This is a genomic window from Labilibaculum sp., from assembly GCF_041595635.1.
In the GTDB taxonomy this organism is placed as follows: domain Bacteria; phylum Bacteroidota; class Bacteroidia; order Bacteroidales; family Marinifilaceae; genus Labilibaculum.
Genome location: NZ_JBFHJW010000016.1, coordinates 1 through 57,671, shown reverse-complemented (window position 1 = coordinate 57,671; position 57,671 = coordinate 1). Strand labels below are relative to the sequence as shown.

53 protein-coding genes (1 of these 53 running past the window's edge) are annotated in these 57,671 nt (G+C 34.8%); 23 read left to right on the top strand and 30 right to left on the bottom strand.

What is annotated here, in order from left to right; genetic code table 11:
- From coaE to nusB, 5 genes are all read right to left on the bottom strand, one after another.
- Positions 1-175 carry the 5' end (the start) of a dephospho-CoA kinase gene (gene coaE, locus ABYT26_RS06915; protein ID WP_372752241.1) on the bottom strand. The gene continues 419 nt to the left of window position 1, outside the view, so 175 of the gene's 594 nt are visible here — the first part of the coding sequence; it begins with the start codon at positions 173-175; its stop codon lies beyond the left edge, outside the window.
- 42 nt (positions 176-217) lie between these two features.
- The gene (locus ABYT26_RS06910; protein ID WP_372752239.1) at positions 218-1,231 is read right to left on the bottom strand and encodes a hypothetical protein; all 1,014 of its coding nucleotides are present in this window, start codon (positions 1,229-1,231) and stop codon (positions 218-220) included.
- Between the two features lie 52 nt (positions 1,232-1,283).
- Entirely contained in the window at positions 1,284-1,604 is a 321-nt protein-coding gene (gene yajC, locus ABYT26_RS06905; RefSeq protein WP_372752237.1) for a preprotein translocase subunit YajC, read from the bottom strand.
- A 55-nt stretch (positions 1,605-1,659) separates the two neighbouring features.
- Positions 1,660-2,136, bottom strand: a complete 477-nt coding sequence (locus tag ABYT26_RS06900; protein ID WP_372752235.1) for a DUF1573 domain-containing protein — start codon at positions 2,134-2,136, stop codon at positions 1,660-1,662.
- A gap of 123 nt (positions 2,137-2,259) precedes the next feature.
- On the bottom strand, positions 2,260-3,210 hold the full coding sequence (nusB, locus tag ABYT26_RS06895; protein ID WP_372752233.1) for a transcription antitermination factor NusB: 951 nt from the start codon (positions 3,208-3,210) through the stop codon (positions 2,260-2,262).
- 285 nt (positions 3,211-3,495) lie between these two features.
- On the opposite strand from nusB, the gene ABYT26_RS06890 reads away from it, so the two are divergent.
- From ABYT26_RS06890 to ABYT26_RS06880, 3 genes are all read left to right on the top strand, one after another.
- Positions 3,496-3,891, top strand: coding sequence for a DUF3276 family protein (locus tag ABYT26_RS06890; RefSeq protein WP_372752231.1), 396 nt, complete (start codon positions 3,496-3,498; stop codon positions 3,889-3,891).
- Positions 3,892-4,185: 294 nt separating this feature from the next.
- Entirely contained in the window at positions 4,186-6,693 is a 2,508-nt protein-coding gene (gene feoB, locus ABYT26_RS06885; RefSeq protein ID WP_372752229.1) for a ferrous iron transport protein B, read from the top strand.
- Between the two features lie 4 nt (positions 6,694-6,697).
- Complete coding sequence (locus ABYT26_RS06880) at positions 6,698-6,904, top strand: FeoB-associated Cys-rich membrane protein (protein ID WP_372752227.1); 207 nt, start codon at positions 6,698-6,700, stop codon at positions 6,902-6,904.
- 109 nt (positions 6,905-7,013) lie between these two features.
- Here the strand turns inward: ABYT26_RS06880 and argF are convergent, their stop codons facing one another.
- Entirely contained in the window at positions 7,014-8,015 is a 1,002-nt protein-coding gene (argF, locus tag ABYT26_RS06875; protein WP_372752225.1) for an ornithine carbamoyltransferase, read from the bottom strand.
- A 63-nt stretch (positions 8,016-8,078) separates the two neighbouring features.
- Positions 8,079-9,086, bottom strand: coding sequence for a carbamate kinase (locus ABYT26_RS06870; protein WP_372752223.1), 1,008 nt, complete (start codon positions 9,084-9,086; stop codon positions 8,079-8,081).
- 508 nt (positions 9,087-9,594) lie between these two features.
- Between ABYT26_RS06870 and ABYT26_RS06865 the strand changes: the two genes are divergently transcribed.
- The 3 genes from ABYT26_RS06865 (at position 9,595) to ABYT26_RS06855 (ending at position 13,514) form a co-directional block, all read left to right on the top strand.
- Complete coding sequence (locus ABYT26_RS06865; protein WP_372752221.1) at positions 9,595-10,275, top strand: hypothetical protein; 681 nt, start codon at positions 9,595-9,597, stop codon at positions 10,273-10,275.
- Positions 10,276-10,400: 125 nt separating this feature from the next.
- Positions 10,401-12,815 carry a DNA translocase FtsK 4TM domain-containing protein gene (locus ABYT26_RS06860; protein ID WP_372752219.1) on the top strand — a complete coding sequence of 805 codons (2,415 nt, stop codon included), beginning with the start codon at positions 10,401-10,403 and terminating at the stop codon, positions 12,813-12,815.
- Positions 12,816-12,872: 57 nt separating this feature from the next.
- The gene (locus tag ABYT26_RS06855; RefSeq protein ID WP_372752217.1) at positions 12,873-13,514 is read left to right on the top strand and encodes an outer membrane lipoprotein carrier protein LolA; all 642 of its coding nucleotides are present in this window, start codon (positions 12,873-12,875) and stop codon (positions 13,512-13,514) included.
- A gap of 4 nt (positions 13,515-13,518) precedes the next feature.
- On the opposite strand, the gene ABYT26_RS06850 is transcribed toward ABYT26_RS06855, so the two are convergent.
- Positions 13,519-15,591: a tetratricopeptide repeat protein gene (locus tag ABYT26_RS06850; protein ID WP_372752215.1), complete on the bottom strand. Its 2,073-nt coding sequence runs from the start codon at positions 15,589-15,591 to the stop codon at positions 13,519-13,521.
- 300 nt (positions 15,592-15,891) lie between these two features.
- On the opposite strand from ABYT26_RS06850, the gene ABYT26_RS06845 reads away from it, so the two are divergent.
- From ABYT26_RS06845 to ABYT26_RS06835, 3 genes are read left to right on the top strand one after another with little or no spacing between them, the layout of a single operon-like run.
- Positions 15,892-17,085, top strand: coding sequence for a DUF4105 domain-containing protein (locus tag ABYT26_RS06845; RefSeq protein WP_372752213.1), 1,194 nt, complete (start codon positions 15,892-15,894; stop codon positions 17,083-17,085).
- Positions 17,086-17,835 (top strand): acyl-[acyl-carrier-protein] thioesterase, encoded by a 750-nt coding sequence (locus tag ABYT26_RS06840; RefSeq protein ID WP_372752211.1) that lies wholly within the window; start codon positions 17,086-17,088, stop codon positions 17,833-17,835.
- 7 nt (positions 17,836-17,842) lie between these two features.
- Positions 17,843-18,406, top strand: a complete 564-nt coding sequence (locus ABYT26_RS06835; RefSeq protein WP_372752209.1) for a hypothetical protein — start codon at positions 17,843-17,845, stop codon at positions 18,404-18,406.
- Positions 18,407-18,460: 54 nt separating this feature from the next.
- Here the strand turns inward: ABYT26_RS06835 and pyk are convergent, their stop codons facing one another.
- Positions 18,461-19,876: a pyruvate kinase gene (pyk, locus tag ABYT26_RS06830; protein WP_372752207.1), complete on the bottom strand. Its 1,416-nt coding sequence runs from the start codon at positions 19,874-19,876 to the stop codon at positions 18,461-18,463.
- A 127-nt stretch (positions 19,877-20,003) separates the two neighbouring features.
- Positions 20,004-20,435 (bottom strand): type II 3-dehydroquinate dehydratase, encoded by a 432-nt coding sequence (gene aroQ, locus ABYT26_RS06825; RefSeq protein WP_372752206.1) that lies wholly within the window; start codon positions 20,433-20,435, stop codon positions 20,004-20,006.
- A gap of 183 nt (positions 20,436-20,618) precedes the next feature.
- Here aroQ and xerD point away from each other — a divergent pair, with 183 nt between their 5' ends.
- From xerD to ABYT26_RS06810, 3 genes are all read left to right on the top strand, one after another.
- Positions 20,619-21,524, top strand: a complete 906-nt coding sequence (gene xerD, locus ABYT26_RS06820) for a site-specific tyrosine recombinase XerD (RefSeq protein WP_372752204.1) — start codon at positions 20,619-20,621, stop codon at positions 21,522-21,524.
- A 411-nt stretch (positions 21,525-21,935) separates the two neighbouring features.
- On the top strand, positions 21,936-23,594 hold the full coding sequence (locus tag ABYT26_RS06815) for a phosphoenolpyruvate carboxykinase (ATP) (protein WP_372752202.1): 1,659 nt from the start codon (positions 21,936-21,938) through the stop codon (positions 23,592-23,594).
- 286 nt (positions 23,595-23,880) lie between these two features.
- Entirely contained in the window at positions 23,881-24,921 is a 1,041-nt protein-coding gene (locus ABYT26_RS06810) for a hypothetical protein (protein WP_372752200.1), read from the top strand.
- Positions 24,922-24,993: 72 nt separating this feature from the next.
- On the opposite strand, the gene ABYT26_RS06805 is transcribed toward ABYT26_RS06810, so the two are convergent.
- From ABYT26_RS06805 to ABYT26_RS06770, 8 genes are all read right to left on the bottom strand, one after another.
- A complete protein-coding gene (locus ABYT26_RS06805; RefSeq protein ID WP_372752198.1) occupies positions 24,994-26,280 on the bottom strand; it encodes an OmpP1/FadL family transporter in 1,287 nt (428 codons plus the stop codon).
- A 323-nt stretch (positions 26,281-26,603) separates the two neighbouring features.
- Positions 26,604-27,224, bottom strand: coding sequence for a rhodanese-like domain-containing protein (locus ABYT26_RS06800; RefSeq protein ID WP_372752196.1), 621 nt, complete (start codon positions 27,222-27,224; stop codon positions 26,604-26,606).
- A 67-nt stretch (positions 27,225-27,291) separates the two neighbouring features.
- On the bottom strand, positions 27,292-27,882 hold the full coding sequence (locus ABYT26_RS06795) for a YeeE/YedE thiosulfate transporter family protein (protein WP_372752194.1): 591 nt from the start codon (positions 27,880-27,882) through the stop codon (positions 27,292-27,294).
- 28 nt (positions 27,883-27,910) lie between these two features.
- Entirely contained in the window at positions 27,911-28,435 is a 525-nt protein-coding gene (locus tag ABYT26_RS06790; RefSeq protein WP_372752192.1) for a YeeE/YedE thiosulfate transporter family protein, read from the bottom strand.
- Positions 28,436-28,487: 52 nt separating this feature from the next.
- Entirely contained in the window at positions 28,488-29,429 is a 942-nt protein-coding gene (gene nrfD, locus ABYT26_RS06785) for an NrfD/PsrC family molybdoenzyme membrane anchor subunit (protein WP_372752190.1), read from the bottom strand.
- A 13-nt stretch (positions 29,430-29,442) separates the two neighbouring features.
- A complete protein-coding gene (locus ABYT26_RS06780) occupies positions 29,443-29,964 on the bottom strand; it encodes a 4Fe-4S dicluster domain-containing protein (RefSeq protein WP_372752189.1) in 522 nt (173 codons plus the stop codon).
- 15 nt (positions 29,965-29,979) lie between these two features.
- On the bottom strand, positions 29,980-32,217 hold the full coding sequence (locus ABYT26_RS06775; protein ID WP_372752187.1) for a molybdopterin-dependent oxidoreductase: 2,238 nt from the start codon (positions 32,215-32,217) through the stop codon (positions 29,980-29,982).
- Positions 32,218-32,602: 385 nt separating this feature from the next.
- Positions 32,603-33,178: a molybdenum cofactor guanylyltransferase gene (locus ABYT26_RS06770; protein ID WP_372752185.1), complete on the bottom strand. Its 576-nt coding sequence runs from the start codon at positions 33,176-33,178 to the stop codon at positions 32,603-32,605.
- A 123-nt stretch (positions 33,179-33,301) separates the two neighbouring features.
- Between ABYT26_RS06770 and msrA the strand changes: the two genes are divergently transcribed.
- Entirely contained in the window at positions 33,302-33,916 is a 615-nt protein-coding gene (gene msrA / locus ABYT26_RS06765) for a peptide-methionine (S)-S-oxide reductase MsrA (RefSeq protein WP_372752183.1), read from the top strand.
- A 209-nt stretch (positions 33,917-34,125) separates the two neighbouring features.
- Positions 34,126-34,791, top strand: coding sequence for a hypothetical protein (locus ABYT26_RS06760; protein ID WP_372752181.1), 666 nt, complete (start codon positions 34,126-34,128; stop codon positions 34,789-34,791).
- Here the strand turns inward: ABYT26_RS06760 and ABYT26_RS06755 are convergent.
- The 4 genes from ABYT26_RS06755 to ABYT26_RS06740 form a co-directional block, all read right to left on the bottom strand.
- Entirely contained in the window at positions 34,749-35,822 is a 1,074-nt protein-coding gene (locus tag ABYT26_RS06755; RefSeq protein ID WP_372752179.1) for an AMP-binding protein, read from the bottom strand. The two genes, ABYT26_RS06760 and ABYT26_RS06755, sit on opposite strands and share 43 nt — an antisense overlap.
- 10 nt (positions 35,823-35,832) lie before the next feature.
- Positions 35,833-36,873, bottom strand: a complete 1,041-nt coding sequence (locus ABYT26_RS06750) for an o-succinylbenzoate synthase (RefSeq protein WP_372752177.1) — start codon at positions 36,871-36,873, stop codon at positions 35,833-35,835.
- Positions 36,874-36,940: 67 nt separating this feature from the next.
- Entirely contained in the window at positions 36,941-37,843 is a 903-nt protein-coding gene (locus tag ABYT26_RS06745; RefSeq protein ID WP_372752175.1) for a 1,4-dihydroxy-2-naphthoate polyprenyltransferase, read from the bottom strand.
- Positions 37,844-38,084: 241 nt separating this feature from the next.
- Entirely contained in the window at positions 38,085-38,453 is a 369-nt protein-coding gene (locus ABYT26_RS06740) for a hypothetical protein (RefSeq protein ID WP_372752173.1), read from the bottom strand.
- 194 nt (positions 38,454-38,647) lie between these two features.
- Between ABYT26_RS06740 and ABYT26_RS06735 the strand changes: the two genes are divergently transcribed.
- On the top strand, positions 38,648-39,226 hold the full coding sequence (locus ABYT26_RS06735; protein WP_372752171.1) for an HD domain-containing protein: 579 nt from the start codon (positions 38,648-38,650) through the stop codon (positions 39,224-39,226).
- Positions 39,227-39,321: 95 nt separating this feature from the next.
- On the top strand, positions 39,322-41,190 hold the full coding sequence (locus ABYT26_RS06730) for an ABC transporter substrate binding protein (protein WP_372752169.1): 1,869 nt from the start codon (positions 39,322-39,324) through the stop codon (positions 41,188-41,190).
- Positions 41,191-41,247: 57 nt separating this feature from the next.
- Here ABYT26_RS06730 and ABYT26_RS06725 read toward each other — a convergent pair whose 3' ends face one another.
- Both ABYT26_RS06725 and ABYT26_RS06720 read right to left on the bottom strand, forming a co-directional pair.
- Complete coding sequence (locus ABYT26_RS06725; RefSeq protein ID WP_372752167.1) at positions 41,248-41,739, bottom strand: N-acetyltransferase family protein; 492 nt, start codon at positions 41,737-41,739, stop codon at positions 41,248-41,250.
- 136 nt (positions 41,740-41,875) lie between these two features.
- Positions 41,876-42,562: an AAA family ATPase gene (locus ABYT26_RS06720; protein WP_372752165.1), complete on the bottom strand. Its 687-nt coding sequence runs from the start codon at positions 42,560-42,562 to the stop codon at positions 41,876-41,878.
- Between the two features lie 192 nt (positions 42,563-42,754).
- Here ABYT26_RS06720 and ABYT26_RS06715 point away from each other — a divergent pair, with 192 nt between their 5' ends.
- From ABYT26_RS06715 to kdsA, 3 genes are read left to right on the top strand one after another with little or no spacing between them, the layout of a single operon-like run.
- Entirely contained in the window at positions 42,755-44,731 is a 1,977-nt protein-coding gene (locus ABYT26_RS06715) for a tetratricopeptide repeat protein (protein ID WP_372752163.1), read from the top strand.
- Positions 44,732-44,766: 35 nt separating this feature from the next.
- Entirely contained in the window at positions 44,767-46,041 is a 1,275-nt protein-coding gene (locus tag ABYT26_RS06710) for a replication-associated recombination protein A (protein WP_372752161.1), read from the top strand.
- Between the two features lie 56 nt (positions 46,042-46,097).
- Positions 46,098-46,916 carry a 3-deoxy-8-phosphooctulonate synthase gene (kdsA, locus tag ABYT26_RS06705; protein WP_372752159.1) on the top strand — a complete coding sequence of 273 codons (819 nt, stop codon included), beginning with the start codon at positions 46,098-46,100 and terminating at the stop codon, positions 46,914-46,916.
- Positions 46,917-46,977: 61 nt separating this feature from the next.
- On the opposite strand, the gene ABYT26_RS06700 is transcribed toward kdsA, so the two are convergent.
- From ABYT26_RS06700 to ABYT26_RS06685, 4 genes are all read right to left on the bottom strand, one after another.
- Positions 46,978-48,768, bottom strand: coding sequence for an NADH-dependent [FeFe] hydrogenase, group A6 (locus ABYT26_RS06700; RefSeq protein WP_372752157.1), 1,791 nt, complete (start codon positions 48,766-48,768; stop codon positions 46,978-46,980).
- A 49-nt stretch (positions 48,769-48,817) separates the two neighbouring features.
- Positions 48,818-50,038 carry an NADH-ubiquinone oxidoreductase-F iron-sulfur binding region domain-containing protein gene (locus ABYT26_RS06695; protein ID WP_372752155.1) on the bottom strand — a complete coding sequence of 407 codons (1,221 nt, stop codon included), beginning with the start codon at positions 50,036-50,038 and terminating at the stop codon, positions 48,818-48,820.
- A gap of 14 nt (positions 50,039-50,052) precedes the next feature.
- Entirely contained in the window at positions 50,053-50,520 is a 468-nt protein-coding gene (locus ABYT26_RS06690; RefSeq protein WP_372752153.1) for an NAD(P)H-dependent oxidoreductase subunit E, read from the bottom strand.
- A 708-nt stretch (positions 50,521-51,228) separates the two neighbouring features.
- Positions 51,229-51,684 carry a GNAT family N-acetyltransferase gene (locus ABYT26_RS06685; RefSeq protein ID WP_372752151.1) on the bottom strand — a complete coding sequence of 152 codons (456 nt, stop codon included), beginning with the start codon at positions 51,682-51,684 and terminating at the stop codon, positions 51,229-51,231.
- Positions 51,685-52,067: 383 nt separating this feature from the next.
- On the opposite strand from ABYT26_RS06685, the gene ABYT26_RS06680 reads away from it, so the two are divergent.
- Both ABYT26_RS06680 and ABYT26_RS06675 read left to right on the top strand, forming a co-directional pair.
- Positions 52,068-52,898 carry an FKBP-type peptidyl-prolyl cis-trans isomerase gene (locus tag ABYT26_RS06680; RefSeq protein ID WP_372752149.1) on the top strand — a complete coding sequence of 277 codons (831 nt, stop codon included), beginning with the start codon at positions 52,068-52,070 and terminating at the stop codon, positions 52,896-52,898.
- Between the two features lie 138 nt (positions 52,899-53,036).
- On the top strand, positions 53,037-53,609 hold the full coding sequence (locus ABYT26_RS06675; RefSeq protein ID WP_372752147.1) for a DNA-3-methyladenine glycosylase I: 573 nt from the start codon (positions 53,037-53,039) through the stop codon (positions 53,607-53,609).
- 92 nt (positions 53,610-53,701) lie between these two features.
- Here ABYT26_RS06675 and ABYT26_RS06670 read toward each other — a convergent pair whose 3' ends face one another.
- Together ABYT26_RS06670 and ABYT26_RS06665 are read right to left on the bottom strand one after the other, a co-directional pair.
- The gene (locus ABYT26_RS06670; RefSeq protein WP_372752145.1) at positions 53,702-55,342 is read right to left on the bottom strand and encodes a TonB family protein; all 1,641 of its coding nucleotides are present in this window, start codon (positions 55,340-55,342) and stop codon (positions 53,702-53,704) included.
- A 1-nt stretch (position 55,343) separates the two neighbouring features.
- Positions 55,344-55,715 carry a BlaI/MecI/CopY family transcriptional regulator gene (locus tag ABYT26_RS06665; RefSeq protein ID WP_372752143.1) on the bottom strand — a complete coding sequence of 124 codons (372 nt, stop codon included), beginning with the start codon at positions 55,713-55,715 and terminating at the stop codon, positions 55,344-55,346.
- Positions 55,716-55,893: 178 nt separating this feature from the next.
- Between ABYT26_RS06665 and ABYT26_RS06660 the strand changes: the two genes are divergently transcribed.
- Positions 55,894-56,340, top strand: a complete 447-nt coding sequence (locus ABYT26_RS06660; RefSeq protein WP_372752141.1) for a hypothetical protein — start codon at positions 55,894-55,896, stop codon at positions 56,338-56,340.
- 159 nt (positions 56,341-56,499) lie between these two features.
- Positions 56,500-57,671 (top strand): hypothetical protein (locus ABYT26_RS06655; protein ID WP_372752139.1); only part of this gene is annotated, 1,172 nt, incomplete at its 3' end.

The window sequence follows — 57,671 nt, the reverse complement described above, 5'->3', positions numbered from 1 at the left end:
CATAAATTTCACTCCCAAATCGAGAAATAAGCAATCTACGAACTTCTGGATCGGAATTCATCAGTCGTTTGGCCTCAACATCGGACACATAAACAGGAACTCCTATTATTCCAAAAGCCTTTGCAACAATCGATTTACCAGAACCAATTCCACCTGTCAAGCCAATTTTCAACATTTTCGACCTTAATTTATCTTCCTCGGTATCAAAGGAAGTCGTTTATTTAAATGATTTCTTTTTTTCGATCAAGTAGGTCACTTCCTGTGGATGAAAACGAACATTTGATACAAACCCTGGCTGGCGAATTAATTTCAGAGCTAATTTATTACTACCTCCGTCTGAAATATCATTGTAATCGACCTCTATATCAAACAAATCGGCAGAAACCTGATCGTGCTTTTTAAAACCAACAAAGTAAAGAAGGTTTACATTGCCTGGAAAAAGGCGTAGCAAAAGCGAATCTGGAAGATGACTAACCTGGATAGGAACAGTCATTTTCTCTTCTGTAAACTGTTCCACAGGCACAATAATTTCAACTTTGGGTTGCGAAAATTCAATGCCATCTATTTTTTTGATTGCTACATTCTTGTGGGTCGTTTTCTTTAGCTCTGTTAAAACAAGTTCATCAGTCTCTACTGAGGTAACACTATCGAGTTTTGAGCTTGGTCCTTTCACTATAATACTATCAATGTTCATGTGAATGTTACCATCCAGCATGTATTGCTGTTCAAAAGTAGTTGTAACATGAGAGTGAACTGGCACTTTTTTCTCAATTATAGGGGAAAACTCAAATAAGATAGTATCCGGAGAAATAGCCAATAATTGAATACTGGAAGACAAATCATTCTCAAATCGACCTAAAATCTGCGAAGTAGCGAGAGAATAGAAACGGACATTGCTATTTTCCATTCGGTTACCCGTATAAAATCGCACATCGAATGGATTGGAAAGAAAAGCAGTGCTAAGCTTGTAACGAATTAAATCAAAACCAAAGGCATTTACTTTTAAGGACAATTGTTCGGGCAACTCGTTGGTAAGAACTTTATTTTCGGGCAAATTAATATAACTCACCGGATAGTTTACCGTAGTTGTATACTCCTTTCCTAAAGCATTCAAGAACCAAAACACTGTAGCAATTCCAACAAAAAAAACATATACAAGCAGTTTTTTATTCGAAGCAATTTTTTCGGTACTAAATACCTCTTTTACCTTTTTAAGATCTATCCTATCCAATGTCAGGAATGTTTAAAAGAAGACTGTGCCCAGAAGAGCACAGTCGAAATTATTATTTTTGAGCAACATCGCTCATATCTTTAACAACTGCTGCTTTATCAATTTTCAATCTATTTTGTCCTTCCACTTCCATGATAATTACAGTTTCCTGGATGTCAAGAACTTTTCCATAAATACCACCTGTGGTAACAACTTTATCACCTTTTTTCAATTCATCACGAAACTTTTTCAATTCCTTTTGTTTTTTCATTTGCGGGCGAATCATGAAAAAGTAAAATACCACTACGATAAGAATTAGCGGCACAAATTGCATAATAGGGTTTTGCCCCTCTTGAGGTTGCGTCATCAATAAGATGTTCAATAAATTATCCATTTCAATCCTTAGTTTTAAGGCCTACGGCCAAATTATTATATAAATACTAATTATTCTAATTAACCTGAGCGGTAATTACCAACTCTTTGCTTCCCGTTAAAGTGTTGCTGAATATGGTAATTACTTTGTATTGAATTCCATATCTTCCTTTTGAATTAAACTCGACAGTTAAATGCGATTCCTCTCCCACTCTAATAGGTTTTTTCTCCCATTGTACAGCCGTACAACCACAACTGGTTTCAATATTATTAATCACAAGATCCTTCGATCCTACATTCTTAAAAAAGAAATCACAAACAACAATTTCACCTTCGGTAATTTCCCCAAATTTATGTATTTCTTCACTAAACTCAAACTTAGGAAAACCTTTCGTTGGAATAATTTCCTTTGCAACTTTTTCCCGAGTTGCTTGCTGATTTTGTTTCGTACTTTTATTTGAGGTGCATTGCACAATTAAACCCAACAAAATAGTAAAAAACACAAACTTATAAATATTCCAAATGATTTTAACATGAACGATTCTATTCTTCATTCTCTATTCTATTTGGTTGTCGAAAGTAATCAATTTTAACGTAAGTATATTGGGCTTCTTCAAGAAAATAAAAAATGCGCATTACCCAAGGATAAGCGCATTTTATATAAATATCTAAATATCCTATTTTCCATCAATAAGGCCTCGACCTACTTTTTTAATGCCGCCCTTTTCTTTTAATTCTTGAACCATTTTATCTAGAATTCCGTTGATAAAATTGCTACTATTTCCAGTACTATAGAATTTTGCAATTTCGAGATATTCATTAAAACTTACTTTTACAGGAACACTCTCAAACTCCTTAATCTCGGTAAGAGCCAATTCCATAATCAGAATATCCATGTAAGCAATTCGCTCCAAATCCCAATTTTTTGTATTCTTCTTAATCAGCTCAAGATGTTCAGGGTGATTTATAATGGCTTTGCGGAATAGCGTTTTCACATAAAGCTCATCATCTTTATCCTTGTAAAGCGACAATAATGAAGCGTAAACATCATCATCTTTAGAAAAACCTTTTATTGTTTTCACTACCATACTAATAATGAATTCAACCTCGTCATTCCAATAGATACTTTTCTCTTCCATCACGCCATAAAAATCTTCATCGGCAGCAATAATGTGAGTATAGAACTTTTCAACAAATTTCTTATCGTCAGAATAGGTGCAGGTTTCAGCATTCATATATTCACGATAAAGATCAGAATTCATCAATTTATCATGTAGAATACGCACGTAATCTTCCTGATCAGTCCAATTAATCGTATTTGAACTGGCATACGCTTTTAGCTGAATATTTTCTTCAAGCTGCTTGATTACAGCATTATCGATAAATCGAGTATTGGGGTTTAAATCCTGATGTGATGGAATAATTTTTTCTCTTGACTTCTCTATTTTTCGTTCTGAAACAAGAGCAACATCCACAATAAGTAGAAGTAAGTAATGGTACAAATCGTAAGCTTTCCCAACACTAAAGAATAATTCTTTCTCAGCATTGGCTATTGTGCGATCTTGATTTTTATAATAGGCATACAATACCTGTAACACCTTAACACGAAGCAATCTTCTACTAATCATACGTTTAAAGAACTTGTAAATTATATTAATTCGGCTGCAAAAATAGGCTTTTTTTGCTTGCCAACAAGGAAAATACTTAATTAAAACAAAATATTTAAACAACCAACACAAACGACTTTACATATAAAACAAAAGCTTTCCCCAATCCTTAATTTATTGGAAAGGTTTGCATACTCATTTTAAATAACCCTATATTTCTCAATAAAATACTTATTTATACAAAAGAATAGGTATATTTTTTTATTTTTGAAAATACAAAATCAAAATAATAATAAATTATTTCAAATGGAAGGCTACGAAAAAAAAGAAGGATTTGAAAAACATAATCACGATGAAATTTTTTCAAACGCGGTTAGAGCAGGGAAACGGACTTATTTTTTTGATGTTAAAGCAACAAAGAAAAACGACTATTATCTAACGATTACCGAAAGTAAAAAACGTTACGACAAAGAAGGAAATTTTTCTTTCGAAAAACATAAAGTATTTCTGTACAAGGAAGATTTTGAAAAATTTTCAGATGGACTTTTAGAGGCGATTGATTTTATAAAATCAACTAATTTAGAAAAGGGAATGAATGAAAATGAATTTGAAAATTCAGAGTTTCACGAACAAGAAAATACACTAGAAGGAGTTGATTCAAAACCTTATACAAGCATTGAGTTCGAAGATCTAACCGAATAAAACCATCTACAAAATCATAAAGCTGTTCAAATGAACAGCTTTTTTTTTACTCCATTTCGAATAATATCAGTAAAAAAGAGGAATGCAAACACTCACTTTCCCCCAAAACACTTACTTTTGCGTATATTCTATAGTGAACCTAAAAACATATAGAACAAAAAAAATACCTACTTATAGGGATTGTGAATCACCTATTTTTACTATAGGTTTGGCACTTATAATAGAAAGGTAAAATTAGATCATTGCTAAGTTACAATAAGCAAACGCAAAGTGCGTCATTATTAATAGATACGAATGAAGCTTTCCGAGTTAAGTGATAGTCAAGAAGGAATTATAACAAAAGTTCAGGGACATGGTGCATTCCGGAAAAGAATTACCGAAATGGGCTTTGTGAAGGGAAAAAAGGTTACTGTAATTAAAAATGCACCACTAAAAGATCCTGTTGAATATCAAATAATGGGCTACGAAGTTTCTTTGCGAAGAAGTGAGGCTAGCCTAATAGAAATCATCACCAAAGAAGAGGCAAAAAATCTTAAAATAACTGATTTTGAAGGCACCATAAACGATGATATTCTTAAAACATCAGCCAAAACAAAAGGAAAAAACATACAAGTAGCCTTGGTTGGAAATCCCAATGCCGGAAAAACAACCCTGTTTAATTATGCCTCTGGATCGAAAGAACATGTTGGTAATTACAGCGGGGTAACTGTAGATGCAAAACAAGCAAAAGTAAAACAAAATGGTTATCAGTTTAACATCACCGATCTTCCAGGAACCTACTCGCTAACTGCTTATTCACCCGAAGAATTATTTGTTCGCAAATACATCATTAATGAAAAACCAGATGTGGTAATTAATGTTGTAGATGCCTCTAACTTAGAAAGAAACCTTTACCTCACAACCCAATTAATCGACATGGATATTAAGGTTATTATTGCCCTTAACATGTACGATGAGTTGGAACAAAAAGGTGCCGTTCTAAAATTTAAAGCATTGGCTAAAATGCTTGGCATTCCAATTATTCCTACCATAAGTCCGAAGGGATTTGGCATCAAAAAATTATTCAATAAAGTAATCGATGTTTACGAAGACAAAGATCCTATCGTTCGTCACATACATGTGAACTACGGCAAATCAGTTGAAAAATCGATTTATAAAATACAGGAAAAAATAAAGAAGGACCCTAAGATTTGCACAAATGCATCACCTAGGTTTCTTGCCATTAAGCTATTAGAAGGGGACAAAAGTGCTCGCTATTCAATTCAGGAAAGCGAACAACACATCAGCATAAAAAATCAGGTTAAAGAAGAAATTCAAAAAATAGAAAATGAATTTGGTGAAGTTTGCGAAACTGTAATTACCGATTCAAAATATGGATTTATTGATGGCGCACTAAAAGAAACTTACAGGGAAAGCCCTATTAAAAGAAGACGAAAAACAACGATAATCGACACATTTATCACACACAAACTATTCAGTTTTCCAATTTTTTTCGTGTTCATGTTCTTAACGTTCTACGCCACTTTTAATTTAGGTGAATACCCTATGCAGTGGATAGACATGGGCGTTAATGCTATTGCAGGCTTTATTGAACAGTTTATGTCTGAAGGGCCTCTAAAAGATTTACTTGTAGATGGAATTATTGGTGGTGTTGGAGGAGTTATTGTTTTTCTACCTAATATTCTAATTCTGTTCTTCTTTATTTCGTTTATGGAAGATACCGGATATATGGCTCGAGCCGCCTTTATTATGGATAAGTTAATGCATAAAATTGGTTTACATGGAAAATCATTTATTCCATTAATAATGGGATTTGGCTGTAACGTACCAGCTTTAATGGCTACTCGTACACTTGAAAACAAAAACGACAGAATACTCACCATGCTGATCACTCCCTTCATGTCGTGCAGTGCCAGACTTCCTATTTACATTTTAATTATTGGCACATTTTTCCCTGAACATGCCAGTTTTGTCCTATTTGGGATTTACACTTTAGGCATTTTTCTAGCCATTGTATTTGCTAAGATATTCAAATCGAGCTTTTTTAAATCAAAAGAGGCTCCATTTGTTATGGAACTACCTCCCTATCGCCTACCAACACTTAAATCCACTTTAATTCACATGTGGAACAAAGGCTTTCAATACCTTAAAAAAATGGGAGGTGTAATCCTTATGGCTTCCATTCTTATTTGGGCTCTGGGATATTTTCCAAGAGAAGTTGATTTCTCTCAAGATTACGATCAAATGATTAGTCAGACATCCCAAAAATACGACAGACAAATCGAGTCGTTAGCTCAGAACAGCAAAACAAAACAACTTTTGCTCGAAAAGGAAATGGAGCTTCAAAAACTCCAAAATTCAAAACTTGAAGAAAAACAGGAGAAATCATATATTGGGCAAATTGGTCAATTTGTTGCACCAGTAATGCATCCTCTGGGTTTCGATTGGAAAATGACTGTGAGTATACTAACAGGTATTGCTGCCAAAGAAGTTGTTGTAAGCACTATGGGTGTTCTGTATCAAGAGGGAGAAGGTGCAAGTGAAAACAGTGAAGGACTAAGAGAAAAATTAAAAAATCAGAAATTTACTGGCTCGTACCGAACGGGAGAAAATGTATTTTCCAGCTTATCGGCTCTTTCCTTTCTGATCTTCATACTAATTTACTTTCCCTGTGTAGCGGTTATTGCAACCATTATTAAAGAGGCAAATTGGAAATGGGCAACTTTTGTTGTATGTTATACCACAGGGCTGGCCTGGTTAGTATCCTTTGTCGTTTATCAAACTGGAAATTTAATTCTTTAAAATTATGAGCTTTCAATTACTTATAACCTATTTAATTGTTCTTTTCGCTTTTGGATATACGATGTATCATTTCATAAATCTATTTACAAAACAAAAATCGAGCTGTGGCGGAGGTTGCAGTGGCTGCGATTTCAAAAGAGAACTGAATAAAAGAAAAATCTCGACAAAACAACTACCCAAGCTCAAAAATTTAACATATGTTAAAAATTAGCAGTATTTAAAAAAACCTGTTTTTATGGTATAAAATTGAATTATTAAAAACATAAGCACAAAAAAAAAGGACGACTGATCAGTCGTCCTTTTTAATAAGTATTATCGGCTTATGCTCCTAAAGTGGCAACCATTATCGCTTTAATTGTATGCAATCTATTTTCAGCTTCATCGAATACAATAGATGCAGACGACTCAAAAACTTCTTCAGTTACTTCGACACCGTCCATACCAAATTTCTGAAAAACATCTTCCCCAACCTTAGTCTCACGGTTGTGATAGGCAGGCAAACAATGCATAAATTTACAATTATCGTTTTCAGAAGCAGCCATTAAATCGGCATTTACCTGATATGGCTTCAAAATTCCTATTCTTTCTTCCCATACTTTATCAGGTTCTCCCATCGACACCCATACATCAGTATAAAGGAAATCACAACCTTTAACTCCAGCCTGAGCATCATCAGTAATGGTAATTTTAGCACCTGTTTCTTTTGCTATTTCCATGCAATCAGCAACCAAAGCTTCTTCTGGCTGAAGGTTTTTTGGTCCTACAATTCTTACATCCATACCCATCTTAGCGGCTCCAACCATTAAGGAATTAGCCATATTATTGCGAGCATCGCCCAAATAAGCAAAGGCAACCTGATTAAGAGGCTTATCTGAATGCTCCATCATGGTTAAGAAGTCAGCTAAGATTTGCGTTGGATGAAATTCATCAGTCAACCCATTCCAAACAGGAACACCTGCAAATTTTCCCAACTCTTCAACAATTGCTTGCCCAAAACCACGGTACTCAATTCCATCATACATACGTCCTAAAACACGAGCTGTATCGGCCATGGATTCTTTTACACCAATTTGGGAACCGGAGGGACCTAAATAGGTAACATGTGCACCTTGATCGTAGGCGGCTGTTTCAAATGAACATCGAGTACGAGTGGACGATTTTTCGAATATTAAAGCAATATTCTTTCCTTTCATAGTTTGCACTTCAGTCCCCGCATATTTCGCTCTTTTAAGATCTCTGGCAAGATCCAACAAATATTGTATTTCCTTTGGAGTAAAATCCAACAACTTTAAAAAGTTTCTGTTTCTTAAATTAAAAGACATGGTATGTATTTTTAAAAATTTCAATCACAAAAGTAATTATAATCTGATAGTAATAATCTTTATTTAACCAATATGCTCAACATCATTCCCATCGTACTCCATTGTAATCTTGGTACCATAAGATTTATCAACTAGTTTCGTAGCTTCAGTAATAACAGATTTACCTCCACCATTTTCTATAAAACTCAAACAAGCACGAATTTTTGGAGCCATCGATCCCTCGGCAAAGGTACCATCTTCCAAATATTTCATGGTATCCTTGTGATTTAAAAATTCAAGTTTTTTCTCATTAGGCCCCTTAAAATCGCGATAAACAAAAGGAACATCCGTAAGAATATAGAATTCATCTGCTTTAATACGAGCACCAATCAATGCCGAAGCAAGATCTTTATCGATCACCGCTTCTACCGGACAAAGATTTCCACTCTCATCTTCCGAAACGGGGATTCCACCACCACCAACCGTAATCACAATATTTCCCTGACGAGCCAATGTATTAATTACCTTTTCATTCAAAACTCTAATTGGTTTTGGTGAGGGCACAACACGTCTCCAACCACCTTCTGTTTTCACTTCCTCTTTAAAAATCCAACCTTTGTCTATGTTTAATTTATCAGCCTCTTCTTTGGTGTAAATTTTACCTACACGCTTTAGCGGATTTAAAAAGGCGACATCATTTCGATCAACAACAACTTGACTTACCAGAGTGACAACGTCTTTTTCTATGCCGTGCTTTTTTAAAACATTGCGCAAATTGCGTTCAATCATATAGCCAATTCCGCCTTGCGAATCAGCAACATCAATATCCAAAGGCATTTGTGGAATATTATAAAGTTGTTCACCTGCATCATTCCTCATTAAGATGTTACCTACCTGAGGACCATTGCCATGAGCAATAATAATATCGTATCCTTCTTGTATCAGAAAGATGAGGTTCTCTAGGGTATCAATCGTATTTTTATTCTGTTCTGCTACTGTACCTTTCTGACAACCTCTTAACAAGGCATTTCCACCTAAAGCGACAACTGCTAATTTATTCTCCATTACTTTGGCATTTATGTTTTTCTTCACTCATTGCAAATCTAGAAAAAATAATCACAAAACAACAAAAAAACATTTTTTTTAAAACTCAACCATCATCTGTTATTCAACCACTTACAGACTATCTATTTTTACTGTTCACTAATCTAGTCTCTAAATACATGAAATTCAAAGCAATCAATACTGAAACAATATCCACTCATCTTGACACATCAATATTTGTAGTTATGTTTACTTTTTAGTTCAAAAAGGCGATATGATCAAGTAGTACAAAAACAATCTTCAACAAAAAAATTCAACTATTTCATTTAGTTTTTATCATTTACGGAACCTGAACACTAATTCTTCGTATCATGAGCAATGGAATATAACAGGGCAAATAGGCGGCATTCATAAAAAGATGCATAAGCTTCATGTAAGATGTATGAATTTAGTATTTAAATTTCCCAATGTTTTCCTACATTTAACCAGTTCAATTTGCCATTTATAAAGCCGCTATTAGTTTCAGTTATCAACTCACAAACAAAATCCATCGTTTATGAAGAAAGGTTTATCTATAATTTTAATTTTATTTGCATTCTGGGCTTGCAATTCAAAATCAGACCCCAACAATAAAATTAATGAAGGGATAATTACCTATTCTGTTAGTTATTTTTCAACTGAAAAGGAGAACCCAATCATTGCCCTTCTTCCAAATAAAGTAGAATTACTTTTTAAAGATGATAACATCTGTTTAATCTCGGAAGGCTATTTGGGTTTTTTTAGTACCAAATTCATTTCAAAATACGAAAACGAAAAAAGCAACATTTTACTTAAAGTCCTGAGTAACAAACTAAGTTACGAATTCCCAAAAGATGAAATTGCTTTTGTTTACAATCAAAAAACGCCTCATAAGATAGAATACATTGATTCGACAAAGCAAATAGCTGGCTACAAATGCAAGCAGGCAAAGGTCTATTTTAATGATGCAAATAAGACACAAATAAATGTGTTTTATACTTTAGAAATTGGACTAAAATCACCCAATCGAAATACTCCTTTGTATCAAATTCCGGGTGTTCTTATGGAATTTGAAACAAGCATGAATAAGGTTAGAACCAAATTCACGGCACAATCGGTAAATCTAAATGCCGTTAAGGAAGAGGAATTCGATATTCCAGAGGAATATAAGTTTTCGGATTTAAAAACATTAAAAAAATACATCGTCGATTTTAATTAAGTATCAAGCCTTTTCAAACTTATCTTTTTACTGAGCCATAATCCTGTGGTTTTTAAATGCCATTTTTATTACTTTTACATAAATTCTAAAGCAATAGAATTTTGTGAAAATTGAAAAAATATTCAATGGCTAAAACAAAAAAAACAAATAATTCCAAGGCTAAGTCGCGCTTTTCGGCTCCCAAATTTTTTACTGATGACAGAACTAAGTTTCTATTAGGAATTGCTCTTTCACTGTTTACGATCTACATCGGCTTAGCATTTGCATCCTTCTTTTTTACCGGCGGAGCAGATCAAAGCAAATTAGATCTAAAATGGCTCGAATTAATCACCGACTCAAAAATTAGAGTTGAAAACTGGACGGGAAAAACTGGAGCCTATATTTCCAATTTGGTAATTAACAAAGGCTTTGGAATTGCCTCCCTGTCCTTTCTTTACCTAATGGTTGTTTTATCTTTACGATTATGGGGAGTTAAAATACAATCGCTCCGCAAAACCATTATTTACACCTTGTTTTTTTGCATTTGGTTTTCTGTATTAATGTCCTTTTTATTTGTAAAGTCAACCTCACACTCCTTTTTATTTTTAGGTGGAATACATGGCTATTTTATTAGTGAATGGTTGGTATCACTAATTGGAAATGTCGGAACTTTATTCCTCGTTATCTTAAGTTTTTTAAGTTTAATTACCATAGGTTTTCAAAACTTCCTTCCTTTTTTCAAGAGAATGTTTGCGTCAAAAGAAAAAGTCAGTTCCAATAAGGGAAACAGTTCTGATACTGTGAATGAATGCAACACAAAAGAAGAAGAAGAATTTGAAAAGGACGATAGTCTAAATACTCCATCTCTCGAAAAGGAACTTGAAATTGACAAAACAGAATTACCTATAGAGGCAGAATTTGCTCCTCAAGAAGAAATTATTCTTGAAACAAAAAGTAAAAAAGCCGACAAACCCAAAGAAGACTTAGAACTAAAAATTGAAAATGCAAGTAAGCAAGAAGAAATTGTAAACATCAAGCATACACCCATGGAAGATTTTGACCCTACTCTCGATCTTTCCAATTACAAATATCCTCCTATTAATTTATTAGAAGCTCATCAGTCCAGCAATTCAAGTGTGAGCAAAGATGAACTAGAGTCAAATAAAAATAAAATTGTAGAAACCCTTCGCCATTATAAGATAGAGATCACTCAAATAAAAGCAACAATTGGCCCTACAATTACTTTGTATGAAATTGTACCAGCTCCAGGCGTACGTATTTCAAAAATTAAAAATTTGGAAGATGATATTGCCCTAAGCTTATCAGCTTTGGGAATCCGAATTATCGCTCCAATTCCAGGAAAAGGCACCATAGGTATCGAAGTTCCTAATCGGGCCCCAGAAATTGTATCGATGAAAAACATTATTTCATCCAAAAAATTCCAGGAATCGAAACATGCACTTCCCGTTGCTCTTGGCAAAACAATCTCGAACGAAACTTATACTCTCGACTTGACCAAAATGCCACACCTTTTGGTGGCTGGGGCAACCGGACAAGGTAAATCGGTTGGGTTGAATGCAATAATCACATCCTTACTATACAAAAAACATCCATCGCAGCTAAAATTTGTTCTTATTGATCCTAAAAAGGTAGAATTAAGCATCTACTCTACCATCGAAAAACATTTCTTAGCCAAACTACCCGATGAAGAAGAACCAATCATTACGGATATCCACAAGGTAATTGCCACCTTAAATTCTTTGTGTATTGAAATGGATTCCAGATATGATTTACTAAAAAAAGCACATGCACGAAATATAAAAGAATACAATACCAAGTTTGTAAAACGAAATTTAAATCCCGAAAACGGCCATCGTTACCTTCCTTATATTGTTGTGATTATTGATGAATTTGCTGATTTAATTATGACTGCCGGCAAAGAGGTAGAAACGCCAATTGCGCGTATTGCTCAATTAGCTCGTGCCATTGGAATTCATATGATTATTGCCACACAGCGTCCGTCAACCAATATTATTACGGGCGTAATTAAGGCCAATTTCCCAGCTAGAATCGCTTTTAAGGTGGCCTCAATGATTGACTCCAGAACTATTTTGGATAGTCCGGGTGCAAACCAGTTAATTGGTCGTGGAGACATGCTTATATCCCTAACCAGCGAACTAGTAAGGGTGCAATGTGCATTCGTAGACACGCCCGAAGTTGAAGCTGTTACCGAATTCATTCAAAAACAGCAATCCTATCCTTCAGCCCTATTTTTACCTGAATACACAGGAGAGTCATCGGAAAACACCTCAACAGATATCGATTTGCAAAAAAGAGATGCTCTCTTCGAGGAAGCCGCTAAATTAGTTGTCTCATCGCAACAAGGCTCTACCTCTGGAATACAGAGACGATTTTCGATTGGTTACAATAGAGCGGGAAGAATTATCGACCAATTAGAAGCTGCAGGAATTGTAGGTCCATTTGAAGGAAGTAAAGCAAGACAAGTTCTTATTTCGGATGAGTACTCATTGGAAAAACTGTTAAGCGATGTGCTCCAATAAAAACCTGGCATAATTATTGATTATAGAGTTATTGAATATTAAATAAAATCAGATAAAATGAAAAAAGTCTTTCTCCTTCTTCTTCTTGGAATTGTATGTTTTAACCTATCGGCGCAGGATACCAAAGCCAAATCAATTTTGGATAAAGTTTCAGCAAAAAATAAAGAATATAAAAGTATAAAAGCCGAATTTACTTTTTCAATGGATAATGATGAAGAAGATATTCATGAAAAATCCGAAGGAATTATTGTTTTACTAGAAGATAAATATCGTCTTAAATTAATGGGAGTAGACACTTACTTTGATGGAAGTACAATTTACTCACATCTGGTTGATGTAAATGAGGTAAACATTAGTGAACCAGAAGATGGTGATGAAGAAGGATTGAACCCTGCAACTATTTTTTCGATTTATGAAAAAGGATATACTTTTAAGTACGTAAAAGAAGAAAAAGCTAATAATACCGACTACGATTTGATCGATTTATTCCCAAATAATACCGAAAAAGGATTTACATCAATCCGCCTGAAAATAAACCGAGCTAAAAATCAAATTGAATCGCTACAATCAATTGGTAAAGATGGAAATAATGTAAGTATTATTTTAAAAAGCTTCACTCCTAATCTTACTTTTGCCGATAACTATTTTGTTTTTGACACCAAATCAAATCCAGAAGTAGAAGTAAACGATATGCGATAAAAAATCACACTTGCATCGCCTCCTCTATCCTTAATGGGATAGAGGATTTTTTTTGCTCTTTACTTAAAGAAAGTGAAAACCAAAATTCACTTCCAATATCTTCCTGACTTGTAAGTCCGATTTGGCCTCCATTTTTCTCCACAAAATCCTTACACAATATCAAACCTAAACCAGTTCCTCTCTCCCCCATTGTTCCGGGTCTAGAGTGATTAGAATCGAGGTGAAATAATTTTGATTGTTCATTAATATTCAAGCCAATACCATTATCTTTAACCGAGATTATTGCCTTACCATTCCGAGCTCGAATTGAAAAAACAACCCTTCCTTTTTCTTTTGTAAATTTGATGGCATTATTCCCCAAATTTCTTAGTACTGTTCGAATCATATTCGGATCAGCACTAACCATCAAATTATCTATTATCTCTAAGTGCAAAGTAATTCCTTTAGTTAAAGCCTTTCCTTCGAGCCCTTCCAATTCTTCCTGAACAATCTCGCTAATAGCGAAATACTGAGGATTGTATTTAAGAACACCCATTTGTGATCTCGACCATGTAAGCAAATTATTAAGCAATAAAGAACCTTGCAAAGCAGACTTGTTCACAATTTTAATATATTCAAGCCTTTTTTCATCGTCCAATTCATCAAACCGATAAATGATCAAATCGGTAAAGCCAAGAACAGTATTAAATGGGTTTTTTAAATCGTGTGCAATAATTGATAAAAACTTATCTTTTGTGGCAATTAGTTTTGTAAGACTATTATTATTCTCAGATATAATAGCATTTTTCTTACTGAGAATTTTATAAAGTTTTGCCCTTACTCTGGTAATATAAATCAGATAAATAAGCAGGCTTATAATAAGCAAACCTATACAAACTAAAAAGATATTTTGGCTTTTCTGTTTGTGTAACTCCAATTTCTGAATGATATTTTTTTGTTTCAAAATTTCATTTTCGGCATCCATTTTTTCAGCCTGAAATTTAGCCTGAAACTCAGCAATCTCTTTACTATTATTTTCTTTATTTATTCGCGCCCGCATGTCATCATAAAGCCTAAAATAAGCGATACTTTTTTTGTAATTCTTTGTTTGTACATACAAGTCAGACATATAATAGTAACAATCCAATTCAACCTTACGCATACCAATATCTTTAGCTATACTCAAAGCCTCTTCAAAATTGATTACTGCTATATCGTACTCCTTCTTTTTTAAATAAGCAATAGCTAAAGATGATTTCACACTTGCCAATGAAACTTTATCATCTCTTTTCTCCGCTTCATTCAGTGCCAATTGGTAATAATCCAAACATTTACTAATTTCTCCTCGATCGAGAAATAACTGTCCAATATTTTCGAGCAGAACAGATTTCCAGACAAGATCCTCTTCTTTATCAATCAGATTTAATGCCTTCATATAGTAGGATAAAGCATCTTTTTCATTATTCAATTTATGATACACATTTCCTAGGTTCGTCTGAAGAATGGACACACTCACTACATCATTCTGTTTTTCTTTTATGCTCATGGATTTTTCATAATATTCCAACGCTTTTTTATAGTCTTCCATCTCAAAAAAAACATTCCCAATATTATTTAAGGAAGCAGAGATAGGTAAACTATCGCCTAATGAATTACGAATGTGTAAACTAGAAAAATAAGAACTAAGAGAGAGCTTGTAATTATCTGATTTAGTCAGTGAATTACCCATAACATTATAACAATCGGCTTTTTCTTTCTCTTGGCTTTTATCACAATATGTGATTGCTTTTTTCAAGTTCTTTATAGAATTCAAATAATCACTTTTACGATAAAACCCTTGTCCTTTTAAATAGTATGCTTTTACAACAGCAAGGGAATCAGAGCAAGTATCTACGACACTTAAAATTTCATCGGCACAATAAATTGTAGAATCGGGAAAATCATTCAAATAATCTTCACCTAACTGATAAACAGAAACTAAGTATTGTAAACCCTGTTGGGATCCCAATATTATTCTCAGACTATCGCGGTTTAAAACAGTTGTATTGGCAGAAAAGAACTGACAGATCAATAAAAGGAAGAAAAAAAGCCTTCGCATTTGAAATATATTTGATAAATTATAATGGGTTCGTAAAGATGTCAAAATTTATTTAATCTGCTAAACAAAATTTATTTTTTTAATCGAAAAACAATTGTAAGGCGATATATACAAAACATTACACAACAATCTTTTAAAAATAAATATTTACTTACAAGCCCCATATCCACTAGCATATAACAAATCATAATCAGAAATAATTACTTGCAATAAGATTCTTTCCTCTTTAAAAAATTATGAAATAGGTAACATTCAGATATTCATAAAATACTTATCTTCGAGGAGTAAATATTTACCTTTATGATTTTCAAAACAATTTTCTTTCGAATTTTTACGATTGCTTTTTTTTTAGTACTATTTCACACTCATTGCATAGGAAAAAACATAAGCCGAAATGCGGAAATTAGCCTTCTTACCTGTTCTCCAGGCGATGAATTATACTCACAATTTGGACATTCAGCCATACGAATAAAAGATGCTGAAAACAATTTAGACCTTGTTTTTGGCTATGGCACTTTCGATTTCAACACCCCCAATTTCTATCCTAAATTTGCACGTGGCAAATTAGATTACATGCTTTCATATACCTCTTTCAAACACTTTAAAAATGAGTATATCTATGAAAAACGTGGAATTGTAGAACAAAAATTAAACCTGGATAGTATTGAAAGGCAAGATTTGTTCTCGGCTCTCCTAAAAAACTACCAAATCGAAAATAGGTATTACAGGTACGACTTTCTTTTCGATAATTGTTCAACAAGAATTCGAGACATTGTACAAGCCAATGTAAAAGGCGAAATTGTGTTCAATACAATTGTTAGTGAACCCAAATCTTTTTGGAACCTTTTAGATCCCTTCATGGAAAAAAGCAGATGGATATTTTTAGGAATTCATCTGGCTCTTGGAATTCCTTGCGATATCGAAGCTACGCCCTACCAATACATGTTTCTGCCTGATAACCTGATGCAGGCTTTTGAAAAAGCAACAATTCATTCCAATAGCACAGTGAAACCCTTGGTTAAATCGAACCAGATTATTCTTAAACCAGCTATTAATTTTCAAAAAACCACTTGGTACAAAAGGCCGGCTTTTCTATTTGGAATAGTAGCTATTATTGGATTTTTTTTAAGCTTATTTTACCTGAAAAAAGAGAAAAATTTTTTCATTTTCGACTTTTTTCTTTTTGGCATTTGCGGTTTAGTAGGATGGCTCATTATTTTCTTATGGTTTTTTACCGATCACCAAGCTACTGGGCCAAACTGGAATATCATTTGGGCCTTTCCCCTTCACTTTCCAATCATTTTCGCCTTGCTCAAAAAAAAATCGCATCTCTTCGTATACTATTACCTACTGCTGCATTCAATACTATTACTAATGGTCTTATTATTCTGGAAAATCATTCCCCAATCTTTTCCCAATGACATATTGCCAATTGTTGCACTATTACTAGTAAGATCCCTTTACATTATTAAAAAATTAAGAACACATTTTTAAATGAGCACTTCAAATACCGACATCAGAAAGCACCGAGAGCGCTTCCATATTGGTTCCTTCGACTCTGACCTACAAGGAAATGCAAAACTCACAAGCATTTGCAATTACTTTCAGGAAATTGCAGGACATCACGCAGATTTAATCCATCAGGGAATAGATGATTTAAAAACTAATAATTTATCTTGGATTTTATCCAGATTAAAAATTCAAATATTTGATACTGCTAAATGGAAAGATTGTATTGATATTGAAACCTGGTCGGTTGGCACGGATGGTTTGTTTGGAAATCGTGAATTCAGAATCTACAACAAAACAGGTGACGTAATTGCGCAAGGAAGCTCGGCATGGTTGGTTTTCAATACCAAAACCAAAAGACTAATTCGCCCCCAAGAAATCGTAGCCAAAATGCCAATCAACTCCGAAAACCCAATCAATGGTGGCAGCTTATCGAAAATACCAACGATTAAAAACGCTACGTACATAGAGGACATCCATATTCACTACAGTGATATAGATTTTTATCAACATGTAAATAACGTAAAATACGTCAAATGGGCTATTGACTCCTGTCTTCCCGAAATCAAAAAAGGAAAAACGATTAAAGAATTAGAAATAAATTATTTGCACGAAGCAAAACTCGATCAGATACTCGAACTATATAACCTGACACAAGATTCCACGTCGCAGATCATCATCAAAACAAAAGGCACAAATATTGAAAATTGTCGTACAATTATACATTGGAAATAAATAAAACATGAACACAATTCTATCCAGCTTCGAGTCAGCACTATACCATTTAGTTTCACTCTCATCTTTTGAACTATTCATACTATTGATATTGTTTGGAATCACATTCCAGTTAAAAGATCTGAAAGCCTATTTCTCTCTTTTGTTTGCTTTGGTAGTAGGTTCCATTGTTGGTTTGCTTCTTTGCAATTTTTCAATCATCCATTTATCATCCATAAACGTTAAACTCCTACTAGCCATTTCGATTCTCTTACTCGGAATTCAAAATCTACTAAGCGGCTCGAGCTCAGCCTCAACCATACGATATAATTTCTTTGCCTTAATTGGAATCGTGCTTGGTATAGGTATCAATATGCACTATAAAAATAATTACGGCAACAGCTTTTCGCTCTATCCGTTTGTGGGATACAATTTAGGAGCTACTGTCTCCTATTTTCTAATTTCATTTTCCAGTTTACTTCTTTCTTCACTGCTGATGCTCATATTTAAAACTGAACGAAGAAGCTTTAATTTAGTACTTACAGGAATTGGTATAGGAATAGCACTGGTTCTTATTTGCACTCGTTACTAAACAAAAAAAAATGCGAATCATTACAATTCGCATTTTTTTATCTACAACTTATTTTTATACTTTATGGGTTAACTGATCAACTTTACTAATTTCCATAAAGGAAACTCCTTTCGAAGGACCAAAGCTACCACCCAGAATTATCACCAAATCTTCACTGGTAAAATTACCCTGTTCCATTAAAGAATACATAGATTGTTTCACATATTCATCTCGAGAATCTAGTAACTTATGGTATCCAGCTTCCACCCCGTAGGACAATGCTAACTCGCGCATCACTCTCTTGGAGTAACAAAGAGCAAACACAGGTGCAGTACCCCGGTATGCTGAAAGATATCTACCTGTTCTTCCTGTTAACGTATCAGTTACTATACCTTTAACTGGCAACGACTGAGAAGCTTTAACCGCTGAACGGGCTAAAATAATAGGTAATTTTTGATCTACTCGCACAAAGTTTTTACGAGTATCAGGAAACAATTCTTTTTCTACTTCAATGGCTACCGACTCCATTACTCTTACAGCATCAACTGCATAATCTCCGTAAGCAGTTTCACCACTTAACATGATCGCATCAGTTCTGTTGTAAATCGCATTGGCAACATCACTCACTTCAGCCCTGGTTGGACGAGGGTTGTTAATCATTGAGTGAAGCATTTGAGTCGCAATAATCACAGGCTTTTTCTGCTCAATGCACTTGCGAACAATCTTTCGCTGAATTACAGGAATTTTTTCAGCAGGAATCTCAATTGCTAAATCGCCGCGTGCAACCATTACACCATAAACGTGATCTAGTATTTCATCAATATTATCAACACCTTCCTGGTTTTCAATTTTTGCAATGATTTTAATCTCTGAATTCTCTTGATCTAAGATATTTTGAATCTGTTGAACATCCTTTTTGTTACGTACAAATGAATGTGCAATAAAATCTATATCTTGCTTAGTTGCAAAATGGATAAAATCAACATCCTTAGGACTTAAAGAAGGTAAATTAATTGACACACCAGGAACATTGATACTTTTTCGATTTTTTACAGGTCCTCCATTTTGTGCTTGAACCGTCAAAAACTCCTCATTCTTGTCAATTACCAATAGTTCCAATTCACCATCATCGATAAGGATCTTTTTCCCAACTTCGATATCAGCAACAAAACCTTCGTAACTAACTTTAATACATAAGTCAGAACATGGAAGATCATCATTTCCCTTCATCTTAATAATATCACCTTTTTTAAGGTGAATATCCTCTTCAATACAAGTAGTTCTAATTTCAGGTCCTTTCGTATCTACAAGTAAAGCAATCCGATCGGACACTTTTCTTACGTTCTTAATAACCTTCATTGCATCATCATGAGTTTGATGAGCTGTGTTTAATCGAACTACATTCATTCCCTCTTCAAACAACTGTGTCAAAAATTCAACGTCACATTTTTTGTCTGAAATCGTTGCAATAATTTTCGTGTGCTTCTTCATCTAGTAACTCTTTCAATTTTAGTTTTGGCAATGCAAAGATACTTAAATTCTTAAAATCAACTTAAAAAGCTAGTAACAAGTTCCAATAATATTAAACACACCGAAAATATCATTTATCAAAAATAAATTAACCTTTGTCACAATATCTCAACAATCCTTCAAGACCTAGGCGATATGAATCAAGGCCAAAACCTGAAATGGTACCCAAACAAGCCTTACCAATCATGGTAACATGGCGAATTTCTTCTCTTTTATGCACATTAGAAATATGCACTTCTACAACTGGAATGTTTACAGCAGATATAGCATCTGCAAGGGCTATAGAAGTATGAGTATAAGCACCTGCGTTCAGTATAATTCCATCATAACTAAAACCTACACGGTGTATTTCATTTATCAATTCACCTTCAATATTAGACTGATAATATTCCAATGTAATTTTACTATATACCTTCCTTAATTGTTCAAAATAAGTTTCAAAAGAAACCTCTCCATATATAGATTTTTCGCGGGTTCCAAGCAAGTTAAGGTTAGGCCCGTTAATGATCAAAAAATTCATCTTATCAAAAGATTTTAAGGTTAAACATAAAGAGTACTTTTAAAAATTATCACCTTACGTAATATTTTTCTAAATTGCACTCATGTATTATCATAAAGATTTCGTATATTATTGCTAGTTGAGTAAAACTAATAATAATTATAGGATTACTTACAAAAAACTACATACTAAAAACTGAATAAAATGAAATGGACAACAACAATTGAAAATTTTAAGACCTACTTAACTCTAGAGAAGAACCTCTCTAAGAATTCAGTAGATGCTTACATCAATGACATTACTAAATTAACGACCTTTTTTCGTGAAAAGAACTTAGACGTAGCTCCTGAAGCTGTGGTTCTTCAGAACTTAAAAGATTTTGTAGCATGGATTAACGATGCAGGAACAAGCCCTAGAACTCAAGCTCGTGTTATTTCTGGTATCAAGGCTTTCTTTAAATACTTACTATTAGAAGAAATTATCGAAAAAAATCCAACAGCTTTGTTAGAAGCACCAAAAATTGGCCGTAAACTACCAGATACTCTTACCACCGACGAAATAGATATTTTGGTGAAAGCTGTAGACATGAATAAAGCGGAAGGCCAAAGAAATAGAGCTATTCTTGAAACACTATATTCTTGTGGTTTGCGAGTATCTGAATTAATCGACTTACGTGTTTCTAATTTACATTTTAGAATGGGTTTTATTAAAATTCATGGAAAAGGAAACAAAGAGCGTTTAATTCCAATTGGAAAAAAAGCAAAAAAAGAAATTAAACTTTATCTTAAAAGTTACCGCGTCAAATTAAATATCGATAAGGATAGTGAAGATATTCTTTTCTTAAACCGTAGAGGACGTAAACTTTCTCGTGTAATGATTTTTACAATTATTAAAAATCTATCGAAAAAAGTTGGTTTGAAGAAAAATGTTTCTCCTCACACTTTCCGTCACTCTTTCGCCTCTCATTTGGTTGACGGTGGTGCCGATTTAAGAGCCGTACAGGAAATGTTAGGACACGAATCAATCCTAACAACAGAAATATACACTCACTTGGACAGAGAATATCTAAAGGAAACAATTAAAAATTTCCATCCCAGATCTAAAGATTAATTTGAATACGGAAGCCATTATTGACAACAGGTAGTGGGTTTCGTTTAAAAACACAAAAAACCTTCAAAAGCTCGACTTTTGAAGGTTTTTTTGTGTAAATAACTTATGTGAATTACAAAACCAGACAAACATAGCATTTTAATTTTTTATGTTTATATTTTCTGTTTACTATAACTTCTCGACCACAAACGTTTGCCCCATAAACCCCATCTTTAGTCACTATCAATAACTACAACAAAAGGTTAAATGTAATACCCTACTAATAAACCATCTTTAATTACACACACTCATTACAAACACACAAATCCCTTCAGGAAGATAGCACAACAAAATTCTGAAATTAATATCCGAATAATAGGAAAAATCTGTATATAATGATAAATTTGGATATCAAACTTTAAATAATGTTGTATGAACGATATTGAAATTAACATGATTGAGGATTTAAAAAAATCAATTCAACTGCATTCAAACCTTAAAGAAAATCCATTAAGAGAGAGTCTTATTTCGGAAGCTTTAGCTAATAAAGAGGCCATGTTAACCCAAAATGGAACATTAGCCACTTGGACTCCTGCCGAATCAACAGGAAGAAGTCCTAAGGATACTTATATTGTAAAAAATCCTGAAAGTCAATCGAACATTGACTGGTCTTCGCCCAACAATATCGCCATGAATCCGGAGACCTTTGAATTAATTTTTGAAGATGCCTTAAAATTAATGGCTGAGAAAGAAACCATATTTACGACAGACAGAGTAATTGGAGCTGATTCTAAATATGCACTTCCTGTAAAAACCATTACAAATCAAGCCCTAAGTCAGGTATTTGCCGACAATATGTTTCGACCCATACCTAAGGATATTAATCAATCTATTTTTGCCGATGAAGAGTTCTTTTTAATTGCTTTTCCGAAAGATAAACTAGATAAAAGTCGATACAAAGGACTGCTAAGAGAACTACCTAATGGTGAGACTTCGGACATATGCGTAGTAGCTGACTTGGATAAGAAAATTGGAATTATTATCGGTTCTTCCTATATGGGAAGTATGAAGAAGTTAATGTTTACGGTAATGAACTATTACCTTCCATTAAGAGGGGTTCTTCCCTTGCATTGTTCTGCAAACGAAGGCCCCAAAGGCAGCTCGGCATTATTATTAGGACTTTCAGGAACGGGTAAAACTACCCTATCAGCAGATCCAAACAGAGCTTTGCTAGGAGATGATGAACATGGTTGGAGTGATGATGGTGTATTCAACTTTGAAAATGGATGTTATGCCAAAATGATTGACATCAAACCGGAAAATGAACCGGAAATATATCATGCTGTTATGCATAAGGCAGACTACAAAAAGCATGGTGCGATAATTGAGAATGCCATGGTCTATCCCAATGGTATTGTTGATTTTTTCGATGAAAGATACACTCCTAATTCGAGAGCAAGTTATCCACTTACCTTTCTTACTAACATTAAGGAGAGCTCAAAATCAGGACATCCTACAACAATCTTATTCCTGACAGCTGATGCTTACGGGATCATTCCTCCCATTTCAAAGCTGACAAAGGAACAAGCAATGCTATGGTTTTTAATGGGATATACTTCTAAACTTGCAGGTACCGAAACAGGAGTTACAGAACCTCAAGCAACCTTCTCGAGGTTTTTTGGACAACCTTTTATGCCTTGCAACCCGAATATTTATGCTGAAATGCTTGGTCAAAAAATGGAAAAACACAATACCAGTGTTTTTCTTTTGAATACCGGATGGATTGGGGGTTCTTATGGCACTGGTTCCAGAATTAAATTAAAATATACCAGAGCAATGGTAGATGCTGCTTTAAAAGGCAAATTAGACAAGACCGATCTTGTTAGTTACGACCTTTTCCACCTGAACATCCCAATTGCTTGTGAGAATGTACCTAGCGAAATATTAAACCCTGTTAACACATGGGAAAGTAAAGAAGGTTATCAAAAAACAGCAGAAAAACTTGCTCGAAAATTTTCTGATCATTTCGATGAAGCCTATGGTAAGCAAAATATAGATCCTTCCATTATTTCTCAATGTCCAGGAAAATAAATTGCACTCAAAAAAAAAGCCTCAATAGAGGCTTTTTTTTTGTGAATAATTAATAAAGTTGCATGATGTGATTTTTGTAAATATATTAACAGTCACAACTACTACCTACCTAACAGAATAACTCACAAAGCATATTTTATTATAAATTCCCCGAAAGGAATAAATACTACAGGATAGTTTTTCAATCTAAAATGCTAACTTCATCCGGCAATTTTCCCGAAGGTAAATGCATCCCTTACAGAATAATTATTTTCATGAATCAATATATATTACTTACTTGTAGCGTATGAAAATGAAGTTTCCTTTCTTTCTATCAAAATGGTTTCACTTTGAATATTGGCCATTCTGGATCTTTTATTTGCCTGTTTTGGGATATGGTGTTTACCTAGCTCTAAAGGCAGGTTCATTTGCCTATTTCACAGCTACCAACCCCAACATGAAATTCGGTGGAGCTTTCGGCATTGACAAAATGAAAATCCTTACTATGATCGACAAAAAATACACACCAAAAGGTTTTTTATCGAAAAAAGGAGAAAATAGCACTGGTATTCTCGAAAAGATGGAAAATCATGAATTTGATTTTCCTATTGTTTGCAAACCAAATGTTGGAGAAAGAGGTATTGGAGTTGAGAAAATAGATAGCATCTCTGATTTAGATTTATTTCTGCAAACACAAAAAGACGATCTTCTTATTCAGGAATTTGTTGATTATCGTATTGAATTGGGTATATTCTACCATCGGTTTCCGATTTCTTTAAATGATGGAATTACTTCTGTTGTGAGAAAGGAATTTTTACGAATATCAGGCAATGGGAAATCCAAATTTGGTGATTTGGTAAAAGAAAACGTGCGAGCAAACAACCGAATTTCCTATTTAAAAAAGAAGTATAAATCAAAGTGGAATCAAATTATTCCATCGGGTATTACCTATAAATTAGAGCCTATTGGAAACCATAACAGAGGAACAAAATTCTTAGATGGAACAGAATTAATTAACGAGGAATTAGTTGCCGTATTCAGGAAAATAGCCGAACCCCTAACCGGATACTACTACGGCCGATTCGATTTAAAAGTAAATAGCCTTGACGATTTATATGAAGGCAAGAACATTAAAATTATCGAATTAAACGGAACCAATTCAGAACCAGCACACATTTACGACCCAGACTACTCCATTTTTAAAGCTTACAAAGAAATAATTAAACACATGAGATTGATATTTGACATTAGTCAGGAGAACAGAAAATTAGGTGTAAAACCAGAAGCATTTCGAATTGTGTTTAAAGGAGTATTGCAACACATATTTTCAAGAAAAACCAACGTATAATTTCTAAAAAAAATATACAAAAAACGAGGTTTCCCATTAGGAGAACCTCGTTTACATTTTACATATACTATTCTAGAAAGTGAATGCTAGTTCCACTTCTATTTGATTCATTTCAATCTCGATTGTTTGATTTGGAACCATATTCATATCAGAATCAAATTCAAAATCCATAGGATTGTATCCTTTTACACTTGCAGGCAATGCATAAACCAATGCTAAGTGAAGAGCTTTTCCTGAATCACCTAAAGTTTTTGAGCAACCTACAGTAATGTGATCTTCAATAACACCAGGAGCTAGAATATTAAACATAACCTCAGACTCTTGAATTGGTTGATCACAATGAGAATAACCTCCTCGTAACGTCCATGATTTAAGACCCGAAAACTCAACTCCAAACTTTAATACATTGATATCTTCCCAGCCGAAACCTGAACCTTCATCATCACCTAAAAGAGCAGAAGAAAAATCCATAGGATTAGACACTGCAGCAACATCGGTATAATTTATTCTTTTAAAATCAGCCATTACTGCCCAATTTGTATTGATCTCATAAGCCAAACCAACAGTCCATGTAGATGGAATATTGAAATCGCCCTGCTCAGCAAAAAGACCTGCATAATCATCAAATTCACTCATATAAAGCATAGTTTGGTAACTAGCCCCAAGATGTAAACCTTTAGCAAGCTCTCCCATGTAACCAAACTGAACACCATAACCAAGAGCACTATCGTGACCATTCCCACTCAGTTTAGTAGATGCACTTGAATAACCTGCAAAACTAGACAAGCCTTTAGCCTCAAAATATTGATAGGCCAATAGTGCAGTGAAACCTAAACTATGTTTTTCGGCAATTTTTCTTGAATAAGTCAATCCCAAGAACATTTGCCCTAAATCAACACCAGTCGTTTCTGAACTGGAGTCGTAGAATGTCTGAGTTGGATAATCAGTATTCATTCCTCCATTGCCAAATATAGTTGCTGAGAAGCTACTGTTCTCGTTAATCATCCAATTGGCACCCATGCTAGGCATCAAAAATAGTTTGGAATCACTTTCCACAGTCCCTGGCGTTAAACCAAATGTTCCATCCATGCCTGAAGGATTACCTGTAACAGTATATTCACGGTTAGGATTAAAAAAATCCACCCCAAGCTGATATTGTTTCCCCAAGAAAACATGACCAGCAGGATTACCATTAATTAAAGAATTTTGATACCATGCAACACCAGCCCCAGCGAGACCTTTATTTTGAGCACCGTATCCAACTCCAAAATAACCATCTGTTGCTTTAACAGATTGAGTCGAAAACAATCCAGCTAGTACAATAAGAGCCGAAAAAATAATCTTAGATTTATTCTTCATTTTTAATTTAGTTTAGGTTAGTATAATTAGGATTCAAATACAAAATACAAACTCTGAATTCATCCATATATGTTTTATATCATATATCTATATATTAAAACTGTAACATCTCAATCTATCTAAATATTAAGGGCTTGCAAAAATAAGTCACTCATATTTATTATTATTTTAATCAATTATAAATAATGCATACTCATTTATTAGAATGAGTACCTATTTTATCCAATACATGAGTCGATAGATCTCTATAAATTAAACCTCCGAAAATAAGAAAAGCCTTCCAGAAAACAATCCAAAAGGCTTTTCATTAAAAAATATTATTTTTAGCATCCGCCAGCTACTCTTTTTTTCTTTTTCCTTTTCACAATAACTGGTTTTACTGGTGTACTTTCGGTACTATTGGTAAGCACTGCATTTCCTCCACCAAGTGCTGCACTTGCTCCTTTTCGAAAATCGTATTTAGCAATTTCATCATCAGCAAGTACTGATTTAGGAGCTTGAGGATTTAAAATTGTTTCCGTCCAATAATTTAATCCTCCCTGAAGAACATAGTTGTTCTTATATCCTAACTGACGAGTAATCATCCATGCTTCATTTGACTTCAAATTACCATTTGAATAAAATACATTCATTCTTACTCCTTGGTCTAAATAATCCTTCCATTCGTTGGAAAGGAGATCAGAAAGAGGGATATTAATAGATCCAGGCAGACTATATTTTTCAAAGTCAGCTTGAGAGCGAACATCAATTAACTGTAGACTTGGGTCTTTTTGTACCAACATGTCTGCAATTTGATCGGTACTTATAAATTGAGTTCCTTCCTGAATTTCATTTAACAATTGATCTGCGGTTAACCTAAAAGGTTTGGTTGTATTTTCAGGCACAGCTGCAATAATAATTCCCAAAGGAATTAACACAGATGCCAATATCAATCTCATTTTCATATACTTGTTTTTTATAGTTAGATCGGTGAATATCTATCAAGTTAGATCATTTTATTTGGATTAATAATTAATATTCTTCACGTGGAAACTTCTTCTCTGCCCATTCACCTACCCAAAACATAGCGAATGCAACTAAAATTAAACCCAGAGCAAAAACTCCTCGAGGAATGTCTAGTATTTCATTCATGGTAGGAGCTCCTAGAAAATCTGCTTTATACATTTCTTCCCACAAAGGATAACCTTCTGCAAAAGCAATTATTCCTAAAATTAATCCACCAACAAAGGCAAGTGCATCTAATTTACCAATTGATAATGCACAAAAGGCTGTACCAGGGCAAAAACCACCAACTATAAATCCTACCCCCATTACTACACCTCCAACAATAGCAGAAGTTAGGTAGGTTGGGTTAATATAGATATAGCTTAAATCCATCCATCCAAAAAGGCTGAAAAATAACATCCCAATCATTGCTGTAATTGCAGCAGTAAAAAACACTTTTAACACAGTTGTATCGTAACCGTAAAACATACCGGCTAACTTACGACTTGATGAGAATCCACTGGATTCCAACACAAAACCAAATCCAATACCAATTAACAATGCGATTAGCAAATTGGTATCCGGTGAAATTATTTCGTTAACTATTAATGGTCCCATAATAAATAAGTTTAAAAACGTTTAAAAATTAGATCCAATTCCTGCGGAAAAAGTAAGCCAAAGCGAAAGCCGTACCAAAAATAAAGGCCATCGTAACGAATCCACCAACCGACAATACGGCCATTCCGCTTAATGCAGAACCACTTGTACAACCTCTTCCCAATTGAGATCCAAACCCAAAAAATATTCCTCCCAAAGCAGCAAACATTAGCCTTCTTTTTGAAGTAATTTTTGGAGAATGTTCCACTTTAAATTTTAAACGCTTTGCCAATGCCCCGGAAAGAAAACCACCAACTAAAACACCTAACATTTCAAAAACTAACCAGGATTTCATTGGGTTACCTGGGTGTGACTCATTGTATTCAGTATAGAATACTGTGTTTTCGGCATGAGAAGGTAGAACTGTATTCACGGTACTTACCACCGCACTTTTTATCGCTCCACTTGCACCTAAACCTCTACCAGACACAAAATTAGCGGCCAAAAGTACGAGACCTAGCAATACCCCACCAACATATGGATTTAAGTATTTTGTTTTTATTACTTCGCTCATAGTTATATTGTTTAAATAGTTTTTACAGATAAATGATGAATATAGCTTTTCATTAATAAAGCCAGCGACTAGCCTGTCCTGCATTCGAAATAATAAATCGAAGCATTACACTTCCAAACAGCACCAAAACAACAGGGATAGCGACAGGGATTTTATATCCTTTTAATTCAAGTCCCTCTAAAATTGCAGGAACAATCATTCCTAAAATAACGACAAAGCCCCAAAAAGGTGCAGTATACTCTCCTCCTAAAAATAGGTTTGCAGCGTCGATTTGCACTTGGGTACTCGCTAAAAATCCCATAAACATATGAATGATCAGAAATAACTCAATACCAATTATCATTAGATCTAATTGAGCAAATCGTTTTCGTTCTGCATGATTTTTAGAAATCCATATAACCACTGCAGCACCTGCCGATAAACCTGATGCTAAAAACAAAGGGCCCAAAATAGAAGTGTTCCACAATGGTCTTGCATTAAATGCAGAAAATAAAATACCGGTATAAATTCCTAGAATCGCAGCTGAAATTAACATGATCCATGCAAGAATCTTTTTGTTTTTTTCAAAAAAAGCCAACAATTCTTTAACCACGTCAAATTTCCAGTCCCACTTCGGAAATAGTTCTTTAATGTGCATTGCACTCCAAATCATGGAAACAGGAGTAACAACCATTAGAGTCCATGCTCCCCAAGACATTGGGGATTCTATTCTTATAGTAGTGTACAATCTCCAAAAATAAAACTTGTGATGCAAGTCTAAGAACAAGGCAATAAGACCCAGTACTAAAGCTATTGGTGCAAGCATAGGTGCAATTTTAACTGCTACCTTATATTCATTTTCTTTACCTCTCAGATAATATAAAGCGGCAAAAAACAGTAAGCCAGCAGCTAAACCTCCTAAAAACAAATAAGTCGGAATTTCCCAATGCCAAATGTGCAGTTGAGGATCAATGAGTGGGTTGTTTCTCCCACTTACAATTATTTCTTCTCTCATATTCTTAATTTTATCAGATTAGGAAATATAAATGAGGTTTTGTGCCAGCTTCAGGTATTAAAGTCTTATGTTTTCGTTTTTTCAGTACCTCAGACACTTCACTTTTCGGATCATCCAAATCACCAAAATACATACATTTAGTAGGACAAACAGCAACACAAGCTGGTTGCATTCCTTTCTTTACTCTGTGCAAACAAAATGTACATTTATCTACATACCCATCCGGATGAACAAATCTAGCATCGTAGGGACATGAAGTAATACACGCACTACAACCTATACATTCATTCTTAGTAACCAAAACAATTCCACCTTCGGAATAGTGACTAGCACCAGTTGGACAGCAACGAACACATGGTGAATTTTCACAATGATTACATCGTTCTGAACGCAATTCCATTTCCAATTGGGGATATGTTCCATCCATTACTTCTACCACCCAATCGCGGCAATATCCAATTGGAACATCGTTTTCGGTTTGGCAAGCTACCACACAGTCGCTGCAACCTACACACTTTTTTGTATCAATAGCCATTGCATATCTCATAGCTTACACCTCCGCTTTTTTATTATCAAATCTAAACGTCACAAAATTACCACGCATCCCGGTTCCTCCCATTATAGGATCAAGCATTACATTGGTTATCATCTGAGTATCACTAACCCCTTTACCAAAAGCTCTTGTCATCCGTTTATCGGCATGACCAAAACCATGAACCATATAAACAGAATCCCAACGAATTCGCTCCGTAACTCTTACTTTTATTTTAAAATCAGAAATTACACCATCCTGATTTTCTAGATAAACGTATTGATCATTTTTTAAATCCCATTCTTTAGCAACCTTCGGATTCACCCATACTGTATTTTCATCCATCAAATCGGTAAGATTTGGATTATTAGCGGTTCGGCTAAAAGTATGCATGGGAGCACGACCATAAATTAAACGATAAAAACCTCTAGCTGGTTCTGGGTGCTGAGTAAATACGGGCATTGGATCGAATCCTTCTTCCTCAAGAGCCGTTGAATACAATTCGATTTTTCCAGTATTGGTATTAAATTCTACCTCTTCATCTTCACCAAAATATAAATCGTCATACTCACGATCTAAAAGCTTCACTCCTACGCGTTGCATTTCCTCCAATGAAGAACCGACCTGTTTCAACTCCCAGTCAATCTCTTCTTCTATGGTTTCAAATGGAAAATATTGAAGCAAATCTAATTTTTTCGCCAATTCACGTGCCATCCAAAAGGCAGGTTTCGTATTGTATAAAGGATCAACAGCTGGCATTCTTAAAGCAATACTAGGAACTCTTCCCTGGGATATTCTCAATGAATCATATCTTTCCAAATACGTACATTCAGGGAGGACCACATCTGCATAGCCTGTTATTTCCATTGGCATAGTATCCACTACCACCAATAAATCAAGAGCTTGAATTGCATCTATTGTTTTCTTCTGGTCGGGCAAAGTATTAATCAGGTTGGTACCATTTACAATCCATCCTTTAATTGAGCAATTCATTTCAGGACTTGGGATTGTTGCCTCACAAACACCTGAAGCAAGAGCTAAGTCAGCCAACTTGTATTTTCCATTCATAGCATAACGCCAATCTTTGTCCGGTTTTGGAAAATCGGGTAGGTGATAATGTGGAACAGAAGCTTTCTCTGCACTATAAAATCCACCTCTTCGTCCCCAACTACCTAAGAGTGCATTCAAAATAGCAACAGCACGTAATCTCTGAGTATCATCACCATACCAAGTAACATGTCTGCCAGGGTGAACAATTACTGCTGGAGCTGCATTTGCCATTTCTCGGGCCGTTTCACGTATTTGTTGAGGTTTTATTGTAGTAATTCCATAAGCCCATTCTGGAGTGAAATTTTGCACATGAGCCTTCAACTGATCAAAACCAAAGGTATATTTCTCAACGTATTTTCGGTCAAATAATTCTTCGTCAATAATTACATTCATCCAGGCAAGCAGAAGAGCGATATCAGTGGAAGGTTTTATTGGCAACCAATGTTTTGATTTACCCGCCGCCGTAGAAAATCGAGGATCAACAGTAATAATTGTTGCTCCTTTATCAATAGCATCAGACATTTCCTGAACTTGACCGTTGTGCATATTTTCACCCAAGTGAGAGCCAATAAGCACCAAGCATTTTGTATCCCGAATATCCGTATTTTCTGGAGAATCAATCCCCTGTCCAAAAGTCGCAATAAAAGCTACCTCGCGGGGACCACGACATTGTGCATAAGAAGGTGCTGCAATATTATTAGAACCGAAGCCTTTAAGTAAATTTCCAAAATATTTTCCTCCTGAACCATGAGTAAACAAGGCCGTACATTCGGGACCATGCTCCTCCTTGATTTTTTTCAATTTAGTGGCAATGTATTCAAAAGCCTCATCCCAAGTAGCTTCTCTAAATGATTGTTTCCCTCTTTCATCGGTCCTAATCAAAGGAGTCTGCAAACGATCTTTATCGAAATACATTCCTACGCCACCTGTTCCTCTTGGACAAAATCTACCATTGCAATTGGGATCGTCATCGTTTCCGATAATTTTCTTAATTTTGCCGTCCACATCCTTATGAACCCACCCAGCACATTTCCAAAAACACACCTCACAATAAGTTGGAGTACGCGTGAAATCGTATGGTCCCTTAAAATAAGATTGATTATTTTTCAAGAGGTTATCGGCAAATGTTTCCAATAAACCTCCGCCAAAAATCAATCCGGCCGCACTTAAGGAACTAATTTTTAAAAACTGTCTTCTACTTTTCATATTGTGAATACTTTAAGCTTATACACATAAACACATATAGAAACATACATCTATGGATGTAAACATATCCAAAAAGGGAGTATGAAAACATGTTATAGGACATAAAAACCTACTTTATAATTGATCTAAGAAAAAGCAAAGCCCTAAACATACTGATACAAACAAATATATAACTATTTAGATTTATACTAAATAATTTTTTGGTGCATTTTTTCTTTAATTGAATCTAAATTAGGACCGCAACATCCTCTTTTAAAGGATTATGAGAATATTCTCACAACAAAAGCCATTGTTCTAAATATTGATCAATTTCCCTAATTGTAACATTATAAATGTTCACATAATTTTATTTCAACAACCAACCTCAACATTTGCCAGAAGAAATTCATTTTTCAATATCGTCAGGAGTATTTGCATTAAAAAATAAATTTGAGGAATTAGAAAATATTTTGGGAGGAATTTTATGATAGTGAACCTTCAACTTTAATAAGAGCTTCATCATTTTTAATCTTCCCGCCCTTAATTCCAATTCAAACACTGGTAAACAACTAGAAGAATAGCAAGCCACTAAGGGTTGATACTTCTCTTGATCATCAACGGGAATTACGGCTTGGTTTTGATTCAGAACAACTAATAAATCAGTATATAGTTGAGGGGTAACATGGGGTACATCGCAAGAAATAACGAAATAAATATCAGAAGGAATTGCTTTCATACAAGAGTAAATCCCTCCTATCGGACCACAATCTTCAAGCTCATCCCTAACAATTGGAATACCCAAATAAGAATAACAGTCATTGCCCGAACTAATTACCAAATCTTCGCAAACAGAACGCAAAGTATCTATCGAATATTCAATTAATGCTTTGCCCTTGTATTTAACAAGACCCTTTTCGCTTCCCATTCGGGAACTCTTCCCTCCTGATAATATAATTCCTGTAATTTTTTTTGGCTTGGTCATTTTCAAATATACAAAGAAATATGTGCTGTTATTTTCAGACAATTATATCTTTTTGCTTTGAATCTATCTGGACTATATTTATATTTAGAACGAATTTAAATAGTGTCACTAAAACCAGAAAAGATGAAAAAATTTATAATCGTATTTTGCGTCTTGTTTTCTGGATTTGTTAATGCGAATCATGATATGAACAAGGAAAAACAAAATAAGAATTTAGAAGTAGTAAGCCTAGGTGCTGGATGTTTTTGGTGTGTTGAAGCCATTTATGAAGATTTAAAAGGAGTCGATCAGGTTGTTTCTGGTTATATGGGTGGAGAAAAGGAAGCAACATACAAAGAAGTTTGTAGCGGAGAGACAGGACATGCTGAAGTTTGTAAAATCACTTATGATCCTTCCACTATAAGTTTTGAGGAAATTTTGGAAGTATTTTGGCAAGTACACGATCCCACAACACTAAATCGGCAGGGTGCTGACATTGGCACTCAATATCGTTCAGTTATATTCTACAATAACGACGAACAAAGAAAAATCGCGGAAAATCTTAAAAAAGAATTAAACGAATCCAAAGCTTGGGATGATCCCGTAATTACCCAAATAACAGCAGCGAGTACTTTTTACCCGGCAGAAAACTATCATCAAGATTACTACAAGAACAATTCAAATCAGCCATACTGCAGCATGGTAATACAACCTAAACATGAAAAATTTAAAAAAGTTTTCAAAGATAAATTGAAATAAAAAGGTATGAGACAATGGTTTAAATGCAACCAAATAGATGGCGTATTTTTTTGATTCCCCAAATAAATACGCCACTTTCTCAGGTAGAAAAGCAAGTCCAATAAGAATATTCTTAAATTGATCAAATCACAAACTCCTATTAACAATAATATCGAACATTTTGTAGCTCTTTAATCTATATTTACAGCCCATTTAAAGCTCAAGCATATATGATTAAATTTTTACTCAGTACAATATTCTTATGTTTTTTACAACAAACTACACAAGCTCAGAAAAGAACCAATTGGGAAAACTATCCAAACAAAGGGATTTTGCAATATTCCGTTTTACTAGAAAATAGTGAAACTGATAGCAATTACAAATATGCTAAATTTAAACCAGCCAATTTTTTAACAGTAGATGATATAGAACTCAATTCTCTTAAAATTCGTTACAATGTAAAAGCAGATGTGATGGAGTGCAAAATTGGTTCGCAGCACAGCATTATAAATTCACCAGAAAAGATAAAGGAAATTAACATCAATGGTGAAGCTTATGAATACTTACAATATCAAGTAAAAAAAGTTACCACAATGGGTTATCTTCATAAATTAAGCAATGCTAGAGGAATCTATGCCAAGTACTTCCTTTCCCCAACGAAAAGCAAGTCTGGTTCAGATAAATTATCATCCTATTATTTATATCAGGATCAGGATAAACTGATAAAAAAAGTAAAATCGATTCAACAATTAATTTCACTTTGCTACAAAGATTTTGCAAAAGAAGCTCTTGAATTTAAAAGAGACAATCAATTAAATTTAAAACGAGTTTCAGATTTTAAAAAATTACTATCCTATTTAGATAATTTACACAACGATAGAGTTGCTTTGCGCTGAACCTTTCCATTGGCTGTTCGTTGAAAATCTGGAATAAAAAGTATTTCCCTGGCTTGTTCGTACTTATCGAGCAAGCCTTTCATTTTTTTTCTCAAATTAACAACATACGCTTCCGATGGATTGGCTTTTTCGATGAGAAGTATCAGTTTTTCTCCTAACACCTCATCTTTTATTCCGCTTAGAAAAAAAGCCTCAGAGATTATCGGTTTCAATTTTTCTTCAATTTGCTCGGGAAAAAGTTTTATGCCTCCAGAATTCACAACATGATCGTATCGTCCTAGCCAAATAAATTTTTGATCATCAATTAAACGCACGACATCATTGGTGCTGAGTTGCTCAGATAAAATTTCAGGAGCTGTAATTTGCAAACAATCTCGATCATCTACACCAAAATGAACATTTCCAATGCTGTGAAAGTATTTCGAACGAGCCGGTCCATTCAACACTTTAATGGCTACATGCGAAACTGTTTCAGTCATTCCATAACTCGAAAAACAAAGAGTAGGAATTTCTTGCAAACGAGACTCCAAGTGAGAATCCACAACACCGCCTCCAATTAATAGTTGATCTATAAGTGAAAAATCAACTCCTTCTTGTAGACAATTAATTACCTGCAATGGAATCATAGCAACAAAATCAATCTTCGATTTCACCATTTTCATAGGATGACCATTGGGTTCCACTAAAATAAGATTGAGTTGCCAAACAAAAGCACGTACCACCATCATTTTACCGGCAATAAAATTGGGCGACAAACAAAGCAAGGCATTATCTCCTTTTTTCCATTTGAAATAAGATCCACTAAGTAGAGCTGAATTGATCATGCTTTGTTTCGACAAACGCATTCTTTTAGGTTCACCTGTAGAACCTGATGTTTTAGCAGAGATACTATCCTTTTTATTTAACCATTCCAAAATAAAAGAGTAAATATCTCTCTCCCACTGAAAGTCACAAATGAACAATTCACTTCTGCAATGCTTAATTAAATCTAGCTCAGAATATCTTTTCCCGTTGATGGTGAGTTCTTTCATTTTTATTTGCTTACATTTCCCACTTTCCTTGCTTAGAGTAGGCCAAAAAGCCCTTGTTCATAAAAAGTGGAGATTGGATGTTATTGCTATAAATTTGTCCTGTTCCTAATCCTTGGGGCATTGAATTATTTAATGTATACGTCCATTGAGCAATGGCATTCAATCCGATATTCGATTCCAAAGCAGAAGTAATCCACCAAGGAATATTTCTTTCTTCAGCCAAATTAATCCATTCTTTACTCCCTTTTAATCCACCCAATAAACTGGGTTTTAAAATAATATATTGAGGTTTAATACAATCCAAAAGCTCTTCCTTTACCACGCTGTCGTAAATCCCAATCAACTCCTCATCTAAGGCAATGGAAAGTGGTGTTAGCGCACACAAATTGGCCATTTCCGCCCATTGTCCGGCTTTTATTGGCTGTTCGATAGAATGAATTTGCAAATCAGATAGAATCTGTAAACGATTCAATGCATTCGTTGGTAAAAAACCACCATTAGCATCAACACGTAACTCCACCTCATCGGGGGAAAAATGAAAACGAATAGATTGTAGCAGTTTTACTTCCTCCTCAAAATCAATCGCTCCAATCTTCAATTTCAAACAAGTAAAACCGTCCTCGATTTTTTGTTGAATTTGCTCCTTCATAAAAGAAACATCGCCCATCCACACCAATCCATTGATCGGAATTTGTGCCTTAGACTCTGTAAAATCAGACGGAAACAGAATTTTACTTCCTTTTGCTTGAAAATCTAGGAATGCCGTTTCCAATCCAAAATAAATTGAAGGCCATTCCTTGAGTCCCTCCTCTAGGTAGTACCAATAATCATCAATACAATCACAAACTTCTTTGATTTTTTCCTCGTAGCCTGGACGCTCATCGCTACTCAAACCAGGGATAAGAGAACATTCGCCAATGCCTTTGTAATTTGGGTTCTGATCGTCCCAAATTCGAAGAAACCAAGAATCCTTTTGTGTTAAAACTCCTCTTGAAGTACCACTGGCTTGTTTAAAATAAAGTGGATAATATTGATAATCTGCTTTTAGCATTTTGGATTTGTATAAAAAGTGTCAAACAAAGGATAATAAGCTAGCTTCAAATATTATTTCATGACAATCAAAATAAAAGTCCTAAACCAAAAGTCAGACTGAATAACAAAGTTGTTAAGGCCAATTTTTTCAACTCAGGATCTAAATCTCTGGGATTTTGATTTTTAAAAACAATTTGAATATTTCGAATCAGGAAAGGAAAACTAAGGATAAATAACAATTGAAATACAGAATTCCAATTCAAATAAGAGTACAAAAAAGCTATTACCATTGTCCCTCCAAGTAGAAATAAGTGATACCATTTGGCTATTGCCGATCCCATTTTCACAACTAAAGTATGCTTACCCGTTTTGGTATCGTTCTCTATATCACGCAAATTATTTAAATTCAGCACACCAACCGACAAAAATCCAATGGCTATGGCTGGCAAAAACAACATCCAATTCAGACTTCCGGTATGAACAAAATAAGTTCCCAGAACACCAACCAGACCAAAAAAAAGAAAAACAAACAAATCGCCAAAACCAGTATATCCGTATGGATTTTTACCCACGGTATAATTAATGGCTGCCCCGATGGCCAAGATTCCAATTCCTAACATAACAATAGCTTGAGTAAAGCTAAGCAATTGCATTCCTTCCCAAAGCAAATAAATTCCCGAAGCTAGAGATAGTAGTACGAAAACAATTACCATGCGAATCATTTCTTTTTTACTAATGAGGCCACTTTGAACAGCCCGTTGCGGACCTACCCTCTCCTCATTATCAGCGCCCGAAATAGAATCGCCTAAGTCATTAGCTAAATTGGATAAAATTTGTAAAAAAAGAGTGGTTAAGGTTGCTAAAATGAAAATTTTTAACCGAAAGCCCCCATCGGAAGCTGCTAAAAAACTACCTAGAAAAATATTCGACAAGGCTAAAGGAAGTGTACGTAATCGAAATGCATGTATCCATGCTTTACATTTGCTCATAGTGATTCATAAAATTGAATTCCAAAGTTAGCAAAATCGAGTTAGCTTGTTTCTATTTCTAATCAATTCCCCCTATTAAAATGCCATTTCACGGGCTTTTCCATCTTCAAAACTGGTAATTTTAAAAACAAAACACCACCATACTCTTCTTTTTTAATCGAAAAAGAAATTCACAAAAAAAAGAGAAATGCAGGCATCACTCTCTATTATTTCTAGTTACATATCAACAGTAAAAAAACGATTATGCCTCCAATTCTGGGGTTATTGCTTCGGCAAATTTTGTAGAAAGAGAAATATACTTTTGCTTAAAATCATCGTGTTGTAGATATTCTTTAATTTGTTCCTTCCAACCGCTAGCCTGCTCCGACAATTCCATAATTCGGTGCTTATTGGCCACATCTGTCTTTGAAGACTTCTCTTTGTCAACCACTTCAATGTACTCATTAATCCACTTTTCGTACTGCTGCAAAAAGTCAGTCCGATCTTGCTTCGAGGAAAAACGATTTAGATTGACATCCGCGAAAAGCTCTTTATTTACAGCTGTTGCAGCCACAACTGTCACCCCTAATTTTTGAAGAAATACTCTTCGTGTACTATTCTGATTACTCATGCGATTCTATTTAAGACTTAAAAGTCTTAAATTTACTATTTAAATTCATTTTAAAAAAGAGTCTGCTAAAATTTAGAGATAGATTTTTATCACAATCTTGTTTTTTGATTAAACCATTCATTGTATTTCCTTACAAAAACATAAATTTACTATTTATCGAATAAATCAAAACTATAATTTATCAATCTAAAGTCATGTCGCACATTCCAACTCGCAACGAAGCCTATCAAATGCTTAGCACGTACACCAAAAACCCTTCTTTACTAATTCATGCCAAAGCTGTTGAAGCCTGCATGCGTTACTATGCCCGAAAACATAAGGAAGATGAGGAAAAATGGGGTATTATCGGCTTGGTTCATGATATGGATTGGGATCAATATCCCGAAGAACACTGCAAAAAAACACGCGAAATTTTAGAGCATGCAAAATGGCCCGAAGATTACATCCGAGCCATAGAAAGTCACGCCTGGCTTGCCTGCACCGATGTAGAACCACAAAGCCTTCTCGAAAAAACCTTATACGCAGTCGATGAACTTACTGGATTAATTCGTACAACCGCACTCATTCGCCCCTCTAAATCAGTTCTAGATGTAAAAGTAAAATCGGTAAAACGAAACTGGAAAAACAAACGTTTTGCCGCTGGTGTTGATCGTACAGTAATTGAAAGAGGAGCACAAATGTTACACATAGAAATTCCCGACCTGATTCTTGGCTGTATTGAGGCCATGCAAGAAGTGGCTGAGGAACTAAATTTAAAAGGAATTCCCGCTTAAACTAAATTCATTTTAAATAAGACATCCCAACCAACCTATAAATATATATGTACGTATAGAGTCGCAAATGTATTTATTCACTTAATCATTAAGATATGGGAAAATTAATGCAAATCTATCTTACCTCTTTCATGCTTACTTTTTTAGGTCTAAACAGTACCCAGAGTTTAGCTAAAACCCCAGTCGAAAGTGAAAAAAATATTTTGGTTCTTCATAGCTATCATCAAGGCTTAGGATGGACCGATAGCATAACAAATGGAATTCGTTCTGTATTTAAAAATTACCCTGACATCAATCTCATTTTTGAATATCTAGACACAAAAAGGAATTTCAATGAAGAATACTTTTTAGCTTTACAAAACATTTACAAAGTAAAAGCCAAACAAATCCCTTTTCAAGCCATTATAACAAGCGACAATGCTGCTTTCGATTTTATCCGAGAATTTGGATCTGAATTTTACCCTAATATTCCAATCATATTTTGTGGAGTAAACAATTTAGATACAAGTATACTCAGCCAGTATCCTAATTTTTTTGGTTACGGAGAGGAAGCCGATCACTACGGGACAATATCGGCCATAAAAAGCATATTCCCCAAAAAGAAAAATATTTTTATTGTTAATGATAACACAGCAACAGGGCAAGCTATTCAGAAAGAAATAGAAGTTGTTAGCAAAGAATTTAAAGATCTTAATTTCGAAACCTTTTCGGAATTTACCATAGAAAGCTTGCAACAACGCATTCATAAATTAGACGATAGCTATGCCATTTACCTACTAGTGCTTAACCGAGATAAAAATGGAAATTTCATCTCATATCAGAATGGCATCACTCAACTTAAAGAGGTTTCTAAAGTGCCGATATTCGGCTCCTGGGATTTTTATTTGAACAAAGGCTTATTTGGAGGAAAAATAACAAGAGGTCATGATCAGGGAGTAAAAGCTGCCAACCTAGCTTTAAAACTAAGCCAGAAAAGCAATTCATCCGACACTCCACAATTTAATCATGTGCCAAGTTCCTATGTTTTTGATCATCGAGAACTAATTAAATATAACATCCCCATTAGTCAATTGCCAAAAAACAGTCTTGTCATCAATAAACCAGAAGTATCTAATTTAATTCTTAAAGTTAGCCTCATAATTAGTAGCATTTTACTTCTAATTGTCTTTTTATTACTAATCTGGCTAAAAATAAAACAAAAAAGAGCAAGAGATTTACAAAATTTAGTTCTTAAAAAAACCTCAGAATTAAATGAGATCAATGTAGAACTTGAGCAAGTTATTCAGAATAAAAACAAGTTTTTCTCCATATTGGCTCACGATCTGCGTGGCTCAATTGGGATGATTTTAAACCTATCTACCTTTATTAATAATGATGATTTCGAAATTAGCGACCAAGAAAAAAACGAATTCAACAAAGATATATTTCATGTGGTAACCAGAACCAATGGCTTGTTAGAAGATCTATTTTACTGGGGCATTAAGCAGGCAAAAGATGGACCGAAACTAACTTTTAGCAAATTTGATATCTACGATGTTTTAATAGACATGAGTAAGACTTTTCGGATTAATCTTAACGAAGTACTTATAAAGGTTGAAGATGTAAAAAAAAATGAGGTAGTCTGTGATTTAAACATCTTTAAATTCATCATTCGAAACCTCATTCAAAATGCAATAAAATACAGTCATAAAGGAGAATGTATCACTCTTATTGCATATGAACAAAACGATAAAATTTATATAGAGGTAAAAGATCAGGGCATTGGCATGTCTCAAGAAATTATTGATAGCATCTATCAAAAAGATCCAATTCGAATGGAAGGTCTATCGGGTCAAAAAACAACTGGGCTCGGATTACCTACCGTGTTGGATTACCTAGAAATTCTAAAGGCTAAACTTGAGATTACAAGTCAGGAAGGAAATGGTTCTCTTTTTAAAATTGTATGTCCAAAAAAACATAAATAAAACTAAACACAACACTTTAACAGTTGCCTATTCTACACCTGCAATAGGCAATTCTTATCATACTGCCCTACCATAATACAAGTGGTCACAAGCTTCTCCATCGATATCGGCTACGTGCGGCATTACCCCCCATCGTTCAAAGTTGAACTTTTCAAGCAATTTTAAGCTCGCCAAATTTGCGGCCAATAAAATGGCAAAAAGGCTTTTAAATTTCAATTTAGGTGCTTCGGCAATCGCAAACTGAAGAAGCTCAGATCCGATTCCTTTTTGCAAATGATCCTCATGTATATAGTAACTCACCTCTGCAGCTGTTTGCAGAGCTTTTCGGCCTGCTCGATAGGCACTAAAACATATCCAACCAAGAACTACATCGTCTTCAACAGCAACAAATACTGGGTACTTATCGGATTTATGTCTTGCAAACCACTCGATTCGCTTCTCCATTGTAATCTCATCTAAATCGGCTGTACAATAGCGTTTACGAACCGCCTGATTATAAATACCGTTGATCGAAGGTAAATCGGCTTGTGTAGCCAAGCGAATCTTCATATGCCATTCATTTTAATTTGTACGTCCAAGATAAAAAATATAGTTTGAAATCCTGAAAAAGCACTACTCTTACTTCTAAATTTTCTATCGTAAATTATTATTGTTTATCTCGCTTCAAGAATTTATGTGGATTTAGTTACCCCATTACAATTTGCTTTCCGAGAACACCTTTCATTTCCATTAAATGGATACTTGCCTCTGCAATAGTTTCTTCTGATAAATTCTTACTATTGAAAATTACATCAAAAAAAGTATCAGGCACGGGTCCTTTATTAAAAAAATTAAGTAACAATTCCCTCTTCTTATCTATTTCACTAGAATACTTATGTATTTCCTCTTCGCTCAATTGGTAAATTTTCTGTAGTTGTTCAGTTCTCCAATCAAGAGGAGCTTGCAATTTTATATGAAAAGATCTTTGAATATCCTGACTAAGAACAACACCTCCACGTCCAATAATTATGCAGTTGCCTTTTTTAGCAAACCCCCGAACTACATCAGCAATGGTTTTTCGAATTTTACGATCACTTTGGTAATATTTACTTGATAAAGCTGCAAATATTTCATCCCAAGTCGATTTTTCCTTCGAATTAAAGACATACTCAATTTTACTTGGTGTTAAATTTAATTCCCGAGCTGAATGCTCTAGAATCTCTTTTGTTAGACAAGTCCACTGATTCCCTGTTTTTGCACTAAGCTTCTCTACCATTATATTTGCAATGTTTAAAGCTGTACATCCACATTCTCGAGAAATAGTAACTACAGGTCCGTGGGCAAAATCCCCCCTTTTAGAATCAACAAATTGAGTCTTAAACCTATTTTCCATATATTTTAACAAAATATTATTCATGTCTGTGCCTCCATTTGTTTACTACCTAATCTTAATTTAAGTCTTTTTAAGAAATAAAGAAAATCATTTAGGGTATTTTTTATTATTATAGAGAACTCATTTAAGACAAGGAATATTTTATTTCTTAAATTTGTCATCCAATTTAATTTCACTTTAACAATTTGTACAATGCCTAGAATTTTTCTTTTTGTTCTTTTTATATTCTCTCTCTCCTCTTTTAAGCTTTCTGCTCAACTAAACACCGAAAATATATTAGACAAAGGCCGTAGCGCAATCTATTTTGATGATTACACCGAGGCTATCAATAAATTCAACGACATTATTCGGGTAAAGCCCTACTTACCCGAACCTTTTTTCTTTCGCGGATTGGCCAAATCGCACCTCGAAGATTTTAATGGCGCCATAGTTGATTACACCAAAGCATTGGAATTAAATCCAAATTATACTTTTGCCTACCTATATAGAGGAATCGCCAAATACCATTTAAAAGAATACGAAGAAGCTTTGCTGGATTTTGAAAAATCGCTGGAATTTAAACCCAATAATGCAGATATCTTTTTTAGCAAAGCAAACAGTCTGGCCGCTTTGAAGCGATTCAAGGAAGCAAATGCCAATTACACAAAGGCCATTCAGATTAATTCCGAATTTATGGGTGCTTATCTAAATAGGTCAATTGTACGCGACAATCTAGGAGATATTGATGGTGCAATTGAAGATTGCAGCAAAGCCATTCATCTCAATGAATTTTCTTCAGATGCGTTTGGGAACAGAGGTTACTTAAAGTATAAAAAAAAGGAATACTCTGATGCAATTAAGGATTACGATAGAGCTTTAAAAATTGAACCAGAAAACACTAGAGTATTGATGAGTAGGGGGATTGCCAACTATGCAAATAAAAATCCGAAAGGAGCCCTTGATGATTATAATAAAGTTTTGGAATTGGATCCGAACAATGCATACTGCTACTATAATAGAGCCTTACTAAAATCAGAAATTGGCGACTACAACTCTGCCATTGAAGATTTTAATAGTGTTTTGGAAATGAATCCCGATAACATGCTTATTTATTTTAACCGTGGATTTGTTAAAATGGATATTGGAGATCTTTATGGAGCCATTGCAGATTACACAACCGCAATTCAAATTTACCCCGATTTTGCCAAAGCCTACTTAGCCCGATCATCGGCAAAACGACAACTTAATAACATTACCGAAGCAATTGCAGATAGAAATCAGGCACAACTTATTATTGAACGCTATAAAAAAATGAAAAACGAAGGTGCGATGTCTGCTTTTGTAGATACAACTGAAAACTTCCAAAGATTAATCGATTTAAATTCCCGTGAAACCTTTACTGAAGATATTATAAAAGGACGCGTTCAGGATAAATATGTTAGTATACAACTGGAAAATAATTTTCATATTACTCACTTAAGTCTCGATACTTTACGAGCTGGAAAGGTTCAATATTACGACCAGGAGATTATGAAATACAATCAGCAGCACAATTACGATCCTGCCTTTACAATAGATAACAAGCACTACAAATACCCTAAAAAGTTGGTTGATGAACAAATTGCTAAAGCCAATGTATTGATTGAAAAAGACGATGACAAAGCTTATTTTCAAAGAGGAGTTTACCACTTACTAGATAATAAATTTAACGACGCCATTACCGATTTCAGTCTTGCCATCGAAAAGAACAGTAATTTTAGCTTTGCCTATTTCAACCGTGCCAATGCAACGGTTGCCATGACTGATTATATCCAATCTATTGGAGAAACAGGACAGTCGATTCTGAACCTTCGCCCCGAGCAAAAGAAAAGTAACAAAGAAACTATTGTCGACTATAGTAAGGCCATTGCCGATTATTCAAAAGCAATACAACTCGATCCGTCCTTTTTATTCTCTATCTATAATAGAGGAAATGCCTATGCTAAATCGAAACAATTTAAAAAGGCAATTGCCGATTATGATTGGGTGATTCAGTTGGATCAAAATTTTGCGGAAGCATATTATAATCGCGGTTTGGTGTATTTGTTTCTCGATCAGAAAGATTTAGCCTACGAAGATTTGAGTAAGGCTGGAGAACTCGGATTAATTAATGCATACAATGTAATTAAACGATACTGCAACAAAGATTAGAAGAAAAGGACCATTATAAACAGACTACACGCATCATGACACCAAATCAACCCTTAGCCGAACGTTTACGCCCCACCGATCTGCAACATTATATCGGCCAAAAACATTTGGTAGGAGAAAATGCCGTTTTACGAAAAATGATCGAATCGGGCAATATATCCTCCTTTATTTTATGGGGACCTCCTGGTGTTGGCAAAACAACTCTGGCTAAAATCATTGCGAAACAACTGAACAGACCATTCTACACTTTATCGGCGATAAACTCTGGCGTTAAAGATGTTCGAGAAGTAATCGCAAAAGCTGAAAAGCAGAAATTCTTCTCCACTCCAAATCCTATTTTGTTCATCGATGAAATTCATCGATTTAGTAAATCACAACAGGATTCTTTATTAGGTGCTGTAGAAAATGGTACGGTTACCTTAATTGGAGCCACTACCGAAAATCCGTCCTTCGAGGTTATCTCACCTTTGCTTTCCCGATGTCAGGTTTACGTGCTAAAAGCACAGGAAAAAGCCGATTTAGAAGCCTTGGTACAGTTTGCCATTTCGAATGACAGCTATCTTAAAGAGAAAAAAATTGAAACCAAAGAAAATGATGCCCTATTAAAATTTTCTGGTGGTGATGCCCGCAAGCTTCTCAATATTCTGGAATTGGTGGTCAACTCGCAAAATAGTGATGAGATTATCATTACCAATGAAATGGTAACAAAAGAACTTCAGGAAAATCCATCGATGTATGATAAAGATGGAGAACAACATTACGACATTGCTTCGGCCCTCATAAAATCGATTCGAGGTAGCGATCCCGATGCTGCAGTTTACTGGTTGGCTCGTATGATTGAAGGTGGAGAACAGCCAAAATTTATTGCTCGCCGATTGGTGATTTCAGCCAGCGAAGATATTGGCTTGGCCAATCCCAATGCTCTACTGCTTGCGAACGCATGTTTTCAATCGGTTAACTTAGTAGGAATGCCAGAATCTCGCATTATTTTGTCCGAAACGACCATTTATCTGGCTACATCGCCCAAAAGTAATGCATCTTACTTGGCCATTGGTAAAGCTCAGGCTTTGGTAAGAGAAACTGGAAACCTACCTATTCCACTTCATTTACGAAACGCGCCTACAAAATTAATGAAAGAATTAGGCTACAAAAAGGACTATCTGTACTCACACGATTATCCTGGTAATTTTGTTGACCAACAATACTTACCCGATCAAATTAAAAACCAAAGATTATACATTCCACAGCAAAATGCTCAGGAAATAAAAATTTGGGAACGATTAAGAAACTGGTGGAAGAACAGATTTTAAATTTCTCTTTAAAAAGCAAAAATTGCTTACTTTTGCTGCAAATAAATTCACATGTGATGATAAAAAACATTCCAAATATTAAACATACCAATAGTGGCAACTTTTTTCTTCTGGCTGGTCCTTGTGCCATCGAAAGCGAAGAAATTGCCATGAAAATTGCTGAGCGACTTGTTCAGATTACCGACCAACTTGAAATTCCATTCATTTTTAAAGGATCGTACCGAAAGGCAAACCGATCTCGCCTGGATTCCTTTGCAGGAATAGGTGACGAAAAAGCCTTGCAAATCCTAAAAAAGGTAAGTACAACTTTTGGCGTTCCTACAGTTACAGATATTCATTCGGCCGAAGAAGCGGCTATGGCTGCTGCTTATGTTGATGTTTTGCAAATTCCTGCCTTTTTGTGTCGCCAGACCGATTTATTAATTGCTGCTGCAAAAACAGGAAAAGTGGTGAACATTAAAAAAGGCCAATTCCTTTCTGCCGAATCCATGAAATTTGCAGTCAACAAAGTTCGTGAATCAGGAAACGAAAATGTAATTCTTACCGATCGTGGAAATCTGTTTGGCTATCAGGATATGATTATTGATTACAGAGGGATTCCTGTTATGCAGGAAAATAATTGCCCGGTTGTGTTAGATATTACGCATTCTTTACAACAACCTAATCAAACAAGTGGTGTTACCGGCGGACGTCCAGAATTAATCGAAACAGTTGCCAAAGCAGGTATTGCTGTCGGAGTGGATGGTATTTTCATCGAAACACATCCCGATCCGGCCAACGCAAAATCGGATGGTGCCAATATGCTTCATTTGGATTATATAGAAGACTTACTGACTAAACTGGTTGCAATCCGAAAAGTGATCAATCAATTTTAGATCAAGAAAAGATCCGGTAGTAACCGGATCTTTTCTTGATCTAAAATTCAGTTATAAACAACTAATATTGCTCTCTTTTCACGTAGGAAGTATGCAATAACTTGTGTGATTTATCGCTTAATGGCTCTTTCAAAAACTCCTTATAAATCTGAATAATTTCGGGATTTTCATGAGATTTTCGGAAAGGAAGATGTCTATCCTCATCATAAATTGCTTTCATGCGATCTAATCGAACTTCATGATCAACAGGAAATGGTTGACCTCCACCACCCAAACATCCACCCGGACAAGCCATAATTTCAATGAAATGATAAAACTTATCACCTTTTTTTATGGCTTCCATTAATTGATGAGCATTCTCAAGTCCATTGGTTATTGCACATTTCAGTTCCACACCTTCTAAGAAATCCCACTCTTTAACGGTTCCCTCTATTTTTATTCTTGCTTCTTTTACACCTTCCAAACCACGAACAGGAATAATTTCCAAATTATCAAAAGGAATTTCACGCCCCGTAACTATCTCGTAGGCGGTTCTTAATGCAGCTTCCATAACGCCACCCGAAGCACCAAAAATAACGCCGGCCCCAGAACCTATACCCATAAGGGAATCGAAACTCTCCTCATTCAATTTTTCGAATTCAATTCCAGCTTGACGAATCATTACCGCCAATTCACGTGTTGTAAGCACAAAATCAACATCCCTAAAGCCACTATCCTTCATTTCTGGACGATTCGCTTCATATTTTTTGGCTGTACAAGGCATAATGGATACTGAAACAACATTTTGCGGTTCTACTTGGATGCTTTTCGCATAATAAGTCTTCGCCAAAGCACCAAACATTTGTTGTGGCGATTTACAAGTTGACAGATTAGGCAAATATTCAGGATATTTGTGTTCTATATATTTCACCCAACCTGGAGAACATGAAGTTGCCATAGGCAAAGCCACCTCAGGGTCATCATCAAGCAAAGCTCTTTTTAACCTACTTAGTAGTTCAGTACCTTCCTCCATAATGGTTAAATCAGCAGTAAAGTCAGTATCTAAAACAGAATCAAATCCCAATCGCCGAAGAGCAGCCACCATTTTGCCTGTAACTCGAGTTCCAGCCCCCAAACCTAATTCCTCGCCCAAACCAACACGAACCGCTGGAGCCGTTTGAACCACAACATGAGTTTCAGGATCAGCTATTGCATCCCAAACCTTTTCGACATAAGACTTTTCTGTAAGAGCTCCTGTTGGACAATGAACAATACACTGCCCGCAATTGGTACAAACTACCTCATCTAAGGATCTATCTAAAAAAGTGGAAATTTTCATTTCAGAACCTTTATGAGCTACTGCAATGGCTCCCACACCTTGAATTTCGGCACATGTTCGCACACAACGCTGACAACGAATACACTTGCTATCATCTTTTACAATTGCAGGAGATAATTGATCGATGGTGTAGTTTTTATCGGGCACCAAGTCGATAAAATCCTGATTGGTAATTTGATACTCAGCAGACAATGCCTGCAATTCGCAATGTCCGTTCCGATAACATTTGGTACATTCTTCGCGATGCTCGGTAAGTAATAATTCAATAATATGCTTACGACAATTTCTAACCTTTAAACTGTTTGTATTGATCTCCATTCCTTCGGCAGCTGGAGTTGCACAAGATGCAACCAATTTATGATTACCCACTTGTTCCACTACACAAACCCGACAATTACCCGCAACACACAAATCTTTATGGTAACACAAAGTCGGTATTTTTATGTGAAGTTTTTTTGCCGCTTCCAGTATTGTTTTTCCGTCTTCAATACTAACTGTTATCCCGTTGATTGTTAAATTCGCCATTTCAGACATATCGACTTCAGTTTAAATTGTTCAAAATTAAGATTGATAGTTCTCGTCTTTAGTAAATCATTTCTTCTCTGAAATTTTCAACAATAGACGAAAATGAATTTGCTACTGATTGTCCCAAACCACATTTTGCAGTGAGTTTCATGGTTTCGGTTAGTTTAAGCAGTTGATCAAGATAAGAGGCCTGTTTTTCGCCGCGCTTCACAGCACGAATTCCTTTTAAAAGCTGCTGACAGCCCACTCTGCATGGTGTGCATTGACCACATGATTCTTCCTCGAAAAATTCGAGATAATTGTTTAGAACATTGTACATCGATCGGGAGCTATTAAAAAGCATCATCGATCCACCAGTAGGTAAAGAAATCCCTGTTAATTTCCCCTCATAACCTATGGTTCTTTTTCCAAATCGTTTACGGGGCACAAGAAATCCAGAAGCACCTCCTACCTGAACTGCCTTGGTATCTCCATCACCAAAATCATCCACAAAATCCTGCACTGTCATTCCTAATTCCAACTCATAAATACCAGGTATTGGCGTATCTCCAGAAACGGAAAATACTTTTGATCCACGCGAATCTTTTACACCTAGATCACGAAATTTTTTAGCTCCAAATTTTAATATTGTATAAGAGTGAGCAAGCGTCTCCACATTATTAACTACGGTAGGTTTTCCCATATAACCTTTCACACTTGGAAATGGCGGTTTATTTCTAGGTTCACCCCTTTTACCTTCCATTGATTCTATCAAAGCACTCTCCTCGCCGCAGATGTAAGCGCCACTTCCCAAAAAAATATCCACCCGAAAATCCAAGCCCAAATCATCGAGAATATCGTGAAATTTTTGCAATTCTTTTTTTAAATCAGGGACCAAAAATTTATACTCTCCACGTAAGTAAATAAAACCTTTTTGCGCACCTATAACCTTCGCACAAACAGCCATACCCGAAAGAACTTTATGAGGCACTCTTGATAAAATTTCCCGATCCTTAAATGTTCCTGGCTCTCCTTCATCGGCATTACATATCACATATTTTACTTCTTCTTCAGATTCTGCTGTGAGTTTCCATTTTAAGCCGGTAGGAAAACCAGCTCCACCCCGACCTTTCAGACCCGAATTTGTCATTTCATTAACAATTTCCTGATTCGATCTGGAGAATGTATTTCTAAGAATCTCTCTGCAATCATCATCATGTTTAAAAATTAAATCGATTCGGTGAAGTTGTTTTTTAGTTGTTGTCATCGCTAAAGACTTTAAGATGTTAAATTTGCTCATTGAAAAGACAATTTTTACTTCCTATTTTTATACTCATTCAAAATTTTCACTACTAATTCAGGAGTTAATTCTGTATACACCTCATCGTTTATTAACATGGCTGGTGCTTTATGGCACCATCCCAAACAGTTGGTTTGAAGAATAGTAAACTTTTTATCAATAGTGGTTTCACCCAACTTGATTTTTAGAAAATTCTCGATAGCTTGAATCACCTGATTTTTTCCTTTCATGGCACAGGTTATGGTTTTACAAACCCGAATTACATACTTTCCTCTGGCTTCAGTATCCAAAAAAGTATAAAAACTTGCCGTTCCGTAAACTTCGGCAGCTGGAATACTCATCTGTTTTGCAATTTTCAGCATCAAGTCTTCCGAAAGATATCGTTCCTGTTCAATTACGCCTTGAAGTATAGGAAGCAGATTTTCCCGTCCTTCTCCATATTTCGTAACCAAATCTTGCACTAATTGTTCATGAGAATCCATAGAATAATGATTTATAAGTTACTATTACAAGCATTTTCTATTCAAGTTAAAAAAAATAAAGAAATTTTTCTCTATTTATTTTATCAGCTATATGCCAACACATTACAATAGAATTTTAAAAAATTAGGAAAAAAAGATTAATGTATTCATAAAAACTCAGCAAGGACGCAATCGTTAGCGTAAGAACAGATAGCATATTTTAAATTTTTATAGCGTTACCAAAAAAAGCCAAAGCATCACTATTTAGACTCTGTTAAAACAATAATTGCAAAAAAAACCTTCGGTAATTACCAAAGGCTATCTGTATATACTCTTCCCAATTCAGAAAAAATTTCAAACTCATCTTTTAGCATCCTTTAACATCCATTAAATGGACTTAACCATTCAATGCACCATATTTGTATCAACAAAACAAAGAGTAAAAGTTTTTTCATAGATTAGATTTAGGTTAGTAATTAGTGGTTAGTAGAAAAGTCTGGGTGGGGATCCAGACTTTTTTTCTTTTTATATTCCTGCCAATTCTTTAAGCGAATTACCATCTAATTGATTAATATATCCCTAACATAACTAATCCTTTACAAAAGGAATTTGACAGCATCATTTTTGATGAATTTTTTCATAAAAATAAGATGGCAGCTAGAATTAGCGGTTGGATTAAAATCCGGGCCTAAAACCAGATTTTTAAAACTAACAAAATATCTTTCATACTCATTTCAACATTTTCTCAAAACATACGCTAGCTTCCACACCTTCATACTGTCCATAATTCGGTATAATTAAGTAAGCATTTTTTTGATACAAGGCAATTGCTTCAGGTTGATTGGTTCCCGTTTCTAAAATGCATTTTTCAATCGACAACTCAGAAGCCCATTTCTCTAATTCCAATAAAACTTTTGAAGCAATCTGCCTTCCTCTGCACTCAGGCAGTACGAACATACGTTTTATTTCCATCACCCCTGGCTGATACAGTTTTATAGCTCCACAGGCAACTGCCTTACCCAACTCATAGGCCACAACAACATGTTTAATTTGATCCAGTTTATTAAATTGGGAATAAAATGCAAAATCATCCCCATCTCGAATTACTAGGTCTGCATCCAAAAAAGAAACAAGCTTTTTAAAATCTTCATTCTCTGAATTTGTTCTCTTACAATTGATCTTCATTCTCTATCTACTATAAATTTCACTACTAAAAGTTCCCACACAGTCGTGCTGACAAGCAATTGACATATTTAAAGAATTGCTTGCCATAACTCCTTTATGCTATTTCATGCAAAAGAAGAAAGCTAAATTTAAAACACTTTCGCTTTCATCCAACGCTTTGCTTAAAAAATAAACATTTAATTCTTACACCCTTACGTTAAAATTTCTTAAAAAGCTTTACAGATCAGTAAAAGTAAGTTCTTAACTATTTCAAAAGCTGCATCAAAATTGTAAATTCGCATCGGTTGAAATGCCTAAAATAGCAACTCCATAGGGACAGCTACTTTTCTAAACATTATCACCCTAAAATATATAATTAATAACCTATAAAACGTAATAAACTCATGAAACAGAATCGTATTATTCTTGTATTATTAGCCCTTGTTTTGAGCTTTTCTGCCTGTAGAAAAGTTGACCGTTCGGGAAAAATGGAATTTCAATCAAGCACTGATAGTATCAGCTATGCTTTAGGCTATATTGAAGCTACCAATTTTGTAAAAATGATGGAAAAAACACCTTTTCAGTTTGACTCTATCGAACAGGTTCAAATGGCCAAAGCAATAGCAAAAACTCAATTAGCCAAGAAATACAAAGATTTCAGAACATCACAATTCGATTCTATTAACTCCGAGGCGTTTTACAAAGGATTTATTAACGAACTTGCTTACGGTAAATCATATTTTACTAATACAAAAGCTGATTTTTACCTTCGGAAAATGTTCAAACAAAAGAAAGAAGAAAAAGAAGCTATCCGTAAAGAATTAGGAGAAAAAAACTTAGCTAAAGGAGAAAAATTTCTAGAAAACAATCGTACAAAAGAAGGTATTCATGTAACCGAATCGGGATTACAATATGAAATTTTAACTGAGGGAACAGGTAAAATTGCAGAAAAAAGTGACCGTGTAAAATGTGTGTATCATGGAACTCTAATTGACGGAACTGTTTTTGATAGTTCGCTAGAAAGAGGCGACACCACATCTTTTCGAGTTAATAGAGTCGTGAAAGGTTGGACCGAAGCACTACAAATAATGCCTGAAGGATCTAAATGGAGACTATACCTACCCGCAGAATTAGGATACGGTGAAAAGGGAAACGGTGAAAAAATTGGTCCAAATGAAGCACTAATTTTTGATCTTAATTTAGTAGAAGTGGTTGAAAATAAAAGAAAAAAATAATAAACCAATGTAGTTCAAAAAAAAAAGGATGCCCAAAAGGATCCTTTTTTTTTTTCATGACATCACATTACCAATTCTGAAGCAAAAGAAAAACCAAAGTCTAACTCTTCTTTTTTATCTTTAGCAAAAAAAAACAGAATGACCAAAATAAGATGCAAATGGGCTGGAAATGACCCTTTATACTGTGAGTATCATGATAAAGAATGGGGAAAAGCCATTCGCGATGATCGGCTGTTATTTGAATTTTTAATTTTAGAAGGAGCACAAGCTGGATTAAGTTGGATTACCATTTTGCGAAAGCGCGAAAACTACCGCAAAGCCTTCGATCATTTCGATCCGAATGTTATTGTGAACTATAGTTCTGAAAAAATATCTAAACTACTTCAAAACGAGGGAATAATCAGAAATAAACTTAAAATAAATTCTGCCATAAAAAATGCAGAAGCATTTCTCAAAGTTCAAGAAGAATTCGGCTCTTTCGGCAAATACATTTGGAGTTTTACCCATGGAGAAACCATTCAAAACAATTGGAAGGATTTATCAGAAGTTCCTGCCACAACTCCTGAATCGGAAGCCATGAGCAAGGATTTGAAAAAACGAGGTTTTAAATTTGTGGGTCCAACCATTTGCTACGCTTTTATGCAAGCAATTGGCATGGTAAACGATCATACTACAGATTGCTTTCGACATGCAGAATTAAAAATAAAATAGTCCCTAAATATATTTTAAGGACTATTCTTTGGGGGCAGTTTCATTCTTCAAAAATCAGCCGATATCAATAGTGGAGAATAAACGCCTAAATTTTATTTTTCATTTTCCTCATCAAATTTCCCGACTACGATTAAACCTGACCCATCTCGCAATAAGAAATTAATTGGAAGCGTATAAGTAAAGTTCGCAGATTTTCCACCATTGTTTCCAGGAATCCAGTTGGATTGTGTTTTTATAACTCGCATTGCCTCTTCATCCAAAGAAGGTGAAACACTTTTTACTACACGAACACTATCAACTGCTCCTAATTTTGTGACAACAAATGTCACCAAAACATTTCCTTCAACTCCATTCTTCTGTGCATCAAGAGGGTATTTTACATTTTTTGCCAAATACTTCCGTAGTTCTAAAAAACCACCAGGAAATTTAGGTGCAATACTATCCATTTGTATATTATTACCCTTTTTATCAGAACTTGATTCATCTATTTGCACATCATCCTTAAAATCGAAATTAATTGGCACAGTATAGGAAACATTTACTGCTTCTCCCTTCTCGTAACCAGGAGTCCACCTAGGCATCGATTCTAAAGCACGAACTGCTTCTGCATCCAAAGAAGCTTCAACACCTCGAACTACTCGGCCCTGCACAACATCACCCTCTTTATTTACCACAAAAGTCACGAATACTCTGCCACGAATCCCTTTTTCCAAAGCAACTTTCGGATACTTTATCGCTTCAGCAATAAATTTTTGTAATGCTTCTGCACCTCCAGGAAACTCAGGCATTTGGTCTACAATAGCAAATACGTTCTCTTCATTCAATTTTACCTTCTGGTCAATTCTATATTGCTGAGCTTGCACCTCTACTATTTGCAAATTGAATAATAAAACAGCTAATACAACAGGGATTACTATTAATAATTTATAGCGCCTAATTTGTGGGCTTTTTTCTTTTGACATCATAATCATTCGTTTTTTAGTAATGGAATAATTAAAGTTATTGGCTAAACCCAAAACCTCAGTTCCCATTATTTGATTCATTAATATTGCCTGATATTGTCCGATGTTAAAGCCGCGCGCTATTACTCCATCATCAGCCAAAAGTTCATGCGTTTGTTTTACCGCCACCTGATAAAGCCATACAAAAGGGTTGAACCAAAATACGATGGTCAACAGTTCAACAAATAACAGATCGATCCAATGCTTTTGCTGAGCATGTACTTTTTCATGCGCAAATATATTATTCAGAGACTTGTCGTTAAACTCCTCCCTGTTCATTACAATGTATCCGAAAAAGGTAAAAGCCGGTATTGACTGAGCCAAAAGAATTACCTTTTGTTTATCCACCACCTTATGTTCACCTGCTCTTATTAATCGTTTTAATTGAACGATTTTCACAATACTTCTTATTAAAAGAACAGTGGCTACTGCCAGATAAATAAAAAGCAGAATATCTGCTATTGAAATACCCGTTGATAGAACTGGATCCGCTGATATGCAAGTTGGATTTACAAATAAATTATCCATCTCATTATTTACTAATTCTGCTTCCACCTTAAGCGAATAAGAAAACTTTAAAAAAGGAAGAATAAGAGCTAAGAATGCACTTCCTAGCAGATAATAGCGTATCTCCTGGAAAAATCGCTCATTTCGCAATATCAAAATGTAAATCAGATAAAACAAAATCAGAATAATCGATGATTGTATTAAGTAATCCTTCAGTGCATCCATATCATTTCTCTTTACTAATCTCACGTTTTGCAATCTCAATCATCTCCTCTAATTCCTGAATGCTTAACTTTTTGTCTCTTGCAAAAAAGGAGGCCATACTTGAAAAAGAACCGTTAAAATAATTCTTCACTAAACTTCCTGCTTTGTATCCAGAATATTCTTCCTTTGATATTTTTACTGAAAAGAGGTGGGATTTTCCTGCAGGGATTTTATTGGTAAAACCTTTTTTTCGTAAGGTATTCATAACGGTCGCAACCGTTGTGTATGCAGGTTTTGGTTCCGAAAACTTTGCAACAACATCTCTCACACTCGCTTCTTCCAATTCCCATACAATCTGCATTACCTGCTCCTCTGCTTTGGTCAATTCTTTCATAACTAACTTTTACTTTTTCAATTAATCTACTACAAACTTAGTACTAAATTTTTAGTAGACAAATTTTATTACTAAAAACTTAGTAGATAAAAATAAATTACTTATTACCAACAGCTATTATAATCCTCCAAAGCTTGATTTATACTCGCTATTTCACTAACTATGCAAAAAATTAGGTATGGAAAAATTTGAATTAAATCCTTCTGAATATCCTTTACAAAAAAGAATTCAAAAGGAAGTTTCTTTACTCGCTATTTTGCTTGGCATTCTTTTGTTTTTTGTAGGGATACATGTTGTTTACCTAACAAGTACATTACTGATGTATGTACTGCTTTTACTACTAAAAAGGAATCGAATTGTAACCAAAATTACTTTTAGTGATACCTCCGAAAAAGTCACAATTTTTTATTTCTATTTAATTTTTTTTCGAGGAAAAGAAACAATTAATTATAACAAATTGAGTTTTAAGTTAGGACTTAAACGATTTGGGTTCGGAAGTGCTATTGAAACCATGGAACTCTTCAAAGGCAAAATTTTAGCTGGTGAACTACGAAAAAAAGGAAAATGGAAATGGTCTGAAGAATGCATCTCTCAACTAGAACAAAAGCTTAACTCCATCAAGTAAAATATGGATAACGAATGGCACCAACAAAATAGGATTCTCGTGCCTCGGCAAGATATAATTTTCAAATTATATATCTTTGGTAGAAGCTTATCATATCTATAACTAAATTTTGGACTTATCAAGAAAATTGGTACATATGGTTTTATTCTTACTCTTTTGATGGGAAGTTTTCTCCATGCAAATGGACAAAAAATTGTGCGAAACGATACACTTACCACTGCTAAGAAGAAAATTTCCTTGCCAAATCGTACCTTTATTGTCGACCGTGACACTCTTGTATTTTTATTGGATACTGTTACAGAAAATAAAGGTAGTAAGGATTCGAATAATGGTGATAAATTTTACAATTCGTTGAAACAGGGAGCAAAAAAACGAAAATTCACCAAAGAACTATATAATTTAATTTTTGTATCTCCCGACAAATTAAATCCAACCGATACCATAAAAACTGAACGTAGTGAAACTGCCTTTCTTCAATATCACGGCAAAACCATACGACACATTACCATTCGAATTTTAGAACCATTCGGTCCTACACTTTACGACACCACACAAGTTTCTACTAGCTGGTTAGAAAATACAGGAAATAATCTTCATCATTCCTCTAGGACAAAATCAATCCGGAAACTACTACGCATTAAGCAAGGGGATTCGCTCGACCCTTTTACCCTGTCTGATAATGAAAGATTAGTCAGAGAATTGTCATACATTAAAGATGCCTATTTTAGAGTAATTCCTGTGTTTGGCTCATCTAATTTAGTTGATCTTCAGTTGTGGATTAAGGATCAATTTTCATGGGGTGCAAATATGAACATTGGATCTCTCATCTCTACCGATTTTGAAATTTACAGTCGTAATTTATATGGTTTGGGACACGAGCTAAGCAATAGTTTTGAATTTGATGGTACTGAAAATCAGAAATTTGGATACACAGGAATGTATAAAATTCGCAACATTCGAAAATCTTTTATCGATGCCACCTTCATTTATCAGAACACCTCAGAAAAAGGACTTTACGAAATCGATTTGGATCGGGAATTTGCTACCTACAATACAAAACAAGCAGGAGGTTTAAATTTTCAACATACTGTTAGATCCTTCGAAATAACCAATAATGATCCTATTATTAATGACTCTATTTTGGGCTTTAATTATGGAAATATCTGGTACGGTCGTTCCTTTAAGGTCAAACCAAGTAAAACGTTTGCCAGAAGAAAATTCTATATTGCTGCAAGAATGTTAAATCTGCATTTTTTCGAAAGGCCAAACGTTACTGCCGAATCGAACCAATTCTATCGCAACAGAACACTCTTTTTAACCAGCTTAAGCTT

Coding starts and splice junctions, on each gene's coding strand:
- msrA (WP_372752183.1), top strand. CDS start 33,302: ATGAAAAAATTTATAATCGTATTTTGCGTCTTGTTTTCTGGATTTGTT.
- ABYT26_RS06725 (WP_372752167.1), bottom strand. CDS start 41,739: ATGAAGATTCGCTTGGCTACACAAGCCGATTTACCTTCGATCAACGGT.
- ABYT26_RS06890 (WP_372752231.1), top strand. CDS start 3,496: ATGGAAGGCTACGAAAAAAAAGAAGGATTTGAAAAACATAATCACGAT.
- ABYT26_RS06880 (WP_372752227.1), top strand. CDS start 6,698: ATGAGCTTTCAATTACTTATAACCTATTTAATTGTTCTTTTCGCTTTT.
- ABYT26_RS06675 (WP_372752147.1), top strand. CDS start 53,037: ATGACCAAAATAAGATGCAAATGGGCTGGAAATGACCCTTTATACTGT.
- ABYT26_RS06760 (WP_372752181.1), top strand. CDS start 34,126: ATGATTAAATTTTTACTCAGTACAATATTCTTATGTTTTTTACAACAA.
- kdsA (WP_372752159.1), top strand. CDS start 46,098: ATGATAAAAAACATTCCAAATATTAAACATACCAATAGTGGCAACTTT.
- xerD (WP_372752204.1), top strand. CDS start 20,619: ATGAAATGGACAACAACAATTGAAAATTTTAAGACCTACTTAACTCTA.
- ABYT26_RS06680 (WP_372752149.1), top strand. CDS start 52,068: ATGAAACAGAATCGTATTATTCTTGTATTATTAGCCCTTGTTTTGAGC.
- ABYT26_RS06720 (WP_372752165.1), bottom strand. CDS start 42,562: ATGGAAAATAGGTTTAAGACTCAATTTGTTGATTCTAAAAGGGGGGAT.
- nusB (WP_372752233.1), bottom strand. CDS start 3,210: ATGATTAGTAGAAGATTGCTTCGTGTTAAGGTGTTACAGGTATTGTAT.
- ABYT26_RS06845 (WP_372752213.1), top strand. CDS start 15,892: ATGATTTTCAAAACAATTTTCTTTCGAATTTTTACGATTGCTTTTTTT.
- ABYT26_RS06810 (WP_372752200.1), top strand. CDS start 23,881: ATGAAAATGAAGTTTCCTTTCTTTCTATCAAAATGGTTTCACTTTGAA.
- ABYT26_RS06775 (WP_372752187.1), bottom strand. CDS start 32,217: ATGAAAAGTAGAAGACAGTTTTTAAAAATTAGTTCCTTAAGTGCGGCC.
- ABYT26_RS06850 (WP_372752215.1), bottom strand. CDS start 15,591: ATGCGAAGGCTTTTTTTCTTCCTTTTATTGATCTGTCAGTTCTTTTCT.
- ABYT26_RS06685 (WP_372752151.1), bottom strand. CDS start 51,684: ATGAAGATCAATTGTAAGAGAACAAATTCAGAGAATGAAGATTTTAAA.
- ABYT26_RS06665 (WP_372752143.1), bottom strand. CDS start 55,715: ATGAAAGAATTGACCAAAGCAGAGGAGCAGGTAATGCAGATTGTATGG.
- ABYT26_RS06805 (WP_372752198.1), bottom strand. CDS start 26,280: ATGAAGAATAAATCTAAGATTATTTTTTCGGCTCTTATTGTACTAGCT.
- pyk (WP_372752207.1), bottom strand. CDS start 19,876: ATGAAGAAGCACACGAAAATTATTGCAACGATTTCAGACAAAAAATGT.
- ABYT26_RS06715 (WP_372752163.1), top strand. CDS start 42,755: ATGCCTAGAATTTTTCTTTTTGTTCTTTTTATATTCTCTCTCTCCTCT.
- ABYT26_RS06860 (WP_372752219.1), top strand. CDS start 10,401: ATGGCTAAAACAAAAAAAACAAATAATTCCAAGGCTAAGTCGCGCTTT.
- ABYT26_RS06840 (WP_372752211.1), top strand. CDS start 17,086: ATGAGCACTTCAAATACCGACATCAGAAAGCACCGAGAGCGCTTCCAT.
- ABYT26_RS06755 (WP_372752179.1), bottom strand. CDS start 35,822: ATGAAAGAACTCACCATCAACGGGAAAAGATATTCTGAGCTAGATTTA.
- ABYT26_RS06790 (WP_372752192.1), bottom strand. CDS start 28,435: ATGAGCGAAGTAATAAAAACAAAATACTTAAATCCATATGTTGGTGGG.
- ABYT26_RS06745 (WP_372752175.1), bottom strand. CDS start 37,843: ATGAGCAAATGTAAAGCATGGATACATGCATTTCGATTACGTACACTT.
- nrfD (WP_372752190.1), bottom strand. CDS start 29,429: ATGAGAGAAGAAATAATTGTAAGTGGGAGAAACAACCCACTCATTGAT.
- ABYT26_RS06770 (WP_372752185.1), bottom strand. CDS start 33,178: ATGACCAAGCCAAAAAAAATTACAGGAATTATATTATCAGGAGGGAAG.
- ABYT26_RS06750 (WP_372752177.1), bottom strand. CDS start 36,873: ATGCTAAAAGCAGATTATCAATATTATCCACTTTATTTTAAACAAGCC.
- argF (WP_372752225.1), bottom strand. CDS start 8,015: ATGTCTTTTAATTTAAGAAACAGAAACTTTTTAAAGTTGTTGGATTTT.
- feoB (WP_372752229.1), top strand. CDS start 4,186: ATGAAGCTTTCCGAGTTAAGTGATAGTCAAGAAGGAATTATAACAAAA.
- ABYT26_RS06815 (WP_372752202.1), top strand. CDS start 21,936: ATGAACGATATTGAAATTAACATGATTGAGGATTTAAAAAAATCAATT.
- aroQ (WP_372752206.1), bottom strand. CDS start 20,435: ATGAATTTTTTGATCATTAACGGGCCTAACCTTAACTTGCTTGGAACC.
- ABYT26_RS06690 (WP_372752153.1), bottom strand. CDS start 50,520: ATGGATTCTCATGAACAATTAGTGCAAGATTTGGTTACGAAATATGGA.
- ABYT26_RS06835 (WP_372752209.1), top strand. CDS start 17,843: ATGAACACAATTCTATCCAGCTTCGAGTCAGCACTATACCATTTAGTT.
- ABYT26_RS06855 (WP_372752217.1), top strand. CDS start 12,873: ATGAAAAAAGTCTTTCTCCTTCTTCTTCTTGGAATTGTATGTTTTAAC.
- ABYT26_RS06900 (WP_372752235.1), bottom strand. CDS start 2,136: ATGAAGAATAGAATCGTTCATGTTAAAATCATTTGGAATATTTATAAG.
- ABYT26_RS06660 (WP_372752141.1), top strand. CDS start 55,894: ATGGAAAAATTTGAATTAAATCCTTCTGAATATCCTTTACAAAAAAGA.
- ABYT26_RS06735 (WP_372752171.1), top strand. CDS start 38,648: ATGTCGCACATTCCAACTCGCAACGAAGCCTATCAAATGCTTAGCACG.
- ABYT26_RS06730 (WP_372752169.1), top strand. CDS start 39,322: ATGGGAAAATTAATGCAAATCTATCTTACCTCTTTCATGCTTACTTTT.
- ABYT26_RS06795 (WP_372752194.1), bottom strand. CDS start 27,882: ATGGGACCATTAATAGTTAACGAAATAATTTCACCGGATACCAATTTG.
- ABYT26_RS06710 (WP_372752161.1), top strand. CDS start 44,767: ATGACACCAAATCAACCCTTAGCCGAACGTTTACGCCCCACCGATCTG.
- ABYT26_RS06740 (WP_372752173.1), bottom strand. CDS start 38,453: ATGAGTAATCAGAATAGTACACGAAGAGTATTTCTTCAAAAATTAGGG.
- ABYT26_RS06800 (WP_372752196.1), bottom strand. CDS start 27,224: ATGAAAATGAGATTGATATTGGCATCTGTGTTAATTCCTTTGGGAATT.
- ABYT26_RS06780 (WP_372752189.1), bottom strand. CDS start 29,964: ATGGCTATTGATACAAAAAAGTGTGTAGGTTGCAGCGACTGTGTGGTA.
- ABYT26_RS06670 (WP_372752145.1), bottom strand. CDS start 55,342: ATGGATGCACTGAAGGATTACTTAATACAATCATCGATTATTCTGATT.
- ABYT26_RS06700 (WP_372752157.1), bottom strand. CDS start 48,768: ATGTCTGAAATGGCGAATTTAACAATCAACGGGATAACAGTTAGTATT.
- ABYT26_RS06865 (WP_372752221.1), top strand. CDS start 9,595: ATGAAGAAAGGTTTATCTATAATTTTAATTTTATTTGCATTCTGGGCT.
- yajC (WP_372752237.1), bottom strand. CDS start 1,604: ATGGATAATTTATTGAACATCTTATTGATGACGCAACCTCAAGAGGGG.
- ABYT26_RS06695 (WP_372752155.1), bottom strand. CDS start 50,038: ATGAGCAAATTTAACATCTTAAAGTCTTTAGCGATGACAACAACTAAA.